The organism is Stenotrophomonas sp. FBCC-B152 (assembly GCF_059134105.1).
The window spans coordinates 1,805,299-1,862,969 of record NZ_CP101442.1; the positions used below are offsets into that span (position 1 = coordinate 1,805,299).

General features: G+C 62.4%; 46 protein-coding genes and 1 pseudogene (1 of these 47 running past the window's edge). 17 read left to right on the forward strand and 30 right to left on the reverse strand.

Going from position 1 to position 57,671, the window contains the following annotated elements:
• Positions 1–279: 279 nt before the first annotated feature.
• Positions 280–564: a hypothetical protein gene (locus NMB40_RS08545; RefSeq protein ID WP_017354460.1), complete on the reverse strand. Its 285-nt coding sequence runs from the start codon at positions 562–564 to the stop codon at positions 280–282.
• Positions 565–687: 123 nt separating this feature from the next.
• Here NMB40_RS08545 and NMB40_RS08550 point away from each other — a divergent pair, with 123 nt between their 5' ends.
• Positions 688–1,851, forward strand: coding sequence for a site-specific integrase (locus NMB40_RS08550; RefSeq protein ID WP_494360696.1), 1,164 nt, complete (start codon positions 688–690; stop codon positions 1,849–1,851).
• A gap of 102 nt (positions 1,852–1,953) precedes the next feature.
• Here the strand turns inward: NMB40_RS08550 and NMB40_RS08555 are convergent, their stop codons facing one another.
• Positions 1,954–2,238 (reverse strand): hypothetical protein, encoded by a 285-nt coding sequence (locus NMB40_RS08555; protein WP_146033506.1) that lies wholly within the window; start codon positions 2,236–2,238, stop codon positions 1,954–1,956.
• Positions 2,239–2,272: 34 nt separating this feature from the next.
• Positions 2,273–2,647 (reverse strand): hypothetical protein, encoded by a 375-nt coding sequence (locus tag NMB40_RS08560; RefSeq protein WP_102947326.1) that lies wholly within the window; start codon positions 2,645–2,647, stop codon positions 2,273–2,275.
• Positions 2,648–2,785: 138 nt separating this feature from the next.
• Between NMB40_RS08560 and NMB40_RS08565 the strand changes: the two genes are divergently transcribed.
• The 3 genes from NMB40_RS08565 to NMB40_RS08575 all read left to right on the forward strand — a co-directional run bounded on the left by NMB40_RS08565 (position 2,786) and on the right by NMB40_RS08575 (position 5,215).
• The gene (locus NMB40_RS08565) at positions 2,786–3,010 is read left to right on the forward strand and encodes a hypothetical protein (protein WP_102947325.1); all 225 of its coding nucleotides are present in this window, start codon (positions 2,786–2,788) and stop codon (positions 3,008–3,010) included.
• 74 nt (positions 3,011–3,084) lie between these two features.
• On the forward strand, positions 3,085–4,752 hold the full coding sequence (locus tag NMB40_RS08570) for a cyclic nucleotide-binding domain-containing thioredoxin-disulfide reductase (protein ID WP_102947324.1): 1,668 nt from the start codon (positions 3,085–3,087) through the stop codon (positions 4,750–4,752).
• 160 nt (positions 4,753–4,912) lie between these two features.
• Positions 4,913–5,215, forward strand: a complete 303-nt coding sequence (locus NMB40_RS08575) for a putative quinol monooxygenase (RefSeq protein ID WP_102947323.1) — start codon at positions 4,913–4,915, stop codon at positions 5,213–5,215.
• 41 nt (positions 5,216–5,256) lie between these two features.
• Here NMB40_RS08575 and NMB40_RS08580 read toward each other — a convergent pair.
• Positions 5,257–5,858 (reverse strand): annotated as a pseudogene (locus NMB40_RS08580) (DDE-type integrase/transposase/recombinase); the annotation flags it as partial.
• A gap of 143 nt (positions 5,859–6,001) precedes the next feature.
• Positions 6,002–7,054 carry a DNA-binding protein gene (locus tag NMB40_RS08585; RefSeq protein WP_102947322.1) on the reverse strand — a complete coding sequence of 351 codons (1,053 nt, stop codon included), beginning with the start codon at positions 7,052–7,054 and terminating at the stop codon, positions 6,002–6,004.
• 273 nt (positions 7,055–7,327) lie between these two features.
• On the opposite strand from NMB40_RS08585, the gene NMB40_RS08590 reads away from it, so the two are divergent.
• Both NMB40_RS08590 and NMB40_RS08595 read left to right on the forward strand, forming a co-directional pair.
• Complete coding sequence (locus tag NMB40_RS08590; protein ID WP_026070029.1) at positions 7,328–8,908, forward strand: ATP-dependent nuclease; 1,581 nt, start codon at positions 7,328–7,330, stop codon at positions 8,906–8,908.
• The gene (locus tag NMB40_RS08595; protein WP_012480224.1) at positions 8,886–9,983 is read left to right on the forward strand and encodes a UvrD-helicase domain-containing protein; all 1,098 of its coding nucleotides are present in this window, start codon (positions 8,886–8,888) and stop codon (positions 9,981–9,983) included. Before NMB40_RS08590 ends, NMB40_RS08595 begins: the two co-directional genes overlap by 23 nt.
• A gap of 15 nt (positions 9,984–9,998) precedes the next feature.
• Here the strand turns inward: NMB40_RS08595 and NMB40_RS08600 are convergent, their stop codons facing one another.
• From NMB40_RS08600 to NMB40_RS08630, 7 genes are read right to left on the reverse strand one after another with little or no spacing between them, the layout of a single operon-like run.
• Positions 9,999–10,274 carry a hypothetical protein gene (locus NMB40_RS08600; RefSeq protein ID WP_019184735.1) on the reverse strand — a complete coding sequence of 92 codons (276 nt, stop codon included), beginning with the start codon at positions 10,272–10,274 and terminating at the stop codon, positions 9,999–10,001.
• Positions 10,271–13,462 carry an efflux RND transporter permease subunit gene (locus NMB40_RS08605; protein ID WP_019184736.1) on the reverse strand — a complete coding sequence of 1,064 codons (3,192 nt, stop codon included), beginning with the start codon at positions 13,460–13,462 and terminating at the stop codon, positions 10,271–10,273. Before NMB40_RS08605 ends, NMB40_RS08600 begins: the two co-directional genes overlap by 4 nt.
• Positions 13,463–13,470: 8 nt before the next feature.
• Entirely contained in the window at positions 13,471–14,421 is a 951-nt protein-coding gene (locus NMB40_RS08610; RefSeq protein WP_021201906.1) for an efflux RND transporter periplasmic adaptor subunit, read from the reverse strand.
• Complete coding sequence (locus NMB40_RS08615) at positions 14,418–15,695, reverse strand: TolC family protein (protein ID WP_012480227.1); 1,278 nt, start codon at positions 15,693–15,695, stop codon at positions 14,418–14,420. The genes NMB40_RS08610 and NMB40_RS08615 overlap by 4 nt, the downstream gene beginning before the upstream one ends.
• 55 nt (positions 15,696–15,750) lie before the next feature.
• Positions 15,751–16,107: a hypothetical protein gene (locus tag NMB40_RS08620; protein WP_012480228.1), complete on the reverse strand. Its 357-nt coding sequence runs from the start codon at positions 16,105–16,107 to the stop codon at positions 15,751–15,753.
• A complete protein-coding gene (locus tag NMB40_RS08625) occupies positions 16,104–16,721 on the reverse strand; it encodes a cation efflux transmembrane domain-containing protein (protein WP_005413376.1) in 618 nt (205 codons plus the stop codon). Before NMB40_RS08625 ends, NMB40_RS08620 begins: the two co-directional genes overlap by 4 nt.
• Positions 16,722–16,745: 24 nt before the next feature.
• Positions 16,746–18,704: an FTR1 family protein gene (locus NMB40_RS08630; RefSeq protein WP_019184739.1), complete on the reverse strand. Its 1,959-nt coding sequence runs from the start codon at positions 18,702–18,704 to the stop codon at positions 16,746–16,748.
• Between the two features lie 90 nt (positions 18,705–18,794).
• Here NMB40_RS08630 and NMB40_RS08635 point away from each other — a divergent pair, with 90 nt between their 5' ends.
• The 4 genes from NMB40_RS08635 (at position 18,795) to NMB40_RS08650 (ending at position 24,740) form a co-directional block, all read left to right on the forward strand.
• Positions 18,795–19,208, forward strand: coding sequence for a MerR family transcriptional regulator (locus tag NMB40_RS08635; RefSeq protein WP_012480230.1), 414 nt, complete (start codon positions 18,795–18,797; stop codon positions 19,206–19,208).
• The gene (locus NMB40_RS08640) at positions 19,205–20,476 is read left to right on the forward strand and encodes a site-specific integrase (RefSeq protein WP_005413373.1); all 1,272 of its coding nucleotides are present in this window, start codon (positions 19,205–19,207) and stop codon (positions 20,474–20,476) included. Before NMB40_RS08635 ends, NMB40_RS08640 begins: the two co-directional genes overlap by 4 nt.
• A gap of 24 nt (positions 20,477–20,500) precedes the next feature.
• A complete protein-coding gene (locus NMB40_RS08645; RefSeq protein ID WP_282243914.1) occupies positions 20,501–23,494 on the forward strand; it encodes a Tn3 family transposase in 2,994 nt (997 codons plus the stop codon).
• Between the two features lie 787 nt (positions 23,495–24,281).
• Positions 24,282–24,740, forward strand: a complete 459-nt coding sequence (locus NMB40_RS08650) for a hypothetical protein (protein WP_012480233.1) — start codon at positions 24,282–24,284, stop codon at positions 24,738–24,740.
• A 50-nt stretch (positions 24,741–24,790) separates the two neighbouring features.
• Here NMB40_RS08650 and NMB40_RS08655 read toward each other — a convergent pair whose 3' ends face one another.
• The 3 genes from NMB40_RS08655 to NMB40_RS08665 are packed head-to-tail and all read right to left on the reverse strand — an operon-like array spanning position 24,791 to position 28,531.
• A complete protein-coding gene (locus NMB40_RS08655) occupies positions 24,791–26,701 on the reverse strand; it encodes a DUF7380 domain-containing protein (protein WP_139103662.1) in 1,911 nt (636 codons plus the stop codon).
• Positions 26,694–27,590: a hypothetical protein gene (locus NMB40_RS08660; protein ID WP_049460393.1), complete on the reverse strand. Its 897-nt coding sequence runs from the start codon at positions 27,588–27,590 to the stop codon at positions 26,694–26,696. The genes NMB40_RS08655 and NMB40_RS08660 overlap by 8 nt, the downstream gene beginning before the upstream one ends.
• Positions 27,587–28,531, reverse strand: a complete 945-nt coding sequence (locus NMB40_RS08665) for a DNA-binding protein (RefSeq protein ID WP_012480237.1) — start codon at positions 28,529–28,531, stop codon at positions 27,587–27,589. Before NMB40_RS08665 ends, NMB40_RS08660 begins: the two co-directional genes overlap by 4 nt.
• Before the next feature lie 105 nt (positions 28,532–28,636).
• Here NMB40_RS08665 and NMB40_RS08670 point away from each other — a divergent pair, with 105 nt between their 5' ends.
• Together NMB40_RS08670 and NMB40_RS08675 are read left to right on the forward strand one after the other, a co-directional pair.
• Positions 28,637–29,716 carry a site-specific integrase gene (locus tag NMB40_RS08670; protein WP_044570177.1) on the forward strand — a complete coding sequence of 360 codons (1,080 nt, stop codon included), beginning with the start codon at positions 28,637–28,639 and terminating at the stop codon, positions 29,714–29,716.
• Positions 29,717–29,869: 153 nt separating this feature from the next.
• Positions 29,870–32,833 (forward strand): hypothetical protein, encoded by a 2,964-nt coding sequence (locus NMB40_RS08675; RefSeq protein ID WP_139103663.1) that lies wholly within the window; start codon positions 29,870–29,872, stop codon positions 32,831–32,833.
• Position 32,834: 1 nt separating this feature from the next.
• Here NMB40_RS08675 and NMB40_RS08680 read toward each other — a convergent pair whose 3' ends face one another.
• Entirely contained in the window at positions 32,835–33,728 is an 894-nt protein-coding gene (locus NMB40_RS08680; RefSeq protein ID WP_044570182.1) for a BrxR family transcriptional regulator, read from the reverse strand.
• A gap of 190 nt (positions 33,729–33,918) precedes the next feature.
• On the opposite strand from NMB40_RS08680, the gene NMB40_RS08685 reads away from it, so the two are divergent.
• The 3 genes from NMB40_RS08685 to NMB40_RS08695 all read left to right on the forward strand — a co-directional run bounded on the left by NMB40_RS08685 (position 33,919) and on the right by NMB40_RS08695 (position 36,081).
• Positions 33,919–34,146: a YegP family protein gene (locus tag NMB40_RS08685; RefSeq protein WP_049886009.1), complete on the forward strand. Its 228-nt coding sequence runs from the start codon at positions 33,919–33,921 to the stop codon at positions 34,144–34,146.
• Positions 34,147–34,405: 259 nt separating this feature from the next.
• Positions 34,406–34,951, forward strand: coding sequence for a Cap15 family cyclic dinucleotide receptor domain-containing protein (locus tag NMB40_RS08690; protein ID WP_494360697.1), 546 nt, complete (start codon positions 34,406–34,408; stop codon positions 34,949–34,951).
• The gene (locus NMB40_RS08695; RefSeq protein ID WP_494360698.1) at positions 34,948–36,081 is read left to right on the forward strand and encodes a nucleotidyltransferase-like protein; all 1,134 of its coding nucleotides are present in this window, start codon (positions 34,948–34,950) and stop codon (positions 36,079–36,081) included. Before NMB40_RS08690 ends, NMB40_RS08695 begins: the two co-directional genes overlap by 4 nt.
• Before the next feature lie 462 nt (positions 36,082–36,543).
• Here NMB40_RS08695 and NMB40_RS08700 read toward each other — a convergent pair whose 3' ends face one another.
• From NMB40_RS08700 to NMB40_RS08710, 3 genes are all read right to left on the reverse strand, one after another.
• Complete coding sequence (locus NMB40_RS08700) at positions 36,544–36,942, reverse strand: hypothetical protein (RefSeq protein ID WP_494360699.1); 399 nt, start codon at positions 36,940–36,942, stop codon at positions 36,544–36,546.
• 998 nt (positions 36,943–37,940) lie between these two features.
• Positions 37,941–38,951 (reverse strand): ATP-binding protein, encoded by a 1,011-nt coding sequence (locus NMB40_RS08705; protein WP_012480243.1) that lies wholly within the window; start codon positions 38,949–38,951, stop codon positions 37,941–37,943.
• A gap of 11 nt (positions 38,952–38,962) precedes the next feature.
• Positions 38,963–40,945: a Mu transposase C-terminal domain-containing protein gene (locus tag NMB40_RS08710; protein WP_494360700.1), complete on the reverse strand. Its 1,983-nt coding sequence runs from the start codon at positions 40,943–40,945 to the stop codon at positions 38,963–38,965.
• 1,598 nt (positions 40,946–42,543) lie between these two features.
• Here NMB40_RS08710 and NMB40_RS08715 point away from each other — a divergent pair.
• Positions 42,544–43,110 (forward strand): hypothetical protein, encoded by a 567-nt coding sequence (locus NMB40_RS08715; protein WP_494360701.1) that lies wholly within the window; start codon positions 42,544–42,546, stop codon positions 43,108–43,110.
• A gap of 9 nt (positions 43,111–43,119) precedes the next feature.
• Here NMB40_RS08715 and NMB40_RS08720 read toward each other — a convergent pair whose 3' ends face one another.
• The 8 genes from NMB40_RS08720 to NMB40_RS08755 form a co-directional block, all read right to left on the reverse strand.
• Positions 43,120–44,253 (reverse strand): hypothetical protein, encoded by a 1,134-nt coding sequence (locus NMB40_RS08720; protein ID WP_494361056.1) that lies wholly within the window; start codon positions 44,251–44,253, stop codon positions 43,120–43,122.
• A gap of 303 nt (positions 44,254–44,556) precedes the next feature.
• Positions 44,557–45,108, reverse strand: coding sequence for a hypothetical protein (locus NMB40_RS08725; protein WP_494360702.1), 552 nt, complete (start codon positions 45,106–45,108; stop codon positions 44,557–44,559).
• Between the two features lie 264 nt (positions 45,109–45,372).
• Positions 45,373–46,629 carry a DUF3526 domain-containing protein gene (locus NMB40_RS08730; RefSeq protein WP_494360703.1) on the reverse strand — a complete coding sequence of 419 codons (1,257 nt, stop codon included), beginning with the start codon at positions 46,627–46,629 and terminating at the stop codon, positions 45,373–45,375.
• Positions 46,626–48,065: an ABC transporter permease gene (locus tag NMB40_RS08735; protein ID WP_494360704.1), complete on the reverse strand. Its 1,440-nt coding sequence runs from the start codon at positions 48,063–48,065 to the stop codon at positions 46,626–46,628. The genes NMB40_RS08730 and NMB40_RS08735 overlap by 4 nt, the downstream gene beginning before the upstream one ends.
• A complete protein-coding gene (locus NMB40_RS08740) occupies positions 48,062–48,784 on the reverse strand; it encodes an ABC transporter ATP-binding protein (protein ID WP_494360705.1) in 723 nt (240 codons plus the stop codon). The genes NMB40_RS08735 and NMB40_RS08740 overlap by 4 nt, the downstream gene beginning before the upstream one ends.
• Before the next feature lie 727 nt (positions 48,785–49,511).
• A complete protein-coding gene (locus NMB40_RS08745) occupies positions 49,512–51,185 on the reverse strand; it encodes an AIPR family protein (RefSeq protein WP_494360706.1) in 1,674 nt (557 codons plus the stop codon).
• A 271-nt stretch (positions 51,186–51,456) separates the two neighbouring features.
• Positions 51,457–52,857, reverse strand: a complete 1,401-nt coding sequence (locus NMB40_RS08750; protein WP_494360707.1) for a DUF6602 domain-containing protein — start codon at positions 52,855–52,857, stop codon at positions 51,457–51,459.
• 579 nt (positions 52,858–53,436) lie between these two features.
• Positions 53,437–53,757, reverse strand: coding sequence for a hypothetical protein (locus NMB40_RS08755; protein ID WP_494360708.1), 321 nt, complete (start codon positions 53,755–53,757; stop codon positions 53,437–53,439).
• 516 nt (positions 53,758–54,273) lie between these two features.
• On the opposite strand from NMB40_RS08755, the gene NMB40_RS08760 reads away from it, so the two are divergent.
• On the forward strand, positions 54,274–54,435 hold the full coding sequence (locus tag NMB40_RS08760; RefSeq protein WP_494360709.1) for a hypothetical protein: 162 nt from the start codon (positions 54,274–54,276) through the stop codon (positions 54,433–54,435).
• Here NMB40_RS08760 and NMB40_RS08765 read toward each other — a convergent pair.
• From NMB40_RS08765 to NMB40_RS08775, 3 genes are all read right to left on the reverse strand, one after another.
• A complete protein-coding gene (locus NMB40_RS08765) occupies positions 54,408–55,319 on the reverse strand; it encodes a CPBP family intramembrane glutamic endopeptidase (RefSeq protein ID WP_494360710.1) in 912 nt (303 codons plus the stop codon). The genes NMB40_RS08760 and NMB40_RS08765 overlap by 28 nt on opposite strands.
• 262 nt (positions 55,320–55,581) lie before the next feature.
• A complete protein-coding gene (locus NMB40_RS08770; RefSeq protein ID WP_494360711.1) occupies positions 55,582–57,096 on the reverse strand; it encodes a DUF1254 domain-containing protein in 1,515 nt (504 codons plus the stop codon).
• A gap of 31 nt (positions 57,097–57,127) precedes the next feature.
• On the reverse strand, positions 57,128–57,671 hold the final stretch of the coding sequence (locus NMB40_RS08775; RefSeq protein ID WP_494360712.1) for a DUF1214 domain-containing protein. The gene runs 734 nt beyond the window's last position; 544 of the gene's 1,278 nt are visible here — the last part of the coding sequence; its start codon lies off the right edge, out of view; its stop codon occupies positions 57,128–57,130.

Below are 57,671 nucleotides of genomic sequence, written 5' to 3' on the forward strand. Positions count from 1 at the left end.
TACGTGCAGTCCCAATGACTCGCTGTGATCTTGGTGCATCACCAATGGTGCGTCGCGAATCTGTTGCATCTCCAATGATGTTGCCAAGGCGTTGCAGCCACGCGCTTTCGAGAGCATCTAATTTGGGAGACGGCTATGACCGTCGGCTTCATTTCTGAGCTAGCTCAGCGGCTTGGACCCTCCAATTTTGAAGAGTCCAAGCGAACAATTCACTTGCTGGCTCCGGTGTCGCGGTCCCCGAGCCCCAACCACGTCAGAACCCCTTGGACTTCGGCGGTGTCAGTCAAGGCGCTGACTGATCCATTCCCATGTCGCCTTGCTGAGGTAGCCTTGGTACTCGCCACGGACAAGCTGGGATACAAAAATCCCGTCATTCTTATCGAGCTTCTGTTGAAGATCGGCAGATAGATCGTGAGCGCTCATATCCCCGGACACCCAGCGGACCGACTCCAGATCAGGATCTGCTACGTTCTGGTAGCGCTCCAGGTGCTTGAGGAACGCAGTCCTCTTTGCGTCGTAGTTGGCTTCTCGGTTCAAATTCCAGGTGACAACATAGACGGCCATTTCGATCCTTCGAGACTGACACCGAACGTGTCTCCGTGATCTTAGTAAGTGCGACATATACGGTTCCGATAAGATATATTTATCGGAACTCAGGCTATTTTTAATCCCTACTTTCAACCACTTATGAGCGACCTTCTTCCAGCTCTGACCACCGCGGCTCCTGCCAATCCGACTGTGGCGCAGCTCTCGCAGTCCTCGGCGGACGCGGTGCGCGAAGTCTTCGCCGAAGCGGCCTCGGCCAACACCACGCGCAGTTACGCCACCGCCTTGCGCTACTGGGCGGCCTGGTACCAAGGCCGCTACGGAGCGGTCATCGCCATGCCGGTCGACGCGTCTTGCGTGATCCAGTTCATCATCGATCATCTGGCCCGGCGCTCAGGCGATGCCCTGACCTGGGAGCTGCCGCCGACACTGGATGCGCTTTTGGTGGAAGGCAAATTCAAGCAGCGCCAAGGACCGCTCAAGCTGTCGACCATCGTCCACCGCGTTGCGGTGCTCTCCAGCGCCCATCAATTGCTCAAGCTGGCCAATCCCTGCGAAAGCAGCGAGGTTCGGCAGCTGCTGGCCAAGGGCCGTCGCGCCGCACATAAGCGCGGCGAGCGGCCGAGCAAGAAGACGGCGATCACTGCGACCGAATTGATGGCGATGATTGCGACCTGTGAGGACGATCTTGTTGGGAAACGTGATCGTGCCCTGCTCTACTTCGCCTTCGCCAGTGGTGGGCGCCGTCGGAGCGAGACGGCCCATGCCGTCTTGAGCAAGCTTGCGCCGATCGACGGCGGCTACCTCTACCACCTGGACGTCGGCAAAACGCTTCAGGAGGGCGTCAAAGCAGGCGGCTCGCCGGACAAGCCCTTGTTAGGTCCACCGGCCGAAGCGCTTCGCACCTGGATCGAAGCGGCTGGACTGCAGGAGGGTGCCCTCTTCCGCCAATTGACACGCGGGAAAGTTGGGGCCGGCTTGTCACCCAAGTCGGTGGCCACCATCATCCAGAATCGCGCCCGCGCTGCCGGATTGGTGGGGAGCTTTGGCGGTCACAGCCTACGATCGGGTTTCGTAACGGAAGGTGCTAGGCAAGGAATTGCCCTGCCAGCCATTATGGCAATGACCGATCACCGATCGGTGGTCAGTGTCATCGGCTACTATCAGGCCGGTGCGGCCGAAACGAATCCGGCGGCTCGAATGCTGGAAGCTGCCGCAAGGTCAAGTGCCGAGCGCCCCATAGGAGGGTCGGCAGGGATTCGTGCGAAAAACAGCCAAAAGTTACCTAACAGGCTGAATCTGTAAATGATTTCCCTTATCGAATCGGTTCTTGCGCATTGAGCGGCATATCCAGAACCACGTCGCACTCCGAGGTAAGGTGTTTCAAAAGCGCGGGCACGGGCGGGATCATGCAGGTGCGACCTTTGGGCATGAACGCGTTGATTCCGCTGCGGTAAAACGCGGTGCCTCCCGAACTGCCGGCCTTGGAGAGCACGAGCGCTTTTGCCGGCCGGCGGATGGGTTGACCACCGTCGCCAGCGGGTACGCATGAAACCCGCCATGCGCGTTGTAGATGATCATGGCGTCACCTACTCCCGGCGGCTGCGCCTGCAGATGGGCTTTGACAGTGGTCGATGTCCAGCCAAACAAGGGATATCCCTCGGGTTCCGGGATCTTCTTTTCACGAATCATGCGGGTTCGGTTTATGCCACCACCGATAAGGCGTTCATTGGCCCGCCCTCGGGTGCACCCGCGATCCCGGCGCGCCGGCGACCAGCTCGGCGAACGCCTCGGGGTCGACATCGGCGAACTCGGCTCGCGCGCTCGCGCGTGCCTGCGCCTCGCATTCGGGTTGGAGCGCCCGCGCATCGGCCAGACAAACCGTCGCGCTGTCGAGCGCGGCGGTTGCTGTGGCGGTCGACTCCTCAAGTTGAGCCACCACAGCCGATAAGAGCTCCTCATCGCCGAAAATCTGCCGGCGGATGAAATCGCCCAGCGACAGCCGCGCCGCTTTCGCGCGGCGGCTGGCGTTGGCCTTTTGCTTGGGGGGCATCAGGACCACGACCCGTTCCGTGGCGTGCTCGGGGGTGTTGACACCCATGTCGGACTGCCCGCATATGTAGGTGTGTCAACACTTGGCACATCCGCACGCCGCCGGCGCATCGATCGTCGATGACTGCCGTTCGAATTTTGGGGGCGCTGTTATGCTCACTCGTACGCAATAAGTTCCAGGACTGGCATGGAGCGCGACCGCTATCCCCTTCTCACCATCCCGGTGCCGCCTGACTTCGCCGAGTACTGTGAAGGCCACGGCGCTGCCCCGGCAGCGGTCCTGCAGGCGTTCATGGCCGACTTGGCGCCGACCGTTGAAAGTGGCACTAGCCTGGACCGAGGGAGAGCCGCCCAGTGGTTTCATGCGATCGCGTGGGACCTGCCGCGCTGGAGTGACGAAGACGTTGACTGACCTCACGACCAGCTTCAACCTCATCACGACCATATAGCTAACATACGTTGCTGGAAAACCTCCCGCGCAATCATATGACCAACTCGACCGACCCTTGGACCCGCCGCCGCGCGCAAGCGTTTCCGACGCTGACCCAGGCGCAGCTCGAGGCCGTTCGGGCCTTCGGGACGGTGCATGACGTGGAGGCGCACGAGGTGTTGTTCGATGTCGGCGAGCAGCACGCCGAGTTTATTGTGGTTCTGAGCGGGAAGTTGCGCATCTCCCACTTGGGCTGGGAGGGCGAACAGGAGATCACCGCGCACGGGCCGGGTGAGTTTTCCGGCGAGATCGATATGTTCTCCAACCGGCGCAGCCTGGTGCGCGGGACCGTGATCGAGGCAGGCCAGATGCTGTTCATCGCTCGCGAGGGATTCTGGAGGCTGATCGCGCGGCATGCCGATATCGCCGAGGTGGTAACGCGCGCGTTCATCCTGCGCCGCACCGCACTGATCGAAAATCAGCAGGGCAATGTCATCGTGGTCGGCTCAAGCCACACGGGCGGCGCCTTGCCCATCAGAAGTTTCCTGACGGGAAACGGCCACCCCTATCGCTATGTCGACGTGGACAGCGACGCGAGCGCCGAGACGTTCCTGCGCGAGCTCGGCATTGCGCGCGCGGACCTGCCGGCCGTCGTCTGCCGCGGCGAGCTGATGAAGCGGCCGTCGCCGCGCGCGATCGCCGACTGCCTGGGGCTGTCGGAGCCGCGCGAGGCGGTGGAGGTCTACGATGTGGCCGTGGTGGGTGGCGGGCCGGCTGGCCTGGCGGCCGCGGTGTATGCCGCCTCGGAAGGTGTGCGCGTGATCGTCATCGAGGGCACCGCGCCGGGCGGCCAAGCGGGCACCAGTTCGAAGATCGAGAATTATCTGGGCTTCCCCACGGGTATATCGGGCCAGGCGCTGGCCGGGCGCGGGCTGACCCAGGCGCAGAAGTTCGGCGCCGACGTGGTGACACCGCGCAGCGCGTGCTCGCTCGATTGCCGCCAGCGACCGTTCACCCTGGGACTCGACGACGGCGAGGCGATCAAGACCCGCACCGTCGTCATCGCCAGCGGCGCCGAGTACCGGCGCCTCGGTCTCGACAACGAACACGATTGCCAGGGCGCCGGCATCTATTATGGCGCGACCCATGTGGAGGCCTCGCTGTGCGAGGATGAGGAGGTGGCGGTGGTGGGCGGTGGTAACTCCGCCGGTCAGGCGGCGGTGTTTCTCTCGAACCGTGCCCGGCACGTCCACATGCTCGTGCGCGGGCAAGGATTGGCCGACAGCATGTCGTCGTATCTGATCAACCGAATCGAGCCGTCAGACAACATAACGCTTCATCGGCATACGGAGGTCGCTGGCCTGATCGGCAATGGTGCGTTGGAGAGCCTGCTCTGGCGGAACAACCAAACGGGTGAGACCGAGGAGAGGCCTATACGCCACCTGTTCGTGATGATCGGCGCGACCCCGAATACGGGGTGGTTGGGCGGGTGCCTGGCGCTCGACGACGCAGGCTTTATCAAGACCGGCGGCGATCTGGCCTCGGAAGATCTGAGCCATGCGGGCTGGGCCCGTGACCGGAGGCCCTTTCTGATGGAGACCGACCGGCCTGGGGTCTTCGCGGTTGGCGACGTGCGTTCCGGCAGCGTCAAGCGCGTGGCTTCGGCCGTCGGCGAGGGCTCGATCGCCGTGCAGTACCTGCATAGCATTCTCGGCGAGAGTTGAGCTGTCTAACCAATGCAAAGTGATGTGGTGGCGGTATGCGGAGTAGCCATTCTCGGCGTCTTGTTCCAGATTGTCACAGGAAGAGCGAAACCGCAGCACCGGACCGGGTCAGTGCTGAAGCTGCCCGGGCCGCGTCCATCCAACCCCAAGGAGAACCGACATGGTAAGCAAAGCACTATGGGTCCCACTCGAAGCCAAACCCGGCAAGGAAGCCGAGGTCGAGGCGTTTCTCAACAGCGGCCTTGAACTGGTTCAGCAGGAACCCGGCACCGCGACCTGGTACGCCGTAAAATTGGGGGCGTCGACGTTTGGCATCTTCGACACCTTTGATGACGACGCCGGTCGAGACGCCCATTTATCCGGCAAGGTCGCCGAAGCCCTGATGGAACAAGCACCGGATCTATTCGCGAAGGACCCGGAAATCCACAAGCTCGACGTACTGGCTGCCAAGGGTGCCGCATAGCCCGCACGCCGGCAAACCCCGTACGATCACCCGAGAGGATGCTACTTGTCGCATCCCGCACGATCATAAGGCCGTTTGTTGAAGAGCATCGGATGGGACTTGTACCAATCCTTCATGGACTGGATCGGTGTCTTGCTTTTCAACACGGACTGCGGCAACTGGTGGTTGTACAAGGCCACGTAACGTAACAGGGTGTGCTCCAGGTCGTCGGCGCCATGGAAGTGGTGGGTGTTGAGCACGTCGCTGATGCGGCCATTGAAGCGCTCGACCATGCCATTGGTTTTCGGCGTCCTGGGCTTGGTCAGGCGGTGCTCGATGCCCAAGGCCCGGCACAGCCGGTCGAACTCGTGATGGCCACTGGGCTGACGCTCGCGCGTGGCGAACAGGCGATCGGTGAACTCCTTGCCGTTGTCGGTCAACAGTTGACGATCTTGATCGGGCTGGCCTGGTGCAGCGCCTGCAAGAAGCTGTGGGCACTGGCGGCGCTCTTGTCGCTCTTGATCGCCACGAACACCCAACGCGTGGCCCGATCAATGGCGACAAACAGATAGCGTCGGCGACGCTCATCGGCCATCTGCGGCAAGTACTTGACGTCCATATGGAAGTAGCCCGGCTCGTAAAGCTTGAAGGCCTTGTGCGGCACTTTCGCAGCGGCCGGCTCGGCGGCTTGCAGTTCTTGCCACACCATAAGACAACGGGCGTGGTAAGCCTCCCGCGCGGCGCCAGCCCCGCGATGGCATCATCAAGTTTGCTCATGTGAGTCTCCGGACGTTCAACGCGATGAGGCTAAGGGGCGGCCTTCTCACGGGATGAGATCGCATCGGCCGCGCTGTCGTTGGCGTGCTCGGGGCGGAATTGTGCCAGCAACTGTTCCAGCGTTTCCTGGCGCACGCCAGCGCGCAGCGCATTGGCTTCGGCTTGCTCGCGGCGCTCCCGCTCCCGGGTGGTTTCGGCGCGGGCGTCGGTGAGTTCGATGCGTACGCTGTCCAGCGTTCGTACGTCCTCGGCCCATCGTGTCTGCAGGGCCTGGTGCTCGGTCGCGGTCAGTCGCAACGCATCCAGTTCCCGTTGCTGTGCCTCCGCGGTGTGCTTGGCCTGCGCCAGTTCGCGCTCCAGACGCCCGTGGCGCTCCAGCCACTGGCCGTTGTCGCGATTGAGCTGCAGCAGCTCGTGGTTCTTGGCGGTCAGCGCTTCGTTGGCCTGGCGCAATGCGACTTGCAGTTCCTGCACCTGCTGCTCGTGCCGGCGCTGCTCCTGTTCGCGCTGCTCCTTGACGGAGGTGCGGTAGTGCTCCAGCGCCTGGCGTGCGTGCTGGTGCTTCTCCTCCAGCGAGCGGGCGTGCGCCTCGTGCTCGACCACGCGCGTCGTCAGCCCGGCGACGCGCTCCTCCAGCTGGCGCACCGTGGTGTTCGCCTCAGTGAGGGCCTGCTGCCCCTGCGCGCGCGCCTCGGTTTCGGCCTGCAGGGCGGTTTCGGTGCGTTGCAGTTGGGTGCTCAGCGCGGCCGCCTCCTGCCGTTGGCTCTCCAGCGCGGCTTCGCGCTCCCGCATTTGTGCCTGGAACTGCTCCCGAGCCTCGGTAATCGCAGTCTCGGCTTCTTCGTGCAGGCGTGCTGCGAGCCGGCCGATCAGGTCCTGCAGCGCATCGCTGACCGCCACCGTCGCCCCGACACCCTGGCCTTCCTCCGCCTCCAATTCCTTGAGGTAGCGATGGATGGTCGTCTTGGAGCCCGTGTTGCCCAAGGCGATACGAATCGCATCGAGAGAAGGATTGATGCCTTGCGCCAACAGGCTGTCCCGCGCCTTCTTGATTTCCGACTTGTAGAGCCCGCCGCGTGCCATGTCCGCCTCCTGAGAATTTCGTACCGTAGTACGTACTACGTATTTACGTACTATATAATATCAAGTCAAGCCGTATTTACGGCTGACTAGTTACGCGGGATAATGTGGAATTATCCCGCGTAAGGCGGATTCTGACCCTTCCCGGCGTCCCAAGCAGTACGAAACCGCCCAGGGCCGGCGATCGCTGGGTAGTATGGCCCAGAGCGGAAAGGAGGCCAGCCAGGGTGCAGGCAGGCTCCGCCACCGAGCCCGTTGGCCATCAAAGGACTGTGCATGCCGATCGAACGTATCGTCATCGACAACTTCAAGTCGTTTCGCCATCTGGACCTGCCCCTCAATGCCCACATGAACCTGGTGGTGGGCGACAACGAGGTCGGTAAATCCACCCTGCTGGAGGCCATCCACGCGGTGGTCACCGGCCAGCTGCATGGGCGCAATCTTGCCTACGAGCTCACGCCCTACCTGTTCCACCAGCCCACGGTGCAGGAGTACTTGGGAGCGCTTGCCACGGGCACGCCGGCCTCGCCGCCACGGATCTCCATCGAAGCCTATCTGGGCGCCGACGCCGCGCTGGCGTCGTTACGCGGCACCAACAACTCCCTGCGTCTGGATACCGCCGGCATCCGGCTGCTGGTCGAGCTCAACGACGACTACCGCGAGGAGTTCAACGCCTACCTGCAGCAGCACCAGGGCGCGGTCAGCCTGCCGGTGGAGTACTACACGGTGCGCTGGTACTCCTTCGCCAACAATGGCGTCACCGCCCGTAGTATTCCGTTCGACTCGACCATCATCGACACGCACGGCATCAAGACCTTGTCCGGTGCCGATCGCTATATCGCTGGCATCATCGAGCAGGCACTGACGCCTGCGCAGCGCGTCTCGCTGTCGCTGAGCTTCCGCCGCATGCGGCAGAGCTTTTCCGAAGAAGCGGATGTGGCAGCGATCAATGCCTACTTGACCGAGCACACCGGGGACATCAGCCACAGGGCATTGACGGTAGGCGTGGACACATCGCCGCGCTCAACGTGGGAAACCAGCCTGTCACCCTACCTGGATGAGCTCCCGTTCACCCAGGCCGGCAAGGGCGAGCAAAGCGCGGTGAAGATGAAGCTGGCGATGCACGCGGCCGGCGCGGCTCACGTGCTGCTGATCGAGGAGCCGGAGAACCATCTGTCCTATTCCAGCATGACCCAGCTGATCGACAAGATTGCGGCCCTCTCCACCGCCCAGCAGGTGATCATCGCCACCCACAGCAGCTTCGTGTTGAACAAGCTGGGCGTGGACAACGTGATCCTGTTCAGCGCGCAAGGCCAGATGAAGCTGGACCAGCTGCCCAGCGATACCCACGACTATTTCATGAAGCTGCCGGGCCACGACACGCTGCGGTTGATCCTGGCCAAGCAGGCGATCCTGGTGGAAGGCCCTTCCGACGAACTGATCGTGCAGCGTGCCTACAGTGACCATCACGGCGTGGCGCCGATGGCTCACGGCGTAGACATCATTTCGGTCAAGTCGTTGGCATTCAAACGCTTCTTGCAGATTGCCGATCGACTGAGGATTCAGGCCAAGGTGATCACCGACAACGACGGTGATATCGCAGTTGTGCAAGAGCGCTATGCCGAGCACATCAACGCGATCTATTACGATTCCGACGAGAGCGCCCCTTCGCTGGAAGAGCAGCTGATCAAAGCCAACTCGCTGGCCGAACTCAATACCGTGCTGGGCAAGGCCTTTGCCGATGAGGTGGCGCTGCTCAAGTACATGAAGGGCCATAAGACCGATACGGCCTTGGCGATTTTCAATAGCCCGCACTCGATCAGGTTCCCGGACTATGTCCAGCGTGCCATCACCTAACCGGGTCCTGCTCTCGGCAGCCGGCTCGGGCAAGACCACGTTGCTGGTCCGGCAGGCCTTGGAGCGACCTGGGCGCCGCATCGCGATTGTCACCTACACGCTGGAAAACCTGGAAGAGATCCGGCGCTCGTTTGAGGCCCACGCAGGCGCGGTCCCCGCGCATGTCACCTTGCACAGCTGGTATGGCTTTCTGCTGCGCCAGTGCATTCGCCCGTACCAGGCTGCGCTTTGCCCTGAGCCTCGCATCGAGACCATCCTGTTCGTAGAAGGTGTCACCAACAACCGCGCCCCACGCACCCAGGTGGCGCGCCACTACCTGGCGGGCAACCGGATGTATTCGGACCGAGCGGCCGATTTCGCTGTGCGCTGCGATGAGCTGACCCAAGGCCAGGTCGTGGCGCGATTGGCGGCGATGTACGACGAGCTCTACATCGACGAAGTCCAGGATCTGGCCGGCTTTGATCTGGATCTGGTCGAACGGCTGTTGAAGAGCGAGATTGCCATCACGTTGGTAGGCGATACGCGCCAAGCCACGTATGCCACCAACTATGCGCAAAGGTACAGCCAATACCGTGGTCCGAATCTGGCAGCGCTGTTTCAGATTTGGGAGGCCGACGGCTTATGCCGGCTGGATCACCGCCTCACCAGTCTGCGCTGCGTCCAGGCCCTGTGCGATATGGCTGACACGCTCTATCCGCAGATGCCGCGGACCCAATCAGGCAATGGCGAGGTCACCGGACACGATGGCATCTACCTCGTCGCTCCAGGGGATGTGGCCGCGTACATGCAGGAGTTCGCCCCCACCGTGCTCCGGCATGACCGGCGGCAGGCGTGCGACGGACTGCCGGCGGTGAACTTTGGGCAGTGCAAGGGCCGCACCTACAGTCGGGTCCTCATCTTTCCGAACGGGCCGTTGACGCAGTACCTGCGCACGGCCGATGCAGCGCGTATCACCGCGCCGCCGAAATACTACGTGGCCTTCACCCGGGCGCGGCAAAGCGTGGCCTTTGTGTATGCCGGCGCGTGCGCGTTGCCGGGTCATCAGCTCTATGCGCCTGCCAGCGCAGACGCATAGAGCCAGGGGCTGCGATCACATCTTCTTTAACGGCGCCGCGGTGGGCGGCGGCGGTACCGGGCCCGGGTCGTTGAAACACAGCATGATCTGATCGATGCCGAATTGATCGGCCAGGACCTGGGCAATCACAGCATGCACCAGGTCCAGGTCGACCGAGGGCGCCGCGACCGTGATGGTGGCCGCGATCGCACGGCCATGCTCACCGGCGACCAGGCGCAGGTCGTCCACCGCTTTCACGCCCGGGTCGGTAAACATCGCCGCACGGACCTGTTCCAGGTTGAGCTCGTTCATGGGGACTCCAAAGCAGTGCTTCCGGCGCGGGGAGCTCGGTCGCGATGCAGCCAACGATAGAGCACCGGCAGCACCAACAAGGTCAATGCGGTGGATGAGACGATGCCGCCGATGACGACAGTGGCCAGCGGCCGCTGCACTTCCGAGCCAGCACCGACATTCAAGGCCATGGGTAGGAAGCCCAGCGAGGCTACCAGGGCGGTCATCAACACCGGTCGCAGGCGTCCAAGGGCGCCGTCGCGCACAGCGTCGTCTAGCGGATCGCCCTGTTCGCGCAGACGGCGGATGAAGGCGATCATGACCAGCCCGTTGAGTACGGCCACGCCCGACAGCGCGATGAAGCCCACGCCGGCAGAGATCGACAACGGAATCCCGCGCAGAGCCAGTGCCAGCACACCGCCGGTCAGCGCCAGCGGCACGCCACTGAACACAATGGCCGCATCCTTGGCCGAGCCGAAGGCCATGAATAGCAGAGCGAAGATCAACGCCAGTGTCACCGGAACGACCACGCCCAGGCGTTGGGTGGCCGAGATCAGCTGCTCGAAGGTGCCGCCGTAATCGATCCAGTAGCCCTCTGGAAGCGCGACATCCTGGCCGATGCGTGTGCGCAACTCGCCGACGAACCCGCCCAGATCGCGCTCGCGCACGTTGGCGGTGATCACCACGCGGCGCTTGCCGTTCTCGCGGTTGATCTGATTGGGCCCGCGCTCTACCTGGATCTTCGCCACTTCCCGCAGCGGCACCGTGCGAGGCCCCCCATTGGCGCCGGCGGCCAGACGGCTGGACTCATCGACACTGGTGCTTGCCGGCAGCGGAATGGGCAGATCTGCCAGCACAGCGGGGTCTTGGCGCTGCGCTTCGGGCAGGCGCACGACCAGGTCGAAGCGGCGGTCGCCCTCGATCAACTGGCCGGCAACACTGCCCCCAATGGCGGTGGCCACCGTTTCCTGCACATCGCCCGGGTTCAGGCCATACCGTGCCAATGCCGCCGGATCTGGCGTGATGGTCAGCAGCGGCAGGCCGGAGACCTGCTCGGCCTTGACGTCTTCGGCGCCGGGGACGCTACGCATGACCCGCTCGACCCGGCTGGCCAGGCGCGTCAACTGGTCAAGGTTGTCGCCGTAGACCTTGACCGCCACGTCCGAACGGACGCCGGAGATCAACTCGTTGGTGCGCATCTGGATGGGCTGGGTGAACTCGTAGTTGCTGCCCGGGATTTCCTTGGCCGCCGCCTCCAGCTCTTCCACCAGCTCGGCCTTGGGCTTGCGCGGGTCGGGCCACTGGTCGCGGGGCTTGAGCATCAGGAAGGTGTCGGCCATCGACGGCGGCATAGGATCGGTGGCCACCTCGGCGGTGCCGATCTTTGAGAAGATGTTGGCCACCTCCGGGAACTGGGCCAGGCGCTTCTCCAGCGTTTCCTGCATGGCCACCGACTGCTCCAAGCTGGTGCCGGGAATACGCATGGGCTGCAAGGTGATGTCGCCCTCATCCAGGCTCGGCACGAACTCCGAACCCAAGCGGGTGGCCAGCACGCCACAGCCCACCACCAGCACGGCCGCGCCGGCCAGCACCACCACGCGCCGACGCAGGGCCCAATCCAGCAGCGGCGTATAACGGGCACGCGACCAGCGCATCAGGCGGTTGTCGTGCTCAGCCACACGGCCGCGCAGGAAGCTGGCGATCGCCGCCGGCACGAAGGTCAGCGACAACACCATGGCGCCGGTCAGGGCCAGCACCACCGTGATCGCCATCGGGTGGAACATTTTTCCTTCTACCCCGGACAGCGCGAAGATCGGCAGGTAGACCGCGGCGATGATGCCCAGGCCAAACAGGCTGGGACGGATCACCTCGGCGGTGGCCGAGGCGGTCAGGTCATAGCGCTCTTCATCGTTGAGCTGGCGGCCCAGCGCGTGCTGCGCCTCGCCGAACCGGCGCAGACAGTTCTCGATGATGATCACCGCCCCGTCCACGATCAGGCCGAAGTCCAGCGCGCCCAGGCTCATCAGGTTGCCCGACACGCCGCCACGCACCATGCCGATGATGGTGAACAGCATCGCCAACGGGATCACCGCCGCGGTGATCAACGAGGCGCGCACATTGCCCAGCAGCAGGAACAGCACCACCACCACCAGCAGCGCGCCCTCGATCAGGTTCTTGGACACCGTGCCGATGGTGCGATCCACCAGCGCGGTGCGGTCATAGACGGCCTTGGCATGGACGCCGGCAGGCAGGCTGGCGTTGGCGGCATCCAGCTTGGCCGCGGCCGCCTGGGAGACTTCCCGGCTGTTGGCGCCGAACAACATGAAGGCGGTACCGACCACGACCTCGTGGCCATTCTGGGTGGCCGCGCCCGTGCGCAGCTCCTTGCCTTCGCCCACGCTAGCGACGTCGCGCACCCGAATGGGCACGCCATCGCGCCGGTCCAGCACGATGTTGCCGATTGCCTCCAGATTGGCTAGCTGGCCCGGCACGCGCACCAGGAACTGCTGTCCGTTGCGCTCGATGTAGCCGGCGCCGATGTTCTGGTTGTTGCGCATGACCGCGGCGACCACGTCGTTCAACGTGAAGCCCAGCGCCACCAACTGAGCTGGATCGGGAGTGATGTGGATCTGCCGCTCGAAGCCGCCGATGGTGTTGACCTCGGTGACGCCGGGCGTGGTGCGCAGCTGCGGCCGGATCACCCAGTCCTGCAGGGTGCGCAGGTCCGTGGCCGTGTACGGGGTGCCGTCGGGCTTGCGAGCGTTGGGCTCGGCCTCCACGGTGTACATGAAGATCTCGCCCAACCCGGTGGAGATCGGCCCCATTTCCGGGTCCAACCCTTCGGGAAGCTGGGAGGCGATCTGCTGCAGGCGCTCGGCGACCTGCTGGCGGGCAAAGTACAGGTCGGTGCCGTCCTTGAAGACGACGGTGACCTGCGAAAGCCCGTAGCGCGACAGCGAGCGGCTGTAGTCCAGCTTGGGCAGACCGGCCATGGCCGTTTCGATGGCAAAGGTAACCCGTTGTTCGGCCTCCAGCGGCGAGTAACCCGGGGCCTGGGTGTTGATCTGGACCTGGACGTTGGTGATGTCGGGTGTGGCGTCAATGGAAAGGTGACGGTAGCTCCACACGCCCAGCGCAACCAGCGCAGCGGTGAGCACTAGCGTCAGCCAGCGATGGCGGATGGACAGCCCAATGAGGCGTTCGAGCATGGCGGGCCTCATTCTTCTTCCACGGTGGACTTTTCGATGTCGGCCTTGATCAGGAAGCTTTGGGCCACCACCACCTGTTCACCGGCCTTGAGGCCTTCCAGCACTTCGGCGCGTTCGGCGTCGCGGCGCCCCAGCTTCACCGGCCGGGTGTGGTAGGTTTCGCCCTGCTGCACGTAGACCACGTCCTGGTCTTCTGCGGTCTGCAGCGCCGTGATCGGCACCACCAACGCTGCCGATTGGCGATCCACGGTGACCCGCGCCTTGACCGCCGACCCCGGCCGCCACAGGCCATCGGTGTTGGCCACCGTGCCGCGCGCAATGGTGCTTTGGCTGGCGGTGGCGGTGCCGGGCAGGACGCGCTCCAAGGTGGTCTGTGCGGTGACGCCATCGCTCAAGCGGGTAACCGTCACCGGCACGCCAGCACCGATGTGCTGGGCGTCGGCGCCGAAGATGTGCAGGTCCACCCACAGCGTGGACAGGTCGGCGACCTCAAACAGCGGCGCGCCCTCAGCGGCGGCCATGCCTACGGCGGCCGTGCGCGCCATGACCACGCCACTGATCGGCGCGGTGACGGTATAGGTGGTCAGGCTCAGGTTGCTCTCTACCGTGGCCAGTGCCTGGCCGGCCCGTACCTGATCACCCACGCCCGCACGCACGGAGCGGACCGGTCCGGGGAAGCGTGCCGTGACCTGCGCGATGCGACCGTCAATCGGGGTCAACAGCCCTTGCACCTCATGCTCGTCAGCAATCTCACCGGGGCCTGCCGGTGCGACCTGGATACCCGCTGCCTGCGCAGCTTTGGCGGCAATCTTGGTTTCCAGCGGCGCTTCCTCGTGCTCGCCGTGCTCTTCGCCCTCAGCGGCGGCGCCGCCTTCGGACGCTTCGTTGGGGGCCGACGCGTTGCAGGCGGCCAGCATCATCAGGGCCATGCCCAGTGCGGTCCAGGAAAAGCGATTCATGGGGTCTCTCCGGTGGAAGCAGCCGCCGGCGGCGCGACAAGCGCCTGGCCGGTCAGGCGTTGAATTTCGATCAGGGCGCGCTGCGCATCGAGCGCCACGTCCAGCTGCTGCTGGGCCATGGCCGTGCGTTCGGACTGCAGCTGTGCCCATTCCAGGTAGCTGATCGCGCCGGCGCGATAGGCGCGCTCGGCGGCCTGCTCAGCCCGGGCCAACTTCGGCAGCACCTCGCCTTGCAGCCGTGCCACCTCGGCCTGCGCCACGGTGTAGCGACCATGGGCTTCGACCAGCGTGGAATACAGCGACAGGCCCTTGGCCTCGCGCTCGATCGTCAGAACCTCCAGCTCGGCTTCGCCGGCGCGGATCTCCGGCTGCGCGCGGCTGCGGCTGCCCAGTGGCATGGACAGGCTGGCCACCAGCGCGGTGTCGTCAGTCTCCTGCAGGCGGCGCACGCCCAGCTGCCACGACAAGTCCGGCGAGGCCGCCGAACGCGCCAGCTGCAGTCGTGCCTGCGCGATCCGGCGGGCATCGGCAAACTGCGCCAACTCGGGAGTGCGCTCCAATTCCTCGGCCAGCGACTGCATGGACGCGATCGCCGGCAGGGTCATGGGATCCGCCGCGGCCACCTCGAAGCTCGGAGCACGTTCGCCCCAGAGGGCAGCAAGGTGCTGCCGGGCGGCAATGCGCTGCTGCTCGGCCCGATCACGGGTCAATTCTGCTCTCGCCAGTGCTGCTTGTGCGGTGAGCATCACCGATTCGGGAGACGCGCCAGCCTGCAGGCGCTGCCGGGCAGCGGCGACGGTCCGCTGGCGCTGGCCGACATCCATGTTCGCCAGGCTGCGTTGCCGGTCGGCACCGACAACGGCCAAATAGCGCTGCGCCGTCTCGGCGAGCAGGTCCAGCCGCCCGGTCTCGCGCTGCACGGCCAGTGCATCAATCCGGCTTTGGGCCAAGGTGCGGCGGGCGTCGAGCTTGCCGCCGCGCTCCAGGACCGAGCTCAGGCTCAAGGTCAACTCCGCGCTGTCCAGGCCACGGGCCGCGCCCGTGCCCAGCGCATTTTCAACCTCCGCCCCCAACGTCCACGGTGGCCGCTGCACGGCCTGGTCGCGCTCGGCAGCGAGCACCGTGGCTCGCGCATCGACCAGGCGCAGCTCGGGGTGGGTTTGGGCCACGCGTGCAAACGCGTCGTCCAAGGTCATCAGCTCTTCTGCTGTCGCCGGCGTTGCCGCCGCGCTCAACAGTAGCCACGCGGCCAGGGCCGCCAATCGCACATGCATGAAGTACTCCAGAATTTTCGATAGCCAACAGGGATCCGGCGCACGCCGGCGCGCATCACCCTGCGATCGGCGGCCGGAACGGCGCGAGCAGGTGCTCATGCCGATATCTGTCCGCATGGGCTGTCGCCGACGGCCAATGCCGGCCGATATGAGCAATGGCCAACACTATTTCTGGAGCCGGCGCGGCCTGGCTACAGCACAGCACCAGCTGCTGTAGCCGGTGCAGCGCGGCGTCTACGCCACGCTCGGAAGCTGGTGATGCCACTGCCGGGTCATGGTCGGCCGCGGCCAGATGGGTTTGAGCATGGAGCTCGCCAACCACTGCCAGCACCGGCTGCGTCACAAGGCCCACGGCCAAGTGCGCCAGCAGCAGCCAGCGCAGGCCACAGCTCAGCCGGCCAAGCGCTGTCATGCAGGCGTTTTGCGCGCGTCGGCACGCGCCCGGCGAGCATCACCCAAGATCTCGAAAGCCTCCTTGATCACATACAGGCCGATCAGGGCGCCGATCACGAAATCCGGGTAGGGGCTGGCCAGCCACCACACCAACAGGCCGGCCAGAATCACCCCAACGTTGGCCACCACATCGGCGCGGGTAAACAGCCAGGTCGCTCGCAGATGCACTTCGCCAGACTTCAAGGGGGCGAGCATACGGAGCACCTTCAGGTTCACGGCCAGCGAGACCAGAGCGGTACCGATCATCCAACCGCTGACCGGCTCGGCTCCGTACATCACCCGGCGGCCGACTTCGACCAGCACGCCTACGCCCAGCACCAGCAGCACGCTGCCACTGACCCACGCGGCGTTGGCCTTGAAGCGCGCCGTGCGCCCGATAGCGACCAGGCCAATGGCATAGGCGGTGGCGTCAGACAGCATGTCCAGCGCGTCAGCCAGCAGCCCGGTGGAATGGGCAATCCAGCCGGCAATGCCGCCGATCACGGCCATCGCTGCATTCAGGACCAAGGCGATCCAGAGGATGCGTCGCTCCTCCTTGTTCTTGGCTTCGTGGTGGCACCCGCAATCACTCATGTCTTGGTCCTCTGCTGTGTTGTTTCATTGCTTGTTTGCGCCTGGCTGTCTACGCACACCGGAACGGGCATTGGCGAGGAACCCCACGATGGCGGCGGTGCCTACCAATACCTGCGCCAGCAGCGACTGCCAGGTGGGATACAGGCCGATCCACTCGATGCGCGGCAACGCGAGCGGTGTTTGAGAGATCCAGCCCGCTTCCTGCAACGCGGCCACGCCTTTACCGATCAGGATGACCGCCATCACCGCGATGAGAATCGAGCTGATCGAAAAGAACCGGCCAATCGGCAGCCGCCTGCTCATGCGCAGCATCCAGTACGCCACCGCAGCCAACACCGCGATTCCCGCCACCAGGCCTGCGAGGATGGCGGTGGACGCCTGATCGCTCCACATCGCGATGTAGAACAAGATCGTCTCAAACACCTCGCGGTACACCGCGACAAAGGCCAGCATGAACAGGAAAACAGCCGAGCGCCGTGTCAGCGCAGTCGTCAGCTTGGCGTGCAGGTACTCCTGCCACCGCCCTGCAAGGCTCTTTTGGTGCATCCAGATGCCTACGCTGAGCAGGACAGCGGCAGCGAACAAGGCCGAGACGCCCTCAGTGACTTCCCGGTTCGCACCGCTGATATCAACAAAGTAAGTGGCCACTGCCCAGGTAGCTGCGCCTGCCAACAACGCGCAGATCCAACCCGCATGCACATACGGCAACACATCAGACCGCTCGGCTTTACGCAAGAACGCCACGATACCAATCACGATCAGCAGCGCTTCCAGTCCTTCGCGTACCAAGATGGTAAAGCTGCCTAGAAACGCGGTGCTGGCGCCTATTCGGGTGTCCTGCAGCGCCACGTCCGCGCGATCAAACAGCTGGGCAATTTGCGCTGCCTGCCCGGCAACGTCAGCCGCGGGCGCATGCTGATCCAGCTGCGCGCGGTAGCCTGCCATGGCCGTCTCGATCTCTCGCAGCAATGACGGATTGCGCGTGGCCAGCGTGGGTTCAAGCGGCTCTACACCATCCAGATAGGACGAGAGCGCAAGCTTTTTGGCTTGAGCCAGGTCCTCATCAGCGTAAGCGCGCTGGCTGGCGGCCAGTCGCTGCCGCGCCACCGCAAAGCGATCGGCTCCTGGTACCGCTTCGTTTACTGCCTGTGGCTGCGAACGCAGGTAGGCGATGATCGCGTTTGCCTGATCGGCGGGCATCGTGGTGGCAAGATCGGCCTCTCGCGTGCGTGTCAGCGCTTCGAGCGAGGGAATGTGCGTATGGGCCTCGGCACTGGTGCGCCATAACGCCTCACCTTGAGCCTTGGCTTGCGAGGAGTACCCCAAGCTGCCCACATAGAATGCCAACGCCCAGCGATCACTTTCTGACAGCCCAGAGAAGCTGACCATGCCGGTACCCGGCACACCCTGGGAAATGACCTCGTACAACGACAGCGGCGTTCGCTGCGCGGCGCGAGTGGCATCGGTGAACGCGATCGGCGGCGGACTTAACGCTTGCGCGGCGGGGCCATCACCGTGACCTGTGGGGCCGTGACAGGCCGCGCACTGCTGGCTGTAGATGGACGCGGCCTGGGAGGTCTTCGGCGCGCTCGCCGGAACAGCGCCGATCGGGTAGCGGGCCAACAGCGTCGTGCCGAGCCCGCGCGCCAACGTTGCCACTTGCGCCGGGTCGGCCTTCTCTGCCACCGCCTGGACCAGGCGGTCGGCCTGGGCCGTCAGCTCCTGCTGGTTCTGGCCACCGGGCAATGCTGCCAGCTGACTGCGCACGGAGCCGGCAAACTCGCTCATTTCGGCGTATTCGTTGGGGGCAATTACGCGACCGGCCTGGACCGCGCCGGGGTAGTCGACCGCGATGTAATCGAGCATCTGCCAGGTTTGGCGCAGGTCTGCTGCGGCAGGCTCCGCCTGAGCAGAAGCGGGCAGAACCCAGCCGATCAGCAAGGCAATCAGGCAGTAGCGAATCAAGGCGATGGGCAGTGGCATGGTCGTCACATGCAGCGCCGCGGCCGGAGTGGCGGCGGATACGGGTTCAGCGTAAAGTCCGTAGCTACTACGGAGTCAAGCGTACTACGAATGAAAATCAGTGAGGCTGCCGACGCCAGCGGATGCCACTTGGAGACGATTCGCTATTACGAGCGGATCGGGTTGCTGCCGCGCCCGGGGCGCACGGGCAACGGCTACCGGGTCTATGGCCCGGCCGACATCGAGCGGCTGCGCTTCATTGCGCGTGGCCGGGACCTGGGCTTCAGCCTGGAGGAGGTCCGCAGCCTGCTGCAGCTGGCCGGCGATGAGGAGCTTTCGTGCGGGGACGTGGACCGGTTGGCCCGCAGCCATCTGGCCGACGTGCGCGCCCGCATGGCCGACCTGCAGCGCATGGCCAGCGAGCTGGAACGGGTGATTGCCAGTTGCCATGGCGGGCAGCGGGCGGAATGCACCATCCTGTCGACGCTGCGCCAGACGACCTCGGTGGAGGCCACGCGCCAGTGACCGAACTGGACCGCTACCTCGATGCGGCCACGCGCCAGAACACGGTGCGCAGCTATGCGTCGGCGCTGCGGCACTTCGAGGTTGAATGGCAAGGCCACCTCCCAGCGACACCTGACAGCGTGGCCCGGTACCTGGCCGCTTATGCGCAGACCTTGGCGACCAGCACCCTCCGCCAACGTCTGGCGGCCATCGCCTCTTGGCACCGCGACCACGGCTTTGTCGACCCGACCCGATCGCCGCTGGTGCGCAAGGTGCTCAAAGGCATCCAGACCCTGCACCCGGGCCAGGTCAAGCAAGCCGCGCCGCTCCAGATTCGGCGGCTGGTCGAGCTCGATGACTGGCTGGCCGCGGCGATCGCTGCGGCACATGCCCGGGGCGATGGGCCGGCGGCGCTGCGCCATCAACGAGACCGAGCGCTGGTGCTGCTCGGGTTCTGGCGGGGATTCCGTGGCGATGAACTGCTGCGTCTGGACGTGGCCCATCTCACGCTGGTGCCGGGACAGGGGATGACCTGCTTCTTGCCACGCAGCAAGGGTGATCGCCAGGCAGCCGGCGTCACCTACAAGGTGCCGGCGCTGTCGCGGTTATGTCCGGTGGAGGCGACCCAGGCGTGGCTGCAGGCGGCCGACCTGCAAGAAGGGCCGGTGTTTCGGGCAGTCAACCAATGGGGCCAGGTGAGCGCCGAAGGCCTGCATCCCAACAGCTTGGTGCGCCTGCTGCGCGAGTTGCTGACCAGTGCCGGCTTTGCCGATGCGGGGCTCCACAGCAGCCATTCGTTGCGCCGCGGCTTTGCCAGCTGGGCCAACGACCAAGGCTGGGACATGAAGGCCTTGATGGAGTACGTGGGCTGGCGCGATGTGCAGTCGGCCATGCGTTACCTGGACGGGCGTGACCCGTTTGCCCGGGACCGCATTGAAGCAAGCCTGCCCAGTCCAACCGTGCCGGTACCGGCGATGGCACTGCCGGCGCCGGAGGGCAAATCGGCCCTGCAGCTGCGCCTGCGCATGGTGCTGACCCCGTTTGCCCGCACGGGCCGCGGCGCGGCCAAGGCCCGAGGCCGAATTGAAGAGATCTGCTTGGCCCCGTTCCAGGCTGTGCGCCTGAACACCGCCAGCAGCGAGTACCAGTTGACTGCTCCCACCGATCCCGAAAGGGATCTGGATGAAATCCTGGCCACGTTGCTCGATGACATGCACCGCATGGCCGATACGCACCAGTGCTTCCTGGAAGCGTCGCTCAGTACAGACGACGGCCGGCACTGGGACTGATCCCCCTCACACCCTCCGGATCCAATGGCTACCCTTCACGAGACCGCCTACCCGCGACTGAAGCCTGATCCCACCGCCAAGGAACTGGAGGAGATCTATACCCCGACCGCCGCTGAGATTGCATTCGCCAAGCAGCTGACCACCCAGCCGGGTCCGCAGCTGGCGGTACTGATTCATCTCAAGCTCTTCCAACGCTTGGGCTACTTCACGCTGTTGGCCGACGTACCCGAGCGGATCCGGAAGCACATCGCCAAGGCCGCCCGACTCGGGCGCGTATTGGACACCGACCAGCTCGAACGCTACGACGCTTCCGGCAGCCAGCGCCGGCATATGCCGCAGCTTCGGCAATTCATCGGGGTACGTCCCCTGGATAAATCGGGCTTGGCTTGGCTGGACACAGTGGCCACCGGAGCAGCCCAGACCAAGCACACCATCCCGGACATCGTGAACGTCCTGCTCGAAGAGCTGGTGCACCATCGCTACGAACTGCCCGGTTTCCGCACTCTGGAGCTGGCCGCCATCGGCGCCCGTGAGCGGGTCAATCTGGGCTACTACCGCAGCATCAGCCACGCGCTGACGCCTGCCACGCGCACGCTCATCGACGAACTGCTGCGCGCACCGGAAGGGTCCAGGTTCACCGGCTGGCAATCACTCAAGCGCGAGCCCGGCCGGCCCACCAACAAGGAAGTTCGGTTCTACCTGCAGCACATCCGCATGCTGCAGCAGTTGGCCGACCAGCTGCCTCCCATCGATGTGCCGGTGCCCAAGCTCAAGCAGTTCCGTGCAATGGCTCGGGCCTATGACGCCAGCGAGCTGGCCGAACTGGCTCCGGACAAGCGCTATGCGCTGGCCACCATCTTCATTCGCGCCCAGCATGCCAAGACACTGGATGATGCAGCCGAGTTGTTCATCAAGCAGGTGCGCGGGCTGGAGAACACGGCCCAGCAGAAATTGCTGGCCTACCAGCTCGAACATGCCAAACGGGCCGACTTCCTCATCGGCCAGCTCAAGGAAATCCTGCAGGCCTATCAGCTAGACGGCAGCGATAGTCAGCGCGTGGATGCCATCGACAACAGCCTGGAAGCGGAAGTGTCGACCTTGCTGGCCGAATGCGAAGAACATATGGCCTACGCCGGGAAGAACTACCTGCCTTTCATGCTGCAGCCCTATGGCGCGGTCAGGCCGCTGCTGTTCAATGGGCTGGAGCTGATGAAACTTCGGGCGACCAGCCACGACGCCGGCATGGAGCCGCTGATCGCAGCGGTGCTCTCGCTGCGCAACCAGCGCCGTGAGCTGATCGAGGTCGCCTCCCTCGGTTTGGACCCGGAAAAGGACTTTGACTGGATGTCCAAGCTCTGGTGTCAGCACGTGTTCGGCAAGCGGGCCAGTGCAGCCGGCGCCGGCTGGATGCACCGTAAGTACTTCGAGCTGGCCGTGCTGGTGCAGGTCAAGGACGAACTGAAGTCCGGAGATCTCTTCATTCCCAGCAGCGAACGGTTTGATGACTACCGTGAGCAGCTGGTCGATGAAGCCACCTTGGCCCAGGAACTGGAAGCCTACGGCCAGGTGTCAGGCCTGCCCACCGACGCCGAGTCTTTCGTGGCGGGATTACGTGCACAACTGACCTCCCTGGCCGATGAGGTCGACGCGCGTTTCCCGGAGAACGTACATGCGGACATCCTGGATGGGCGCCTGGTGCTGCGGAAGGGGCAACGCGCCGAAGTCTCCAGCGCGATTACCACGGTGGATCGCCTCATCGCCGAACGGCTTCCAGAATCCAGCATCGTCGATGTCCTGATCGATGCCAGCCAATGGCTGGATCTGCACCGTTTCTTCCGCCCGATCGCCGGCACCGAGAGCCAGGTCGAAGATCTGCCCCGACGTGTGATCACCACGCCATTCTGCTATGGCTGCAACCTGGGGCCGACGCAGACGGCGCGGTCGATCAAGGGCTTCAGCCGGCGTCAAGTCGCTTGGCTCAACCTGAAATACGTGACCGAGGATGTGCTTGAGAAGGCCATCGTGGAGGTCATCAATACCTACAACAAATTCGACCTGCCTGGCTATTGGGGCAGCGGCAAGAGCGCATCAGCTGATGGCACGAAGTGGAGCGTCTACGAGGACAACCTGCTGTCGGAGTATCACATCCGCTACGGCGGCTACGGTGGCATCGGCTACTACCACGTGTCCGACAAATACGTAGCGCTGTTCAGCCACTTCATTCCCTGTGGCGTGCACGAGGGCATCTACATCCTCGACGGTCTGTTGGCCAACACTTCCGACATCCAGCCTGAGATCGTCCATGGCGACACGCAGGCCCAAAGCTATCCGGTCTTCGGCCTGGCCCACATGCTGGGCATCCAGCTGATGCCCCGGATCCGGAACATCAAGGACCTGACATTCTTTCGGCCCGAACCGGGTAGGGCTTATAAGAACATCCAGGCACTGTTCGGGGACAGCATCGACTGGCGACTGATCGCCACCCATCTCCACGACATGCTGCGGGTGGTGATCTCAATCCGATTGGGCAAGATCACCGCGTCCTCGATCCTGCGCCGGCTGGGCACCTACAGCCGGAAGAACAAGCTGTACTTCGCCTTCCGGGAACTTGGCAAGGCCGTTCGAACGCTGTTCTTGCTGCGCTACATTGATGACAATGAGATCCGCAAAACGATCCATGCTGCCACCAACAAGAGCGAGGAATACAACGGCTTCGTGAAATGGGTGTTCTTTGGCAGCCAGGGGATCATTGCTGAGAACGTCCAACACGAGCAGCGCAAGATCATCAAGTACAGCCAGCTGGTGGCCAACATGATCATCCTCCACAACGTGGAAGGCATGAGCCGGACCTTGGCCGAGATGAGGAAGGAGGGGATTGAACTGACGCCCGAGATCCTGGCCGGCCTGTCGCCTTATCGGACCAGCCACATCAATCGCTTCGGCGACTACCACCTGGATCTTGAAAGGGAAGTGGCGCCGCTGAGCTACACAGCCAAGGTGCTTGAACAGACCCCATAGATGGGGAGAACCTGATCGAGAGACGAGCAATCAACCTTGAAATTCAGTCGCTTAGGCAGCTTTTGGCCCTGTACGTAATGATTCCCTGCCGACCCTCAACGTTTGTCGAAGATCAGGCCGAAGGGCGCATAGCGTCCGTAGTTCTAGCGGTTGACCAGCCCTGCCGCCAACGCCGCCCGAGGCGCCTCGGTGAAGCAGACGCAGCGATAGCCCCCTGTGATCCGGTGATCGCTGCCCCGTAGATAGCCGTCGCCTAGGATGCTGCGCAGCCTGCTGCAGGCCGCGTCCGGAGTGTCACCTTGGGTGAAATGAATCAGCTCACGCGTCAGGTCCCAGCGGGGCATGATCGTCCTCCGTGTCTGTATGGCGATGTGCGTGCAGGCGGGGCCTGCGCGCCAGTCTACTGCATCGATCGGCTCTGATATTCCTCCACGACCCGCAGGATGTCCGGCTCATATCCTGTGGCTCCCACAGCATCGATGCGCTCTGCCGGGACGCGGTGGGCTCGTTCTTCCCTGCGGCGCGTCTATACTTCATCTCAAATTCCAACCGCCAGCCCGCGAGCCCGCCAGTCGCCGGTAGTCATCGCGAGCTCGAGTGGCAGATGGCAAGGCGGCCGGAGCCAGGCGCTGGGGCACGCTATTGGAATGGGGAGCGCCTTCTTGACTCAAAGCAGGCCACGATTTGCGGTGTCGCCACGACGGAGCCCTCGCATCATCCTGTGCGCCCGCGGGGGGTGCCGATGCGTTGTACCCTTGCCCTTGGATCGTATGGTGGCGTAATCGCAATGACAAAATCAGCGAAGTACTCGCGTATTCCGACTGCAGATGACATTGCGGCATTCACTGGGATGCATTGTGCGCGCAAGTACCGCGACGCCGTCGACAGCGGCTGGCGCTGCCCCTGCTGTGGTCGGACCGCGCAGCAGCTGATCCGCTGGACGGAGATCCGTGGGCCCTCGTGGCGCGCCAGGTTCGGCGATGCGTATGGCATGGGATTCAGCATTACCATGGCGGAGCATCATTGCCATGGTGACGGGCGCTTTCCGGATACGTTGATCTGTGGTGATTGCAACAGCGCCGATGGGGCTGCTAAACGAAAGTTGCGTCTCCCCGAGAGCTGGTCGTTCTCGCCGCAAGAACTGGCACTGTTCGTCAAGGTCGCACCCTACAGCGGGCAGACCTGTATCAACTATGAGCTTGCACTGCGGATATTCCAGCAGCAGACCGCAGGCCGCTGGCTCTAGCGAAGACTCGTGAACGCCGACCCATTGTCGGCCTTGCTGTGGCGCTTCATCTAGGTGGCGCCCGCCTCGCCGTCCATTGCCTGCTTGGGCTCAGCTAGCTCACAAAATGGCCTGAGCACGATCCGTAGCATGAGCCACCACACGGCCATGGCCGCAGGGCTGCTCAGCTCTCTATCCGACATCAAGCCATGAGCATACCGATTGCGCAGATTGGCACCGGCGGGATGCGTCATCAGGGCTTTCAACTCGAAGTTCATGCCGGCGGGCAGAATGCCGCGCTGAGCATCCAACTCCAGCAGCAGGGTCAATGACCGCTCGTTCTCCCCGTCAAGCTCGTTCGCGACCCGCGTGTCGATGCCGTGGCGCTTGAGGTCGGCGCGGACGAAGGCCTCGACCATCGGAATGAGATTGATTGCCGCATCAATCCAGCGGAACTGTAGTCCGGCGTACAGCCCGCGGGCAATCTGCCAGGCGTGGCCGTGCGGGGTCGCCGGACTGTACCGAACGAGAGAAAGCACGTCATCGAACGCGCTGCTGAACCGCTCGGACAGCGTCCGCAGGGCGATGTCGATCAATGGCGCCAGCACGCGAGGGTAGCGCTCGTCGCACAAGCGCTCGATGGCGGCCGCCTCCACATGTACTGGGTCGTTTGCGTCGAAGGGCCCTTGGGATCGGATGGGGGCTCCCTCCGCATCCAGGTGGGTGCTGCCAAAGAAGGATCCGAAGAACTCCCCGCGCTTCTCCGCGATGGCGCGCTGGCGCTCCCGTTCGGGGTCCGGATGGTCCAGTGCCGCGAAGGCAATCTTCAGCAGAGCCAGTTGGTAATCGGCCGAGGCCACGTGTTCTTGCGCCCATTCGTGAATGTGCCTGACATCGACCTGTAGCTGGATCTCGCCCACCTCGTCGGCGATACGCAGCCGGACATCAGCGAGCTCGCTTTGCAGCCGCTGCACCCGCTCGGCATCGCCGTGGTAGCGCCTCAGCTCGGCGATGGCCTGGGCAAGCCAGGCCGCCTTCACGGCGGCACTTGCGACGTTGCCGGCGCGTGCAACGAGCGCTTCCGCAGCGTGTCGGCCTGCGGCGCGAGCGCGTGCGAGTTCGCGCTCCGACTCCCACAACCGCCGCGCCAGGCTGAACAGCCGGTGTTGGATCTCGCTATCAATGTCCTCGGTTGGCGCGGTCGCACGCGCCGTCGTCTCCAGCAGTTCGGCCGCTTCCCGCGCATGATCGGACGGACGGTCGAGCAGCTCGGTCACGTAACCATCGGCCATGCCCGGGAAGGGGCCGCGCAAAGTGCGACGGAACAGGGCCATGAAGGAGCGCCAGACTTGCTGCTGGAACGCGACATCCTTCTTCTTTGCCGGCCAGCCCAGGGCCAAGGCCCGGCGCAGGTGGGTGACGGTGTGGATTTCCACGTCCGCGGTCGTCGCCTCAGCCTCGCGCACCAGCTGCAGGTAGGCGTCAGCCCCAAGCGCGGCCAACGCGTGACGTTCGCGCCCTTGGGCATGAGGCGAGGCCAACACCACCTCCGCACAGCGCGCCCGGATCCAGGTCAGCTGGGTGGTCCGGGCGATTGCCATCACGGCGGCGCAGTCGTTGGCGTCCATGTCGCGCAGTCCAGCGCTCCAGCGCTCCGGGGTGATGTAGCGCGGGGTCAGCAGCTCATCGCCGCCCACCTGCAGGTGCATGGACGCCAGGCACGCAAGCAGCCGCAGCAGCGCCGCCGTGGTGCGGTCGCCGGTGGATTCCTGCTGGTGCGCGATGGCCGCCAGGGTCTGTGCCAAGCGCCATCCATCGCTGCTCCAGTCTACGTCGGCGATGAGCTGCTCCCAGGCGCCGTCGGCCAGCCAGTCGGCGCAGAAGGGCATCTGCAGCAGCGACCGCCGCCGCGCCGCCGGCGGCGCAGGACCCGGAGGCGGGTCGGCGTGATCGGCGGCCGAGGAGGTCTCTGCACTACTCACGTTGCTCTCCCTCATGGATCGTGGTACCGGCGCGCGGGGCGGGGCTGCCGGAGTCGGATGACGCGGACGTGGCTGGTGGTGGGTTGTCCAGCAAGCCTTTGGATGCGGCCAATGCGTGCAGGCTCTGCATCAGTGCCTCGCATTGCCCCAGGGCGGTGACCAGCATCTCCGATAGCTGGTGGGCAGTGAAGCCCACCTGGTGCCCCAGCTCGAAGGTCAGGAGACGCTCGACGGTCCGCGCCTGCACCTCGCCGCCGTCCCTGAGGAAGATACCCTCCCCCAGATCCAGCGGCATCAGCTGGGGCTCCCCGCCCACGGGGTGCAGCCACAGATCGAGGCCAATCCATTTCACCAACAGGTGCTCACGTCCGCCAACGAGATCTTTAGGGCCGACCAGCCCCAGCCGGTGGACCAGGCAGTTGCGTGCATCCCAGAAGGTGGACAGGCAATCGCTATGGGGGGCATCGATACCGAAGGTCTCCCGCAGCAATTCCAGCTTGCGCCCAATCCCCGTGTGTTCGAACGCCGTGGGGACCGTGGGCACCGGGGCGTCCGGCGGCAGGCGGCCGCCCTGACTGAGGCTGATCAGCGCCGCGGCCAGGTAGAGATCGTGCAGGTAGCGCTCCAGGAACGCACACAGTTCGCGCACCCCGTTGGTCAGGATCCACAGCTGGAACTCGTCGGCAATGTGGGCGACGGCCTCGTGGCTCAAGTTGGTGGGGATGAAATGGTAGCGGGTGTCGGCCGGGGCCAGCTCCAGTGACGCCGGCGTGGCGCTGCGGGCGGCATTCAAGCCCAACGACATGAAGGCCGCGACCCGTCGGACTCCGCGTTGGAGCGTCGCGGTGATCCGGGGCAGGTCCAGCTGGACGGTGCCGGCCGGGGTCATGGCCGGGGCCTCGCGCGGCGAGCCGGCCGCGCGGTGGCGGCGACAGCGCCGGTTTCCCTGGGCTTGCGCGTGCGGCCGGTCGTCGCGGGGCGCCGTGCCGCCTGCTGGAGGGTAGCCACCAGCTCCCGCAGTGGTGCCAGTTGGGCGGCCGACTGCTCGGCGCGCAATGTCTGGGCGGTGAGCGCCGCGGCGGCCGCCTGCTGCTCCTGCCGACGCTCCTGCTCTTGCACTTGCTCGCGCTCGCGGAGGTGCTGGGCCAGTTGCGTGTGCTTGTGCACCTGCTGGGTCAGCTGGCGTGCCTTGATCCGCAGGCGGTCGACTTCCGCGTTGAGGCGATCTTCGGTGCTGCGGGCGTGCTCAGTCCACTCCTGCCGTTCGCGCTGATGGGTCACTTGCAGTTGGTCCTTCTCCTGGTGCAGCTCGGCCAGCTGCGCTTCCAGCCGTTCCTGGCGGGCATGGGCGCCATCGCGCTGGGCGCGCAGCTCCTGCGCCTGCGCGGCGGCCTCGGCGAGCTGGGTGCGCAGCAGGTCGATGCTGGTCTGCGCTGCCGTCGCGGCCGCGAGCGCTACCCGCATGTCCTGCTGCTCCTGCGCACGGCTCGCGCGCTCCGCCGCCAGGCGATCGCGCTCGTCTTCGAGCGCCGCCTGCTCCGTGCTCAGCGCCGCTCGGGCATGCTCCCCCGCCCCTTCCAGGGCGGCGGCCCAGCAGCGCTGGGCCAGGGTCAGCACCGCGGCCGGCACGTCGGGTTGGGCCGCCTCGCGGGCGCGTTGGCGCAGGCGTGTTCCCACGCTTGACCACCAGGTGTCCAAGTGACGGGTCACGGTATTGGGCGAGCCGGTGCCCAGGTGGGCGCGGATGCGCTCCACCGTGGGGCGCTCGCCGCCGGCGACGAGGTCATCGGCGGCGTTATGGACATCCAGTTCGGTCAGGCCGCGGGCCATGGGAGTCTCCGGTCAATGAAACGGCGGGTGGGGGCCGCTACTTCCGATAATGTAGAATTATCGGAACAACGACACCGAATCTGTAGTGAGGATTACATAGTACATATGAAAGTCGTCACTTCATTGACCGTCGATCAGCTCCCCACCCTGCCCGACCCGTCCCGGTTGTCGGCTCAGGCCGCCACCGCCGCTGAGCAGATTTTGGCTGCTGCGCGCAGCGCCAACACCACCCGCAGCTACCGCACCGCGCTGCGCTACTGGGCCGGTTGGTGCCAGGGTCGTTACGGCCGGCCGCTGCAGCTGCCGCTGCCGGCGGCAACGGTGGTGCAATTCATCGTCGACCACGTGGCCCGCGACACCGCTGAGGGCGTGCGCTGGGAGTTGCCGGCCGCACTGGACAAGGCGCTGGTGGCGGCCCGATTGAAGAGCCGCCCCGGACCCTGGCGATTGGCCACCCTCACCCATCGCGTCTCGGTGCTGAGCAAGGTCCACCAACTGCAGCAACTGGCCAATCCCATCGACAGCGCCGAGGTGCGTCAGCTGCTGGCCAGCGCCCGCCGCAGCGCGCACAAGCGTGGCGAACGCCCGCAGAAGAAGGCGGCCATTACCCGGATCGAGTTGCAGGCGCTGCTGGCCACCTGCGGAAACGACCTGGCCGGCCAGCGTGACCGCGCCCTGCTCTGCTTTGCCTTTGCCAGCGGCGGCCGCCGTCGCAGCGAAGTCGCCGCGGCGACGTTGGCGCACCTGCGCCCGCTGCCCGAGGGCGGATTCGTCTATCGGCTGGATCAGGGCAAGACGCTGCAGGATGGCCCCAAGGTCGGCGGCAGCCCCGATAAGCCGCTCGTGGGCGCGGCCGCCGTGGCATTGCAGGCCTGGCTGGAGGCGGCCAAGCTCACCGAAGGGGCGCTGTTCCGTCGCGTGTGGGGGACGCGGGTGGGTCCGGCACTGAGTGATCGCGCCATTGCACTGATCATCCAGCGCCGCGCTAAGCAGGCCGGTCTAGACGGAGACTTCGGCGGGCATAGCCTGCGCTCGGGCTTCGTTACCGAGGGCGCCAGGCAGGGCGTGGCACTGCCTGCGCTGATGGCCATGACCGATCATCGCTCCGTTGCGAGCGTAACCGGCTACTACCAATCGGGTGGAGCGCAATGCAATCCAGCGGCACGCCTGTTGGACGACGTTTAACTGGCCGTAGCTGGGCGGCCCATTGAGGCAACTCTGGCGCTATGCACTGTCCTGCCATCGCCATTGCAATGATCCCAAGCGTGTTGCGCCGTGTCGTGGCAGGTATGATGGGGCGTCGGTCACATTTTTGGGGGAAGTGTGGGTTGCGCTGATATGCAGGAAGCAGATGAGAGCTGTGGCAAGACTGCAGCCGCGCCGGAACAGGCGAAGCTCGCGCCGGACGAACAGACGGTCGGATTGGTTCTCCCGCTCTATGGCTACCATCAAGGCCCCCACCCTAGGGCTGGCCGACATGTCGGTTTGCGCAGATCGCTGCGAACTGCAGTGGTTTTGGGCACGCTGAGTGATCACACCGTGCTCGTCGCCGACGAAGAGGATGGACGCGTCTACCGCACCTCATCGGCCAGTTTAGTCACGGCTCGCCAAGCTGTTCGCCTAACACTTAGTGAGCATCTTGAGGTCGCCAGGCAATTGGCCCTCAAGGGCAATCGCTATGGCATTTCCATTCTGGCGGCCCACTTTCGTGGCATCAACGGCACTGCCTATGCCAGCCCGGCGGCCTTCGCCTGGTGCGTCCGCGCAATGTGTGAAGGCCACATGTTCAGGAGCGCAACTGCTGAGGTAGAGGCCTGGATTCAGGCTCAGATCGAGGCCTCCTCCGATTTAGGAGACGCCCTCCCTCCTCCCGCAGAGAGCGGTGAGATCGAGCTATGGTCTGGTAAGCCGGCGGAAGCGCAAGCTGCCACAGATGCGACATCGCGCTCACTTGAAAGTGCGCTGCAGCTCGGCGCCGATTCAATCGCCAAGGCCGACGGAGATTTTGAGCTCCAGCGAACGTACGCAGATAGTCACGGCAGCAGACTGGCGATCGACGTTCAGTCCGGCCTTCAAGTGGTCGTGCTGGGCCCCAGCAATGTCGAATCGGCAGAGGGATTTGTCGATGTCTTGTTTCTAGACAATCTCGAGGCTTGCGCCCGTCATGCTAGTGGCCTGAGTTTCGGTGACGACACCATCGATCCGGGTTGGCTATGGGAAGTGGTCACCGACTCGGCGCGTCACGGCAAATCTCCGCTCCCCATCGCGCTTTGGCTGGCTTCCTCGGATATTGGCCCCTCCGGTCAAGCGGACGCAAGCTTGGAGCGATCTTTAACGCGGATCTTCGGCGCCGCTTTTGCAGCCAGGCAGTGGGCGAATGATCGGCCTGCGCTCGCGCAGAAATGGATACGGCTCGCCCGAGAGTGCTGGCGATCTCTGCCTAAGGTGGAGCAATCGCGCGTCGCGGCTGCTATTCCTGAACTGGTATCGTCGCTTTCGAAGCGGCGGGCTCCAAGTCCCGCGGCCCCACTCCGAGCAGCTTTCCGCGCAACGATCGATGGGCTGCTGACGCGGCACCCCGTTCCTTTGATTGCGCGAGACAGGCCGCCTCCGCCGAGTGCAGCGGTAGAGATCGAGGGCATTGAAGCGGTTGATCTTGTGATCGAGGCGAATGCTGCTGCGCCTGTCATGGCAGTGCCGCGAGCAAGCAACGCTCAGTCTCGCAGACGGGTGGGCGCGGTTAAGTTTGGCAATTCACAGCGCGTCCTGCGCTTTGATTTGTCAGACCACGCACTGTTGGCTTCCGAGTGGGCCTTGGTGGACAAAGAGTCGGCCCATCTCGATGCGGTGACGTCGGCTCTCAGTTGGCTAGAGGCTCGAATGGGACTGAGCCTGCCCAAGACATGGCGAGAAGGGGCACACGAGATTGAGCGCCAAGGCGTCACGCTTCAATTGGAATCGGGTGAAGGCATCTTTGCTTTCCGGCTGGATCACCCTGACACGACTCACCCAACCCGGTGGTGGAGGATGGAGGCCACTGTCCTCGCGGGGATGGGGGGCGTCGGCGGCATGGTGGGCGTTCGCCTAAGCGCACGAGACCTGGTGTCCCTTCCGGCACCCTCTAGGACGGTTCCAGCTATTGTCCGTGAATGGGCCCGCTCGCCTGGGCTGGCTATCGCTGGTGCGCCCGCTGGAGCCCCTACATTCGTCCGTGATGAGGAGGGTATGTCGCGCCTGCTTGCCGCCGTCCAAGACAGCGGTCGCGACGCACCTCTATGGGTAGTAGCCGCTCGCTTTGAGCTGATCAAGCCGCTGCAGGCTCTGGCCAGAATGTATGTCGTTGAGCCGGCGATGTGGGCCCAATATGCTACCCATTACGGTGCGCTGGCTCCGAGCACGGTCCATGTGTTTCAAAAGGCTGGCGGTACCAGGGCACACGTCGACATAAGCAAGGGACAGGGACTGGAGCAGCTACGTGAGTTGACTCTCCAAGCTCGGCACCGCCCTGAGGTTCCTGCGTTTCGAGACATTCGGAACGCCATAGCCGAAGCCAGGTTGCGTGCGTTGAGCAACGGGAAAGACTCGGCACTCAACGACGCCGTTCTTCCTCCGCCAGTTCCAACCGCTGAAGACATTCGGGCTTTGATTTCCAGGGAAGTCAGGGACTATGAAGAGTTGCTGCAAGTGGCCGAAGACGAGCGAAACGCTGCGGTCGCAGACCGAGACTCCGCCCTGCACGATCTGCAAACAACGACCGATGAGATAGTCGAGCTCAAGCGGCGCCTGCACAGCGCACAACTGCGGCTGGGATCTGCAGCTCCCACTGATGAGCCGACAACAGAGCGGGCCGCACCTCCGGCCACACTGGAGGGGCTCGCGGAGTGGGCAATCTCGCTGCGGCCTCGGGTGGTCTTCCCGGAAAAAACGCTCCGCTCTGCCAGCCGCGTGGCCCATAGCGAGACCGCGCTGATATATGCCTGTCTGGAACAACTGTCTGAAAGCTACTGGCGATCACGCTGGGCAGACGACGAAGCGAGTCGTCGCCAAGCGCGCGACGAGTGGGAGGAATTCCTGAAAGAGAATCGACTGCGGTTGTCCGGCGTTGGTGTTATTGCAGCCCGCCACTTGGGTGAGTATCGAGGCATCGTAGGCGGGTCGACCTACACCATGGACATGCATGTTGCAGGTAGTAACGCCCACGATCCGCTCCGCTGCCTGCGGATCTACTGCTACGTCGATGAGCTCAATCGCAGGGTGGTCGTAGGCCATTTGCCTACGCATCTGACCAATGCCTTGACCTAGCTCAGCCGCCCACAGACAGGCCCTGACGATCTTCGCGCATCCATTGGGCGACTTCGTCGGGGTTCCCCACGATGACATGCTGCCGAGCCGCATCGGGGTGAATCTCCAGCGAATCGAGATTCAGGTGGCGCAGCGTGTAGAACAGCATTGCTTTTCGGCAGGGAAGAATCAGCACGTCATCCTGCATCGCATAGTCCCGGGCCACCGCCGCCCGCTGGTTGGGCGTCAGCGCGGGGTGCGGGATTAGCTGAACCCCGACCTCCGTGAACCAGCCAATGTCGTTGCTTGGATCGATTGCGGGGGAGTCGGCATGGATCGTGTGGATCTCGAAGCGCCCGATGGCGAAATCCCGGAACATTAAGCGGGTGTGGCAGTAAGCCCGGACGTGCCATCTGAGGCCATCGTAGCCAAGCGCATGCGGGGAGATGGTCAGGCTGAGGGGCGCGTCCTCGTCCATGGACTGGTAACGGCCCTCTAACCTGTCGCCGTCGCGGATGGCTCGCACCCACGTGGAGATCTCCGTTGCCGCAATCGGGCGCGCAGGGGTGCCGACAATGCCGGTCAACGGCACATAGCCGATGAAGCTCTCATCTCGTGTCAGCAGGCCGCGCTCCAGGCCATACAACTCGAATAGGTACTGGCTGGACGTCGCGCGGCCGCTGACCGGCAGAAAGCCTGGCTGCGCACGGTAGGCCCGCGCACTCGGGTCGTACTCCATGTTGCCTGGCGCGATCTTGACGTACTCAGCTAGGTCAGAGGACGCCTGGGGGACGGATATGCCAAAAAAATCAATGAGATCGCGGCGATTCAAGCGACCGTCGTATTGCAATCGAAGATCGATGAAGGCTATACGCCGCGCTTGCCCCCAACGCAGCGAATGGGTTTCTGAAGACATGGACGCCTCGGTTTTGGGATGTCTAACGATAGCATCCGTACAGAAACTTGACACGCATACAACCTACACGGATAGTATGTATGCGGGTGATGTGCGGCCCTGCTTCGAAAGCGCGCTACCCACCCTTGAGCTGCCTCCGGGCTGCGGGGGAAGGACGTGGCGCGTTCCATCCAGAAGAGGAGAAGTGTTCATGCGTATTGAGATTTACCAGGACCGCGCCGGCGAATGGCGGTGGACGTTCTATGCCAGCAACGGTCGCAAGATTGCGGACTCCGGGGAAGGGTATGCGAGCGAGTACAACGCGGTGCGCGCAGCGCGGCGTCTAAAAGAGCTCGCTCCGAGCGCCCCGATCAAGCGGCGCGACGGCACCGTGCTGAACGAAAGCGCGCGTTCGGGCTTGGGGCCGGATCCGTTCTAAGACGGCAGCCTTTCGAATCTGCGCCATAGCAGCCCCCCCCCCCATGCCACCTGAGCGGACTCTGCTCTGGCACCGGGGGGGCATTCGCGGCGTTTCCCACCCGGTTGGGTGCGGGCGCCTCGCACTCGCAATCGCGGTGCCCTGCTCCCCTCATCGTCGGAGATCGGTCTATGGAACATGAGTACGCTGTCTTGGGCGGCTTCAACCGTGCCAATGTCGGCAAGTGGGTAATGGGGCCTCTGTCGGGCTGGCCGCGGCAGTGAGCGCCTTGGCCGGCCTAGTTGTGGCATTGGTTGTGGATTTCGGTGTGGAAATGCCGCGACTGGTGCTCTGGCCGATCACCGCCGGCTCGATCTATCTACTGCTGTACGCGCTCTTTGACCGGTGGATGTGGCGGATACCGCGCCTTTCTAGGTGGCTGCGCGTTCCCAATCTTTCTGGCACATGGGTCTGCCACGGGCAAAGCCTGCATGCTTCTGACGATCGCCCCCTCCTGGCATGGGAAGGCGAGGTCGAAATTGCACAGAGCTGGGACAAGATCCAGATTCGCCTCAGAACGCGCCAGTCCGTCTCCAAAAGCCTGTCGGCAGCGCTGATTTATGACTGCACAGATGGCTACCGCGTCCTCTACAACTATCGCAACGACCCGGGCATCGGCGAGCCTGAACTCAAGGGGCATCGCGGCTGCGCAGAACTGCTGTTCCGCGCCGACCTGACCGCTGCCACCGGTGAGTACTTCAACGGCCACGGCCGCTACACCTACGGAACCCTCACCCTGACCCGAAAGGAAACCACGACACCATGAGTGCGGACATCACCAAACGTTTGCGTGCGCTTGACGCGCGGCGCCATGGCTTCGATCGGAGCTCAGTCATCTTCGACTCCGCCTCCGGGTTTGAGGCACGCGCGCACCTGAGCGAGACCTATCAGAAACGCAGTAGTGGGTACCATACGCGCTATGCACTGGGCGCCATGCAAGCGGTAGCCGCCAGCTACACCGCCCTGAGTGTTGCCGAGGCCGAGCGTGTGCAAGCGCAAATTGCAACGCGATTGGACCGCGATGGGCTGAGCTGTACGTTCCGTCTGCAGGGCTCCGTTCCGGGCAACATTCATATCCGCGGCGTCAGTGATGTCGACTTCCTGGTTCTGGAGCAGCGGTTCCATCACTACGATGCGACGGGGGTCTTGGCGCTGGCTGGGCACTACCGTAACCCGTACCTGCCGTCAGCCGTCGATACATTGCTCGATCTGCGTCACCGACTGGAGGCGGCGCTGAAGGACGCCTATCCGGCGGCGGAAGTCGACTGCACAGGTGCCAAGGCCATCCAGCTGTCGGGTGGATCTCTGCGTCGCGAAGTTGATGTTGTGCCAGCTTCATGGAATGACACCGCCGAGTATCAGCGGACACAGTCCGAGGACTTCCGGGGCGTCAACATCCTCGACAAGCCTGCGCGTCAGTTGATCCACAACCTGCCCTTCCTGTATCTGCGACGCCTGCGCGAACGTGATGACGAAACGTGGGGCGGGCTTAAAAAGGCCATTAGGCTTTGCAAGACACTGAAGGCGGACGCCATCAGCGACGGAAAGAAAGTTGAAATCAGCAGCTATGACATTGCCTCTGCACTGTGGAACGCTGCTGCTGGAACTCTGCAGGCGGGTATCGTTAAGGAACTCAGCATCCTCGCAGCAACGACCGACTACTTCGTGTATCTGGTCGCCAATCCTGCTTACGCGAAGACGCTTCAGACCCCAGATGGATCGCGCAGGGTATTTGACACCCAGGTCAAATTGGATGCCGCGGCGGTGCTCGCGCAGGAGCTGCTGGAGCTCTCTCGCGCCGTCAGTGAGGAACACGCCCCGCGCACAGCGCACGCCAGCCTGCAAAACGATTGGCTAAACACGCTCAAGCAAACCTCTGTGCCAGTTGTCGATTGAAAGCGTACCGCGTGGGAATGAAATCCCACTGACCTGAGCAGGTCGATCGTTGACGCCCCGCGAATAGCAACGGGGGCACTCAACAGGTTTGGGAAGTATCGGGCGCGTGAGGTAGATTCCTCACGCTGGCGCCTGCGGTACAAAAGTATGCCACGCGCACGCCCCCCCCTCCCTCACGAGAGGTCCGCGTCACCACCGCTTGGCCTGGCTGGACGTTGAGGCCCGCATGCCAGGAATGCTTGATGGCCGCAGTTTTGCGGATTGGTCGCTGTTGCTGGCGTGGTAACGCAATGCGCGCGGGTTTCCCGTCAGTTTTGCCAGTGACCCTCAGCCCTTAGATTGAGGTACTGGAGCATCTCAAAGTCAGTTCGCCTACTCGTCAGATAGTATCGAACGACGCGACCGGCAACGTGGTTCTTCATGCAGCCGCCGGCGATCTAGCGTCAGGGCCGCCTGGCACACTCAGAGAAGGATGTCTGGCGTGATGTCCGTGGGGTCATCGCGCATCTTATCGACCCGCTTGAGAATCCGCTCCCTTTCTCGCCCCAGAGCGATGACATACGCTAGATCCTCCTGTCGAACGCGGCCCCTGTCGCAATAAGCACGGTTCTTCTGTTGGTCCAGACGCAGGTGAATAGGGCAGCTTTTGCTGGCACCCGGCTGATGCAGCGCCCAGTTCGGAGAACAGCGGAATTGCTCATACAGCACCGATTGCCTGTTGGAACGGTCGATCAGTGAATGTAGACGGGCAAGGTTTGCAATCCACGCCTCGAACGAGCTTATGTAACTGGACGCCGTTGCGTGCAGATCTGGCAACCGCATAGGGACCTCAGAGCGTCGATGCCCAAGGAGACGATCCATGCGAGACACGCTCATCCGCTCGGAGATCTCGCGAAGCTCCTCGCGCCGCTGCAGTAGCCATACGGCGTATGCCTGGCCTCTACAGCATAGGTGCGGCCTTAGAGTCACTGGAGCCCATCTGTTTCGCTGAGTGCGGCCGCCGCCTACTGTTCTCATGGCATGGACTCGGCAGCTGGAGTGTCCCCTGAGATAGGTGCGCCTAATTTGACGTGCAATGCACCTAAGAAGCTCCTCGTACGGCCTGATGGCAGTCTCGTGATCATCGGCAGGAAGGGGTAGCAAGAGTGCGGTCTTTGGCCGCTGCGTGAAGGAGGTTGGTGTTGGCAACAGCGCGTTGCGTACCATCGTGTTCGGGAGCTGGATCAGTGCGTACCAGTAACTGCCTGCGTTGCTCACAGCGTGATTCCCGTTCCAGCGTATTGTCGTTAGACCGCTGTGAGCCCTCTGGCAACCGGCGAGCGAGTCATTCGCGGTCCTGAGCCACTGGTGCAATTTGTCTAGGGTTCGCGCGTATGACGCAGCCTTGCGAGCGGTCAATTCACCGGAAACGTCGGACTCCAGCAAGGTGCTCCCGCATGATTTACATGTGAATCCGTGCACCAGAGTCCCTTTCGTGTCCAAAGCAACTCCACAGGACGGACAGCCGGTCTTCAATCTCACTCGATGCAGGACGCAGCGAACAAATCGGTCATCTTGTTGATACTGGTAGTGTCTCCCAACTTGGATGCAAGCTGGACAGTAACGAAGAGCTTCAGCATCCAACCATCTGATTCGCTCACCCAGGACTGACTGAACATCGCGCAGCTGCTCCGAACAGTTGGGCGGGCGCTGCTCGTCAAGCCTCTGCTCCGAGAGATACACGGTGGAGCGCGAAAGCAGAAGGCACCAGTCCTGGCGACCATTCATCCACTTGGCATCGAAGCCGTTGAATAGTTCCAGCGTCTGGATGACGGTCCACGAGGAACAGTAGGCATCGATCAGAGCTCGACTCCATGCAATCACGGCGACCTCCGTGCGCGGCCTCTCCCGATTGCCGTTGCAGCCAGCACGGCAGGCGTCCTGCTCCGATAGCCTGAGTCAACGATGGCGCGCTCCCAAACTTCCCGCGAAATATTCATCCCTTCAGCATCGCTGCCCTCACTATCCTGCCCCACCAACATCAGGGCCTCAGCCACCCATTGCATGCTGATTCCCTCTTGGTCAACTGCACCTCCGGACTGAGAGCGAAACGCGTCGTACAAATCTGTGGCGCTGCGCGCCAAGCGGAATCCATTGGCATGTGCATTTGGCCACAAGTACTGTGTATAGGACCAGCCCGATCCACGGGGGTACTCAGTCTCGTCATCACATGACTTAAGGACCACGTGCAGATCTGCTGCATCTTGCAGACTTCTGAACTCAACAAGCTCCGCCATGAACCTGATGGTCAGATCTGGCATCTCGGCCATGAAGCGTTGATGCATCGTGCACAACTGACTCTGACCGAACAGTACGACAGTAACCTTTACCTCATGCGTGTTCAGCCAGTTCACCATGCGCTTGAGCCAGCCCAGGTCCTTGACGTGCAGGTTCTGCGCTTCGTCAATCACCAGAAAAAGGTGTCTGCCAGCGACTGACATGGCATAGAGGGCTCGCAGCAACTGATCGCGCTTTCCCGCGAGGGAACGCAATGCACGTGGTTCGAAGTCGATTGCGGAGAGCATATCTTCGATCAGAGCACCCTCAGCGGCCACGTCCTTGGACGAAGGCTCGTAGATCACAAAAGCCGCTCCCGGGTACTGGGTAGGGGCCAGCTTTTCCAGCGCAGAGATGCAGGAGGACTTGCCGCACAACGGGTGCGCCCAGAATGCTATTGAGGAGCGAAACCGTTGCGCTCGATCAAAGACCAGACGAGCCACCTCTTTGACTGGCGCGGTGGGAAGAATGGCCGCTGCCATGAGCAAGGGGTGCCGATCCCGTAATGATGGATAGGTTGCCTGGATTGCGGCAATGCTCTCGTGGCTCGTCATTGTTGACCTCCTCACTTTCCGATGATGGAGAAGTCGATGTCTCTAGACTTGCGAACACGGGACGCCAGTGTCTGCGTATTGACACGCTTTCCGGCGTTCGTAGGCGTCTTGCTCGGCGCGTACCCCTTCCTCTTCTCCTCGGCCAGGACAGTCGCCGCGTGCGTTGTACGGGGCGCTCTTGCGCAAGTATCCAAGGCTTTCTGAGCTAATTCTTGAAGCTCCACGCCAACGATGTCGGCAAAGGGCGCGTCCCGAGCGCCTTCGATCTTGGATCTGAGCAGTCTTCGGAGCTCTCGGGAGTGCGGATACCGCCACCGCGCGCTCAGTGGCACGAGCTCACCAAGCTCCCGTCCGTCACCTACATATGCATGAACACGTGAGATGTCGTAGGGATCTGCATGGAGCGTGACCGCCTGCCCAATCAGATCCCAGCGCGTGGCCAGGATGGGGGATCCGTACTCGACGCTCGCGTAGCTGACACGAGGCAGTCTGCCCTTCTTCTGGGACCCCCTGACGGTGGCTGAGGCCACATCCACTCGAAGCGGAGGTGTCAGCACGGGACGCGGCGGCCCCAGTGGGGCCAAGCAACCGGAGCCAGGGGCGTAGTACTCAAGCATTTGGTCAGTGGGACTGCTGCCGTAGTTGGCCTCTGCAGGCGTTGAGTTCCAGTGCGCAACGGCCTTGGCCGTTTCTTCCATCAGCTTTTCAAGGGTCACCTTATGCCTGACCGCTTGACGTTCCGGCTGGTTGCGCCGGGGGTCCGTTGGGCTGTTTCCCGTGGTCGCTGGTGATTGCTGAAAAACACTCGATGCCATCCAGCCAAACACTCGCTCGACGAGCGAACGGCGTTTCGGTCGCCTAATTGCGCCAAACGAGATCGCAGCGCCAGTTTCCGCTCTGACCCTGTCGGCTACTGTGTCTGATAGGTGCGCGAGCGCGTTGTCTACAAAGAGGCTGCCAAAACCAAGGCGCAATTCTGGATCGCCAGCTTCTACTGAGAGAGTGGCTTCCAGTGCGTGTTGCAGCTGGTTCGATAGGCACTGTCCAGCTGACGCATGATCGATGCACCTGAGGAAGTCGGAGCTGGAAATTGTCCGGCGGACAACGATGTCCCAGCCCAGAATGAAGTTGGTGAACCTATCGGCGATGACGATAAGCGTCATACGACGGCTGGGAACGTACTTGATTCCCTTTGGAGTATTCACACCCACGGCAAAGATGATGTCGGCCGTATGCTCGTCAGCCTCTACTATCTCAAATGGCGCCAGGGCAATGGGCCCCTCGGGTTGTTTGCCCGGCCTCCTTGAGCGCTGCCGGCACTCTTCGCCGTACTGCAGGGATGCAACCTTCTCGTGGTTTGAATTGAAAAATTGCTTCACGTAAACCCAGATTGCCTCTCTGCCATACCGGCCGACACAGAACGGCCATTGATTCTTGCCCAGCCCGGCATCACGACAGAGGTTAAGAAAGATCTGATGTGCCTCCTTGTTGGTGATCCGCCCCCGCTTTTCCCCGTCTGGAGTGACGCCAGTGGCGAGGTACTTGTCCAGGGCGAGGTGCACATTGGGCTGCGAATCAAGTAATGCTGACAGAGCGCCCGTATAGCCGCCGAATGACTGGCTTGGCATCGCGCCTACGGGCTTGATCCGCGTTGGCGCTTGCGTGCGAAATCCCTTGATGAGGCCGGCCCAACCTGCAATGCGGCCATCGTCCATGACCGCCACGCATCGATTGAGGTACCGCAAGACTTCAGTTCGCTCGATCCCGAATTGCGAGGCAATCTCGGCAGTTCGGACGCCGCCTAAGTACGCAACTAAGGCTTTCCGTCTTTGCTCAAACAGCGCCAGATCAGCCGGGTCCAACTGATTGGTTTCGCAAGCCGGCCACTCACGATAGTTCGCAAGATTTGCCGGAAGCGTTCTCCGGTTGAACTTAGATTGAGCGGTCATGTTCACACCTGAGCAGCCTTGTGTGCACAGACCATGGATGTGCATCCATATCCGAGCCGATGGATCGAGCGCGCAGCGCAAGAACCGCAGCTCCCACCACCGCTGCTGGGTGCCTTGAGTTAAGTCCTCGTATGACCTCTCCTAAGGTCAACTTGCCGCGTCGCCGAACCGCCGATTCGACTTCCTTTGCCAAAGAAGTAAGATCCGAACCGCGGCACCGGTGAAAGGCAGATATTGCCGCCTGCCAGTTGCGGATCCTCATCTTGGCCTGACCCAGCTCACGTGTGCTCAAGACGGAGACTGAATATCCAAACTCCGTGCCCAGTGCTTCGATATCTCGCCTGGCTCTGTCCGATCCATCGTCGATCATCCGAGCCTGAATAGAGCCATCAGTCAGGGTAGTAAGCGCATCAAGGCAGATTGAGCCGCTGCCTAGAGACACCTGTATCAGTTGCTCGCGATACTCTGCGTCACGGACGCTTGCGTCGCCTTCGCAATAGAAGAAGAGCTTCATCCTCAGGTCACCACTCAGCGTCACCTGGCACTCCGCCATAGGAGACTGCAGCGTCCAGAGGTTAGCCGAGTTGCTTGTCCGAGCTTGCCTCACACCTAGTCGGCGTTGCCTGGCCTTGGTCGTAACACTCATTCGCGTGCTCCAAATAGACCTCTCTGCGGGGGGCAGTGGTCTGGGCACCTACGCAGATGCATTCGGTCTCGGTGGTGCGTCATGGTCAACGCGGGCCTGAATCGCTGCCGAAAGCAGCGTCAGTAAGCATCGCTGACATGCTCTGGACGCTACTCCTGAAAGGCTGGGGGTGCAACCGATCCGAGAGTCCTGTCAGACCCCAAGCTGAACTAGTAACAAAAATACCTGCAGCTAGCGTACAAGTAACACATTTACCCCTGGGCGCTCACCTATTCAGCTTGTTAGGGATTGGAGGTCTGCGTCTGTAGACTGTTGAAATGAAAAGACTTCGAGGTAACACGAATACGTGCTCCATCACCCATCGCCTTGCCGGCGAGTGGAAGTTCCAGGTCGAAGATCCCTCGGTCGTAAATATCTGCGAGAGCTTCCATCGAGTCGATGCTGCCCTGGGATACCGACTCATCAAGATAATTGACCGCGTCCTTGCGATAACTGAGTATCCGCTCCGGATCCTTGAGGGCCTCGGTCAGGTCGCCGATGATAGCTTTCGGATCCTTGGCGAAAATCAGTCTGGCTTCGACCGATCCCTGGGCGGCGGCCAGAGGCGTTGTAGGCTAACCAGGAAATTACTGTGATCGCCCCCGCGACGACTATTCCATATGTAGAACGTCTACTCATACCTGCTTGGTTCCATCCCGACTAGAGAGCACGCGGATTGCTTGGCTCTGAGCGCCGCTTCAGCCTCCCAGCAATCTGTACGCGAGTCCTCATCAAAAGATCATTTCTTTCTCAATCAGAATCAGCTGCCGTCATAACGCTATGTTTTCTATGCCGTAGGCTGGATGGCGCACTACGGCCCGAGATCCAGCGTTCACCGAACGCCTGTTCGAAGAGCTGGGACGTGCAAAGCGTTACACTGCAATCTTGGAAGGCCAAGCTATGGCCCGTAGCCGCTTGCATAGGGTCAGGACAAGAAGCGAATGGAGAACGTTTTTAGATGAAGAATTGGCTGATCGGCGTAGTAGTCACCATGGCATGGACCAGCCCCTGCGCTGCTCAAATTGCCCCTGAGTTGCTCGGCGGCGCGGATCCGGACAAGCCGATGTTCAGCGAATCCTTCTACAAAGGGGTTGAGGGCAACTGGGTGCTCGTGCGCGAACCCGTCAACACCGGTTACCACTGCTCGGTCAATTTCATCACGCCAGCTTCCACCTACTCGCTTCGCGGTCCCGCTGACGCTGAGATGGCGCGAAAGGGTCATGGCGGCGTTTGGTTCATCAGCGAGGCAATCCCCCCGGTGGCCAAGGCCGAGATCGCTCCCATCACGTTGTCATATACCAACCACCCCACGCAGAACGTCCAAGCCGCCCATGTGAGCATGCCGGGCCAGAGCAGTGGCGCGTTGTTGCTGACCATCGACGTGCGGAAATCGGTGAAGGAAAAGCCGGACAGTAACGAGCTCGCCATCCAGTTCCAGGGGAAAGAGGTGTTCCGCTCAAAGGTTGTCCAGCTGCAGCTGGCGTATCGCCAGCTTTCGGCTTGCATGAGCGTGGCTCAGAAATAGGCCCTGATTTCAGCCGTTTGGCACGTTCAAGATGTCGGTGCAGGCGTCACCTATCTTTCGTGTGTCGCCACTTGCTTCACCGAAGACATTCACATCGGCAACCCTCAGCATCCCGGCGCTGTCCGGGATCAGTACATAGCGGACGTTGCAGCTTTTATAACCGCCGCCGTCATACGTCGCGCCGGTCGCGAGGTTCTGCCACATGACGCGATTGTCAAAGGTCTGCCCATACGAGAGCGTCCGTGCGATCCCGGCCTGACGCACAGCGGGGTTGCCGTTCGCGGCGACGACCTCCTGCTCAGTCTTGCCCATCCACACCTGGATCAGGATCGATTCACTGCGCGACAAACGCCTTTTTCCCCGGTATTCAGCGGCGGTCTGAGCAAAATCCAGATCGGTCTTCATCGCCGCCAGATCGCCCTGCACCCTCCCCCGCGCTTCGGCTACTTGTTGTTGCATCTGCGCCAGTTTTGCCTTGTGCGCCGCCGATTCTTCTGGCGTCAGCTTGCGGCCGTTGTAGATCGCAGGCTTCGGTACATCGGACCACAGCTTTTCCCAGGTAAAGTCGGCAAGCAAACTCATCGACAGTCCGTCCGGGACCAGCTCTAGTCCATCCAAACCAAGGGCTGCCAGTTTCGGCCCCAATGCTTCGGCCTTAACCACACGATTGACCGACGCAGCTTCTTTGGCGGCGATAATGCTGTCACTGTTGCAGGCCACACTCCATGCCTGTCGCATCGTATGGCTGCTCGTACTTTGCCAATCGGTGGGCTGGAGATCAATGATCGCCGGATCCTGTTTCATGGACTTCGTGCCGCTGGCGACCCGGAATTCCACGGAATCGGGCGTGGCCAACATGCCCGTTGACTCAGTCTTCTGCTTGGGCGCGCCACGGCCGCGTTTGCTCGGCTTGGGGCATTTGAACTGGAGTTGATACTCCAACCATAGGGGTTGGTCGACCGCTTCATAGACCATTGTCAGATCAATCTGACGGATCCAGTGTGGGCCAGGATTCGTGACATCATCGACCGCTGTGCGATCGATCGTCGCGTCATTGGCGTACACATTGACACGCTTTCCGGCTGCGCCCTGCATATCGATCAGAAACTCGCTGGCCCCGGCTTGCGCCGCGATAGCCATGATGCCCGCGCCGATTGCGAGTTTTGTGATGGGTCGTGTCATGAGCGCTTCCTTGTCCGTTTTACCAACTCGCGCTCTACCGCGCACGTACGCTACGCAACCTTTGGAGCTTCTGCCGGAACCAGGCGGTTCCTGGTCGATCGTGCTGCAGCGATGCTAAGCATCGGCAATGGCTCTGGCAACCCCTGCCCCCTCCAGCGCCTGCGCCGCGACCAGGGTTTCGCCGATGGATTCTGTTGCCTTGGGTGCCATGCGCGCGCCCACCAATCCTGCGACCCCAGCAGGCGTTGCACGGTCAAGCGCGACCTAGAACTCCGCTTCCTTGCTAGCAGGCTGTAGCACTTCCTGACCCAGATCATTGCCGATGCTGAGGAACCCGATTCCGCCCGACAGCCCTTGTGCTCGCATGGCCTGCGATTGCACGACCGAAGAATAATCCGCAAAGAAATCAGGCTTGCGCCATTGCGCGGAAATCGATTCGCGGCTGCCGCCCAGATCGTTGTTCCAGGCCACCGCTTTCTGCGCACTGGGCGAGCCGAACTTGCGCTTGAGCAACTCCATTACGCGCGGCTGCGCCTCGAACCCAGTCGTGTTGAAGCGCAGGGCGATCACACGCCCGTTGCGCAGCAGAACCAGGCCGCCTGCACCTTCCAGAGAAAAAGCGTCACCTGCGCCTGCACCCATCGACATGCCGATCGGTGCCACCCACGCCGGAAACTCATCCGTGGCGAAGACCAGGTACCCGTACTCCCCTGCCCCGAACTCGGTATTGCCCACGGCCATGTTTGTCGTGCCGGGCGCGACGCACAACCCTGTTGCCGGTGGGGTGGCCTTCAGCGGCTCCGGCGGAGGGCTCATCAGCTCGTTGAACGCCCTGGCCCCCGACCCTCTGTTGCTTCTGCGGGCAGCTGGAGCGGGCAAGGATATCTGGCAAGCGGGCAGCGCTAGTGGTGCCCCTATTGTGATGCCGAATATGTCACGTTCCCCCGCAGAGACCGGAACGGCAGACGCTATGGACAGTAGAACGACAAGCGAACTGGCTGCTGCAGTGAAATGCATAGGGCTGTAGTCCATCCTGGATCATGATTGAGGGAAATTGTATCCCCTGTGGGAAGCCGGGCTTCACTCCGCTGGCTCGAACGGGGGTATCCGATCATAGTCCCTCTTCGCGAACGGTTTGTCAGTGAACAGGTAACCGTAGAAGAACTGCCGCAGCCTTTCGTGATAGCCGCGAATGCCGTCCTGGTAGGCCAGATGGGCCTGCATGTCCGTCCCTGCCATGCGGGTCAGTGCGACCTGCAGGCCCACCGACGGCAGTACCCAGCCCACTGCCGCGGCGGCGGCGTTGCGGCGTTCGATGCCATTCCGGTACGCGGCCACCAACGGCGCAACCTGGTCATCGCCGTTCTGATGGAAGGCCAGGTACCACTTGTAGTGGAACGCATCGCCAAGCGGCGCCGAATCACGCCATTGCGGATGGCTGGCATAGAACTGCTGCAGGGTCCGGTCGCGGGGGATATCCCAGGCGCCGTTGACCGCCTCGCGCTGCGCCCGCGCGATGGTGGCCCCCTGCTCTACCGGAATCGTCCGCTCGATCCCCACATTGGCCAGTGCCGGGGCGACCAAGGCAAGCACCACCCAGCATGAGGCGAGCGCCGCCGCATTGACCCCGGAGTTCCAGGCGCGACGGGAGATCAACAGGCACAGCACCACCCAGAACAGCAGGTAGGCGGCAGCCAGTGCCAGCACCGCCAGGATCTGGCCCACCGGCACGCCCTGGTTGATGGCCACGACCACAAAGGGAGCGCCAACGCACAACCACAGCGCCAGCCCGCGGATTGTCGTGCGCCGCAGGTAAAGCCAGCGGGTGCCGAGCGGCAGGCTGCGCAGCATGCGCTCCCGGCCGGATTCTGTCTCGGAGGAGCGCAGATCATGCAGCAGTGCAATGGCGAACAACGGCAGCAGGAAGGTCAGCAGGAACGAGAAGTCAAAGCGGCCCGCCAACGCCAGCTCCGGATTGAAGGTATCGCCATCGTGGATCTGGGCTTCCAGCCCCAACGCACGCACGCGCAGCATGATGGGCGCCACATCGCGCATGCCCACCGCAGCAAATGCCAGCGGCGACGGTGGGTTCCACGTTGGCTGGAAGCTGTAGTACGCGGCAGTGCCTGCATCAACCGAATCGCCATGGGCCGCCACGACGGCCGCTGTGTCCTCCGCATGCAGCGCGCCGATGCGTGTAATTGCCTCGCGCTGGCTGTCGATGCGCTGCACGCCGGAAAGTAGGCTTGCGGTGGTCAGTACCAGCAGCAGGACCAGTGAGCCGACCGCAACCTTGGAGCGCAGCAGCAGCTGCAGATCGTAGTACCACGGCTTCATCGAATCACTCCCAGGCGGCGCGACATGACGCCGAGCAGCAACAGCGCCGCAGTCAACCACCCCGCCAGCACCAGCAGCGGCGACAGCAGCGATGCCAGCACGGTGGAGGTGCCCTGCGAACGGAATTCAAAGTGTGGAATCTTCTCCCATTGGGAGCTGTCCACCCGCTTGCGCTGGTCGGCGCCTTTGTCCTTGGCGGTGTCATCGGCGTACGACACTTCATCGGCCTGCATCTGGTTGAGCTGCTGCACGAGCTGGTAACGGTGCTGCTCGGCCTGGTCCAGGAACCCCAGGTGCGCGCGCAGGTCGGTGGCGGCCGCCGCCATCGACAGCTGCCGGATCGCCAGTACCGGGCTGAGTACTGCAAAGCCGGCCACCAGGCGGTTCTGGCGGTGCTGGATCGCAGCGGCGTCGGCCGCATAGCGGTTGAACAGCGACGAGGTCAGCCGCTCGCCCTCCACTGCCAGAAGGCCCTTGTAGTTCACCGGCAGGTCCTCGATACGGGTGACCCCATACTGGTCCAGCACGCGCTGCCGGAAGGCCGCGAAGTACGGGTCGTTGGCATCGTGGCTATCACCCAATGCGCGCAGATCACGCGCGATGCTCACCTCGTTGTGCAGGCGGTCGGGCAGCGGAAACGCGGCGTAAGCCACGTCCGGCGCAATACGCGGCACCAGCAGCGCCATCACCGCCCAGCCGCCGATCAGGGCCAGCAGCGCGTCCCGGCGCTGGTTCATCATCGACGACACCGCGGTGATCAGCACGCACCAGGCGGCAAGGTAGAGGGTGTAGCCCAGCATGACGGTGAGCGCCACGGCCAGGGTTCCGGGGCTGCCCCATGCGAGCGCGGCCAGGCCCAGGAAGGCCGGCAGCAGGAACAGCGCAGAAACCGCAAGCAGCGCGGCGAGCTTCCCGCCCAGGATGCTGCGGCGGCTGGCCCCCTGCAGCATTAGCTGCCTCAAAGTGCCGCTCTGCCGCTCCTGGGCGAGCGTGGCATGCCCGAGGAACACCAGCATCAGCGGCGCCAGGACCTGCAGCGCAAATGCAGGCGTGAGCTGGCCGAATCGGGTCAGGATGGAGTTCTGCATCACGTCGCCGAAGTTGGCGGTGTTCTGCCGGTGGCCTTCCAGGAACATGCTGCTGCCGGTGAAGGGATCCACCCCGTGGTCGAACGCGGCCAGCGCGGCCGGTAGCCGGTAGACGAAATGCCCGTAGTGCACCACGCGATGCGGGTGGCGATCGGGCTGGGCATCGAACGCGTCCTGTGCGGCGGCCTGCTGGCGTGCGCGGTGCTCTGCGGCGGCCTGCATGTGGTGGAGCGAGACCACCGTGGCAGTGATCGTCAGCAGCGTCATCAACACGATGCCCGCCAGCGCCGTGCGTTGCCGCACCAGCCCGCGCAGCTCGTTCTTCATCACCGACAACGCCACCCTCATGCCTGGCGCTCCCGCCCAGTGAAGTGGGCGTGCAACGCATTGAGGTCGAAGTCCTGGCGTTCCACCTCATGGACGATGCGGCCGTGATCGAGCACCCCGATCCGGTCAGCCACTTCCGCAGCGCACAGCAGGTCGTGCGTCACCATCAGCACGGCGGTACCGCGCGCCCGCACCGGCTCCAGCAGCGCGTGGAAATCGGCGCTCGCGCCCGGGTCCAGCCCGGAGGTGGGCTCGTCCAGCAACAGCACGGGCACCTTGCGCATCAACGCGATGGCAATGGCCACCTTCTGCCGCATGCCCTTGGAGAAGCCTGCCAGCCGCTGATGCCAGGCAGCTTCCTGCAGGCCAGCGGCGCGCAGTGCCTCGCAGATGGCCTCGCTCGGTTGCCGCAACCCGCTCAGCGAAAGCAGGTAGTCCGCGTTTTCCACTGCGCTCAGGTGTTCATACAGCGCCACGTTTTCGGGCAGGTACGCCAGCTGCGAACGTGCCCGCTCCGGGGCTTCCCACGGGGTGATGCCGGCCACGTGCACGGTGACGGATGTCGGCCGTGTAAACCCCAGCAGCACCGACAGCGTGGTCGACTTGCCCGCACCGTTGCCGCCCAGCAACGCGTAGATGCTGCCTGCGTGCACCTTGAGCGCAAGCCTCGAGAGCACGTTCTTCGAGGGGAAGGAAACCGACAGTCCGTTGATGTCGATGATGGGAGCGTTGAGGGACACGCGGGCTCGCCCTGAAGGAAGGGTCGCCAGCCTACCATGGTATGTTATGACATTGCGGTTCATCCAGTGTATTGGTGCTGGGCAATTTCTGAGAGGTGAGGCGGGCTCGCCGCAGGGTGCTCAGCTGAATTTTCTTACACTTGAGCCAAAGAATGGACGCATCCATGACCAGCAAAGCTAAGCGTCGACATGCGTTCGTTCTCAGCGCCAACAGGCGTTCGTCGAAGCGAACGCTTCGCTCCAATTGGAAGGCCTGCCCGTTTCAACTAGGGATAAAGATCTCTACGCGGCGGCCCATTGAGGGATTGATCTCTGGGGAAATGCTCGATCTAGTTTCGGCGCGAATTCCGGACGATTCTTGTCGCTTAGTAGTGGCTAGGCGTGAGAACCGTGGAGTCCGTGGGAAGTGGACGGTCTCGCGCTTCGCACGGATGATGAAGTAGCGCCGTTCCACTCCTAGGCGGCCAACAAGTAAACAACGCTCAATACATCGATCTCTCTAGCGGACCGGCCAACGGCCCCCTCCCCTTCCGTCGGCGCAATCATCAAAGGTGGCATGAATATGCCTGGCCTTGGCGGCGAGCTATCCGGTGCGAACTGGAACCCGTGAGCCGACGCCGCCTCCACGCCGGCCAGCGACCCCTTCTTGCGCAGTGCCGCCGAACAAGTACTCCAATGCAATATGATACTTGCAGGACCTCTCTCTTCGAGTGAGCGGATGTCTCTTCTATCGTGCTCTGAGTTCTTGGCTGAAGGAGGTTGCACGATTGCGCGAGATCGCCTTCTGATAGCTCGGGATAATATCCTTAGCTAGAGCTTTGACAGCACTCTGGCTTTTTAGCTCGCGCTTATAGTCAAACGGAGTTCCTGCCTCGCTACGCTCCGCAATCTCAGCATTCAGGTCGACCACAAGGTCGTCAAGAATGCGCAAAACCAGAGCGTGGGTATTGTCAAAGCCAATCTCATTGGAAACAGCCTCCGGCTCGCGTACAAAATTCTTGCCTTCAACATCGCTTTCAAGTGCCTGCCTAAGCAGGTACAGGAGGAAGTACCTGGTTAGGGTGTAGCTTCCAAAAAGCTTATTGTGAATTTTAGTCGATGCATCAAGTACGGCATCGAAGACAACTCTGAGTGTCGCGATCCTGAGGGCGTTAACCTCTCGGCGACCGAAAATTTCGCCATGAAGGTCGTCAAACAATTTATAGGACTGATGGCATGCCCAGGGCTGTTGCAGGTCGAACGCCAAGAGAATCTTTGCCGCTTGTTCATTTGTGACTACGTGCTGAGCATCTATCGCCTCGCCGCGCTTAATCTCGTATCCAAAGCTCCCTTCCAGCTTCTCACGAAATTCCTGCTGCAGCCTTCTCTGTATAGTGCTATTTGATTGAAGATCCCTGGCGCTGATGGAATTCTGGTTATTGCTGTGTCTAGTGATCTTTGCAGCTAATGCGCTAGCTGGAGGAAGCTGAATTATGCGCGTAAGAAGCCGGAGTTCGTCGCTGATGCTTTCCTTGTTCTCGAACAGTGTGGTCAGACTTTGGCAGCCGTTGACGACCGTGTATCCAGCAATTTTAAGCTTGCCGTCTGCAAGGTCGGCGTGTTCTGCCAATATGGTCAGGCCATTGTGGAAGAGAACAAAATTCTTGTGTTCTTGCTGAACTTTAACACTCTCAGCAATGGCCTTGTTGACTTTAGTTTTTCCAAGAGTCTGTCGAACATTCCATGCAAACAGCTCGCCGCTTTGAAGACCGGTCATTTTAACAAGGTCCGTTGCGCGAAACGGCGCGATGTATACCGTGGCCTCTGCGGTCTTATAGGTGATTGGCGTATGCTCGTCGAGGCTGAATGCAACCGCATTTGCAACGGGAGCGGCGTCGCCGGGCGGAACCCACAGGCTGTTAAGGGCGCCCCCGTCAAAAATAGATACATCAGGGCGAGCAACTAGGTAGTTGCTCGCATCCTTGTTGGCAAGCACATTGGTAATAAAGACCCCTCTAACTTCAAAGCCCTTCTCAACCAGACTTGCCAAATCAGACTCAATCAAAAGCTGTTTAAGCTCGTGATTCCCGGTCGAGTTCCCTAGATCCTCTATAGATGCCCTCGATCGCAGCTGATCTAATGATCCAGCAAATTCCTTCAGATCAGTGTCGCCAAGTGATTTGTCGATGTTTTGCCTTAGCTTCGACTGAAAAACAACTATCCTTTCGAGATTCTTGTCGACGTAGATTGCATCGATACCCTTGTCATCTACCCCATCACAGATGGCATCCTGCGCGTCAGTATCTTCAAGGCGGTAATAGTTCTCCAAGAACCAGCCTAGGAAAGCGCGAGTCTCGGTGCGACCTGGTATTAGGTGCGCGCCGAACAACTCAAGAATCTTGGGGTAAGAAAGTTCTAGCATAACGGCTACACTCCGGGCTGTGCAGAGCTAGAGCATGCAGTGGGGTTCCGTCTCGGTCAAGGGGCCGGAGGCTTGCGGCGTCGATTCCCCTCTCAGTCCTGCGAACCAGGGTTTCTCGGCATGAGGTTGCTGCGGGAGGGTCTCGCGTCACGAAGTATTGATTGGTTGTCCTTGGTGGCGAGAGAGGCTCCCCTGCTGAGCCGTGAATTATTATGGAATGCTGCTGGCAAGATTTGAGTTGATAGGTCAAGCACGCCGGGCGCTCCTCGATTTAGCTACTGAGCGGCCTGTAGAAAGTGTCGCCTTCAAGCCATCGCTCCACTTTCTCGATACGCCGCTCTGCCTCTTGAACCTCCTCGGCGCCGGTGCTCCGTACGCCTTCGGACAAAACGAAGTATGGACCCCATTCGGCGAAATCAGTTAGCGTGCCAACAACCTCGGTTTGAGTGTCTGCGCCGAGCATGTCCTGCAGTTCGCGCCCACTGCCAGGCTTTAGAGAGTGGTGATGAAGGTAGTTCAGCAGCATCTGCAGAAAATACGAAGCTTGCGCTGGCAGCCCTGACACGCTCGTTCTCGCCATTAGCTTTGGTGTCAGTATGCGATCCGCACCCTCTCTGCGGTAGCCTACGAAGGCGAATGCCAGGGATTGAACGCAGGCGCAGGTTATATGCCTGTATGGCTCCGTGATAATATGGCGATGGTTCTGGATATCCCCCTCCTCATCGAACTCATCTTCGTCGTATCGATGGAATGTCACAATTTCATCAAAGATCCGGCGAGGGTTTAGATCTGAGCCAAAGGCGAAGATGCCTTTAAAGAACGGAGGGTCTACGTCATCCATTTGTGCAACTTCTGAGATCAGCGCAAGGCTGCTCTCAAGCTCAGCGGATGTTAATGTGGTTTTTACTTCAATAGCGGCGCGTACCGCTTGGGGCGGAACTACTACCAAATCGCCCTCCCTAAAAATCGGAGCGTATTCGATACGATCGTATACGAGCACATCAATTTGACGCGGGCAGCCTAGGATAAATCCGGTTGCGACGTGGTATCGCTCAGGCAGGTGGCGGCGCAGGAGGGACTGCAAAAGCCCTTCCCGATATGTGCCGACCGTCCCGGAGTGCTTAACAAGTGTCCTGATGCGTTCGCTGAGTGCAGATAGTTCGTCAGCAAAGGATCCTGCGAACAGTCGGATTTCTTCGCTCTTTAGCTGACCCTTTGATAACTGAAGCATGCAGTTCTGTTCGCGCGTCCTGCCATCAAACCAGACTTCGAAAACTCCACCTCTAACACAACATCGCAAACACCCTTCAACGAAGCTATTCCCTAGTCCTTGGCATCGCGGGTCAGAAGAGATGGACGCAATGAGGTCTTCGGGTGAGACCCTCACCTTCGACCGCAAGAAATTGCTCGCCAGATCCGAGACAAGCCATGCCGAAAGTGCTTCGGAATGCAGTCTAGTAGCGCGGGCATGGTGGTAGGGGCAGCCAAAAACATTCGCGTCGGCAAACGTGATTGGCGCTTGTGTTTCAAGATAGTCGTTCGAAGGTCGAGCCTCGATCCAGGGGCCAACTTTGGTTGCTCTGTATCCCCTGATTTCTTTCCAGGGCGCCGTCATGTCAACGAATACCTCTCCGACCCCAATCGATTCATGTTTGGTTTTCATGGTATTCATATATTTCCTGGTAGATGCTAGTGCGCGAGACATCAATGCTGGTTGGGGCTGATTTACTACCCGGTCTATTGGGGTAGGCGGAATGGCGCTTGCGAGCGATATGCGGGTACGCATCCACGTCTGCCGGATGCTTGTATCTTAGAGTCGGCACGTTAGGCATGAGGCTTACTGCGCGTCCGGTACCAAGCGCCGCGTGACCCATCTATGGATTTCGGTGCAATTGGCCCCGGTCGACCTGCACGCCCGGCTTCAACCTGCGATGTTCGAGCGTCGATTCGGTCGCAGTATGGCTTCACAGACGGGTGCGGTTCGGCCACCGGTATTGCTAACATTTGATTCGCCGGCTTCTTAGCATCTGGTTGCGGCGGGTGTGCAGGACGCGCCGCCGTGTGAATCTTTGAAGCCGCAACCGACGACTTCAACGTGTCCAGCCGTAAGAATTAATAGATGAACCTCCATGCTACCTCCTGCTTTCGTCCGCACCGATACTGCAGGAGATCGGGGAGCACTTCCATAGGGTGTTCCCCGACACTCCCCCTCCCCGGAGCGGCGCTGCCGCCGCCCATTTCTGTGCGCAGGTCACCCGACCGGCTCAAGCCTCCAACTACCCCCAGTCTTCTCAAATCGCACCATCGCCTTGGACAGCGCCTCCGGCGACGGATCTACCGCCAGGACAAACAGCTCATGCCCGACGCCCAGGTACATCCGTGTGCCAGGCTCAATGCCCAGCCCACGCATCCATAGCCCCCTCGCCTTCAGGCATGGAATGGTTGGGCAGCCGGGATAGGTTTTGAGCCCGTCGTGATGAAGGGCATTGATCATTACGCTCTTGGGCGCGCGCCAGAATCCCCTGAGAAGGGCGCGTTGCTCGGGGGTCAAGCTTGTCCAGTCGTCGTGCATGATGATTCTCCTCTGTGTTCTCCCTCGCCGGGATGGCGAGGGAGTCGGGAGGTTCAGAACCGTGATAGCTGATACGGTGCAGCGTATTTCCGCGAGGGTGTTCTATTTCGCCACCCTCCCGACACAAGGCAACCAACATGCAATCAGCTATCGGGTTCTGACACCCAGAGCACACCATGCGACAGACGTGAGGTTACTGGAACTCGACGTCGTCCGGTCGCTGTTCACGGCATCAATGGAACCTTGAAACGGGATGTGGCGAGCGAATCGTTTCGTGAGAATCCGTGCGCCGGCGCGCATTTGCGACGGTACCATGTCGCACTTTCGGTTCTACTGGCGCTGAAAAAATGTTCGCCAAGCAGCCGGCATCGCTGTCGCTCCCAACCCACACCGCGCACCCACAGCAATGCGCGGGGTCGAAAGTCATAGTGCGCGAATTCGATCAGGCCCAGAAGCAAGGTGACCACAAGTAGCCACTCAATCAGTGCTCCGAGCATCCGCACGCGTTGCTCCCGGATGAGCTTGCAAGTACGCCCTGCGCGCCGCCGAAAACTCGGGGGCGCCGCGCGCGATGAGTGGAGCGATCTGGCGCGTCTGTCGCAGTGGATCGGCAAGGGCCCGGACGGGGCGATGTCGCCCGGGCAGTGGCGTTACCTGCGGGTCGGCGCGAAGTTCTGAGCTCCGCGCGTCTTTCGCCAATGGATCCACGCGATCGCGGCGACGAAGAAGACGCTGCACAGGTAACTACCCTCCGGCCCTTCCGCGCCACCGGTCAGGCTGTCGAGGCCTTGCCGGCGCAGCGCCACCAGCAGCGCCGGCAAGTGCGCATCGATGCCGGTGACGGGCAGTTCGAAGCCGGTTGCTAGCAACCAGTTCCACCCCGCGTGCCAGCCCATCACGCCCCAGATATTGCCGGACCGCAGCGCCCAGACGCAGGCGAACACCGAGAACAGGAACGTGCCGAGCATGACCCGGAACGGCTGGTGGGGACTGAAATGCAGGAAGCAGAAAACGAGCGACACCAGCAGCACTGCCACCGCGACATTGGTCTTGCGCGCCACCACCGACAGCATCCAGCCGCGGAAGATGACTTCCTCCACGCTCGCCTGGAACATGAAACTCAATAGCAGCAGACCGATGTGCAGCAGACTGACGGGCGACCGCCAAGCCTGCCCCAAGCCCGCCGCCTGCATGCCGCCAGCCATCCAGATCGCAACTACGACCAGCGCGATCGTGCCGAATCCAATGGCCAGTCCGCGCAGGAAGGTTTTCAGCGGCGCCGGACCGGTCAGCCCGATACTCGCCAGCGAGCGCCCTTCGACGAAGCGTACCCAGACGAGCACGGCCACCAGCGTCGGCGCGAAGCCGATCCACAGCAGCGCATGCAAGCCAGCGAGGCCGATCGGATCGCCGCTCGGCGTCGACCAATGCTGCGACTGCATCCACCCGTCCAGCGCGATCACCGGTACCGCGTTGAACAGGATCATCAGGATCGGCGTCACCCAGGCCCAGGGCAGCCAGCCGCGGGCCGGATCGGGCGAATACAGGGCAACGGGGGTCATGCGGGGCTCCAGGTCGACGTGATCGCCGCTGCAAGTTGCCATCCGCGTGGGGGCGTGGCAACCCGTTTGCGACCAAGCCACAGAAGCCGCCGATGAATCACCCGGATCGCCGACGAAATGGCGCTGAGTCGTCGCCCGTGGTGTCCGCTTTGGGTGGCGGCTTCATATGTTCGATGAAATACAGACAGCTGCCCAAGCAGCAGGAGTGTTGCGGATATCGATATCAACAAGCTGTTGCATTGACCAGTTGAAACCGCCGTCGTCAGCTCTGTCGCGCGACTTGAGGCAGCTTGTAGATTCCATCGAGAATTGCCGCATCCGGTACGTAGGCCCGGACGATCAGCGCGAACGCGTCGCGTGGGGCGGGCAGCCAGTTGGCCTTCCCGGCCACATCCCGGGGTTCGTCACTGGACAAAACGAGCGTGAGTGAGCCGTCCTGGTCGAAATGCAGTTCGTTGGCGTCGAGGTTGACCGTGCCCAGGTTGTGCCGGCTGTTGGGGCTCTCCGGCAACATATAATAGTCCTTGTCGTACATGGTCAGGGACCAGAAGCCGCCACGCGTACGATCCACGGGTGGCAGTTGATCCTTCTCGAATCGCATCGTATAGCGGTAACGACCATTCAACAGCGCGCCTTGGTCATCGACGCCGCGGATGAGGTAGGCCGCTTCTTCGAAGTCATTGACATAGATATAAATCGCGGCCGCCTGCGCCCTGCTCAGCCAGTCGCTACCCCAGCGTCCACTGTTGGCCTGGCGCTGCCAACCGTTCCCGGCGTTCGTTCCAACCTGCTCGTAGCGTGCGCCTTGGAACAGTTCGGCATCGGCGATCAACACCGTCTGGTCCAATAGCGCCTTCCATGCCGGATCATGCTCGCGCAACGCGAGCAATACGCGCGCTTGTTCGGCCATCACGGCATCGTCCGGGCCGACTTGCGGATTGGCGTCCAACGCCCGCTTCAGATCGTCCCAGAAGGTCTCACCATGCACAGGGCGCTCGCGCAGGATGTCCGGGTCGGCTGCGAGGATATCGGCGTTGAGATTGGGCGGATATACCTTGTTTCGCGCACTGGACTCGCAGTCGAACTGTCGCATTCCCGGTCGATCCTCGCTGAGCGGCGTCGCGCCCATCTGATTAAGTACGGCGCGTGCCTGTGCCTTGGCCTCGGGCGTGCGCGCGGCGAAGCTTCGCGCCATCACTACGGCGACATCCGTCGGTGAGTGCAGTACGCCGCTGAAGCCTTGCGGCGTCTCGCCACGCCAGCTAGGCCCGACCAGAAGGAATTTGCCGGCTGGCGTTTTTGACGCAGAGCCAAGTTGGTGGATCACGTTGGTGAACGCATCCACAATCTGAATTGTCCAGTAGTGACCTGCGGGAACATCCTTCGGTGTCTGTACTACCACGGGTTCTTCGCCAAGGTCGGCGAAGCAGGCGCCGTAAATCGTATCGTTGTTCGGCGTCACGATTTTGCGTTGGGCGGCGGGCAGGTAGTCATCCACATAGCCCATGTGGTTCTTTGGCGAGCCGGGGAACAGACCCATGGCCATGCCGGGCCCGTGGCCCTTCATGAGTTCCCAAGTGCTGGTGCGTCGAAACGTGTTGACCAGGGGATGACCCCAGATATAGACCACCCGTGCCAACGCCTCGGCGTAATGCTGGCTGGCCACGCGCGCCGGCACGGCGGCACCATTTTTAAGGTCTGGGTGGGCCGGCGAAAACGCGCTGACCTGAGCGGGATTGGGCAAGGGTTTGCTGCTGGACGTGTGCGGGCTGGACATGACGGCGCTCCGAAAGAGTGGTGAGATTGGCCTATGCGCGCCGGATGAGGGGCGGCGGATAGTAGCTGCCATCGGCGACAGCGCCGCGTGGGCCATAAAAGCGGAAGGTCAAGCTCCATGGCTTGCCGGCGCTGGTCGGCAGCCAGTTTGGCTCGGGCGCGTCCGCCGGCTTCTCCAGTGCGAAGTAGAGCGTGAGCGAGCCGTCGTCGCCTTTGACGAGACCCGACTGGTTGTTCAGTAGATAGCGTTCCAGCGGGTTCGGCAGCACCCTGCGGTGCAGGCGGTCGACGGCGATAACTGACCAGAAGTACTTGGCAAACTTGTCCGGAAGCGCGTCGGCGGGAAATGTCAGGGTGTAGCTGCCATCTGGTTCAAGCGCTGCGCCGGCGCTGTCCAGGGCGCCGCGGTAATACAGCACTTCATCGAGCACGTTGGCCCAGATGCCACCGAAGTTGACCGTGGTCCGGCTCATCCAGTCGTTGCCCCAATGGCCGCAACAGGCAGGTCGCGCCCATCCATTGCGGATGGTGCCCCGGCCAATATATGGCGCGGCATCGGCGAAATCTTTGAACGCC

What these genes read in the sequence shown, in the direction of transcription:
- NMB40_RS08595 (WP_012480224.1), top strand. Translation starts at nt 8,886, where the DNA reads ATGTCCAGCGTGCCATCACCTAACCGGGTCCTGCTCTCGGCAGCCGGC.
- NMB40_RS08670 (WP_044570177.1), top strand. Translation starts at nt 28,637, where the DNA reads ATGAAAGTCGTCACTTCATTGACCGTCGATCAGCTCCCCACCCTGCCC.
- NMB40_RS08620 (WP_012480228.1), bottom strand. Translation starts at nt 16,107, where the DNA reads ATGACAGCGCTTGGCCGGCTGAGCTGTGGCCTGCGCTGGCTGCTGCTG.
- NMB40_RS08725 (WP_494360702.1), bottom strand. Translation starts at nt 45,108, where the DNA reads ATGAGCCCTCCGCCGGAGCCGCTGAAGGCCACCCCACCGGCAACAGGG.
- NMB40_RS08545 (WP_017354460.1), bottom strand. Translation starts at nt 564, where the DNA reads ATGGCCGTCTATGTTGTCACCTGGAATTTGAACCGAGAAGCCAACTAC.
- NMB40_RS08575 (WP_102947323.1), top strand. Translation starts at nt 4,913, where the DNA reads ATGGTAAGCAAAGCACTATGGGTCCCACTCGAAGCCAAACCCGGCAAG.
- NMB40_RS08635 (WP_012480230.1), top strand. Translation starts at nt 18,795, where the DNA reads ATGAAAATCAGTGAGGCTGCCGACGCCAGCGGATGCCACTTGGAGACG.
- NMB40_RS08565 (WP_102947325.1), top strand. Translation starts at nt 2,786, where the DNA reads ATGGAGCGCGACCGCTATCCCCTTCTCACCATCCCGGTGCCGCCTGAC.
- NMB40_RS08765 (WP_494360710.1), bottom strand. Translation starts at nt 55,319, where the DNA reads ATGACCCCCGTTGCCCTGTATTCGCCCGATCCGGCCCGCGGCTGGCTG.
- NMB40_RS08650 (WP_012480233.1), top strand. Translation starts at nt 24,282, where the DNA reads ATGACAAAATCAGCGAAGTACTCGCGTATTCCGACTGCAGATGACATT.
- NMB40_RS08710 (WP_494360700.1), bottom strand. Translation starts at nt 40,945, where the DNA reads ATGCACATCCATGGTCTGTGCACACAAGGCTGCTCAGGTGTGAACATG.
- NMB40_RS08730 (WP_494360703.1), bottom strand. Translation starts at nt 46,629, where the DNA reads ATGAAGCCGTGGTACTACGATCTGCAGCTGCTGCTGCGCTCCAAGGTT.
- NMB40_RS08735 (WP_494360704.1), bottom strand. Translation starts at nt 48,065, where the DNA reads ATGAGGGTGGCGTTGTCGGTGATGAAGAACGAGCTGCGCGGGCTGGTG.
- NMB40_RS08570 (WP_102947324.1), top strand. Translation starts at nt 3,085, where the DNA reads ATGACCAACTCGACCGACCCTTGGACCCGCCGCCGCGCGCAAGCGTTT.
- NMB40_RS08610 (WP_021201906.1), bottom strand. Translation starts at nt 14,421, where the DNA reads ATGAATCGCTTTTCCTGGACCGCACTGGGCATGGCCCTGATGATGCTG.
- NMB40_RS08590 (WP_026070029.1), top strand. Translation starts at nt 7,328, where the DNA reads ATGCCGATCGAACGTATCGTCATCGACAACTTCAAGTCGTTTCGCCAT.
- NMB40_RS08645 (WP_282243914.1), top strand. Translation starts at nt 20,501, where the DNA reads ATGGCTACCCTTCACGAGACCGCCTACCCGCGACTGAAGCCTGATCCC.
- NMB40_RS08750 (WP_494360707.1), bottom strand. Translation starts at nt 52,857, where the DNA reads ATGAATACCATGAAAACCAAACATGAATCGATTGGGGTCGGAGAGGTA.
- NMB40_RS08665 (WP_012480237.1), bottom strand. Translation starts at nt 28,531, where the DNA reads ATGGCCCGCGGCCTGACCGAACTGGATGTCCATAACGCCGCCGATGAC.
- NMB40_RS08770 (WP_494360711.1), bottom strand. Translation starts at nt 57,096, where the DNA reads ATGTCCAGCCCGCACACGTCCAGCAGCAAACCCTTGCCCAATCCCGCT.
- NMB40_RS08715 (WP_494360701.1), top strand. Translation starts at nt 42,544, where the DNA reads ATGAAGAATTGGCTGATCGGCGTAGTAGTCACCATGGCATGGACCAGC.
- NMB40_RS08700 (WP_494360699.1), bottom strand. Translation starts at nt 36,942, where the DNA reads ATGGATCGTCTCCTTGGGCATCGACGCTCTGAGGTCCCTATGCGGTTG.
- NMB40_RS08760 (WP_494360709.1), top strand. Translation starts at nt 54,274, where the DNA reads ATGAGCTTGCAAGTACGCCCTGCGCGCCGCCGAAAACTCGGGGGCGCC.
- NMB40_RS08675 (WP_139103663.1), top strand. Translation starts at nt 29,870, where the DNA reads ATGCAGGAAGCAGATGAGAGCTGTGGCAAGACTGCAGCCGCGCCGGAA.
- NMB40_RS08755 (WP_494360708.1), bottom strand. Translation starts at nt 53,757, where the DNA reads ATGCACGACGACTGGACAAGCTTGACCCCCGAGCAACGCGCCCTTCTC.
- NMB40_RS08550 (WP_494360696.1), top strand. Translation starts at nt 688, where the DNA reads ATGAGCGACCTTCTTCCAGCTCTGACCACCGCGGCTCCTGCCAATCCG.
- NMB40_RS08745 (WP_494360706.1), bottom strand. Translation starts at nt 51,185, where the DNA reads ATGCTAGAACTTTCTTACCCCAAGATTCTTGAGTTGTTCGGCGCGCAC.
- NMB40_RS08625 (WP_005413376.1), bottom strand. Translation starts at nt 16,721, where the DNA reads ATGAGTGATTGCGGGTGCCACCACGAAGCCAAGAACAAGGAGGAGCGA.
- NMB40_RS08555 (WP_146033506.1), bottom strand. Translation starts at nt 2,238, where the DNA reads ATGATTCGTGAAAAGAAGATCCCGGAACCCGAGGGATATCCCTTGTTT.
- NMB40_RS08705 (WP_012480243.1), bottom strand. Translation starts at nt 38,951, where the DNA reads ATGACGAGCCACGAGAGCATTGCCGCAATCCAGGCAACCTATCCATCA.
- NMB40_RS08695 (WP_494360698.1), top strand. Translation starts at nt 34,948, where the DNA reads ATGAGTGCGGACATCACCAAACGTTTGCGTGCGCTTGACGCGCGGCGC.
- NMB40_RS08600 (WP_019184735.1), bottom strand. Translation starts at nt 10,274, where the DNA reads ATGAACGAGCTCAACCTGGAACAGGTCCGTGCGGCGATGTTTACCGAC.
- NMB40_RS08680 (WP_044570182.1), bottom strand. Translation starts at nt 33,728, where the DNA reads ATGTCTTCAGAAACCCATTCGCTGCGTTGGGGGCAAGCGCGGCGTATA.
- NMB40_RS08660 (WP_049460393.1), bottom strand. Translation starts at nt 27,590, where the DNA reads ATGACCCCGGCCGGCACCGTCCAGCTGGACCTGCCCCGGATCACCGCG.
- NMB40_RS08630 (WP_019184739.1), bottom strand. Translation starts at nt 18,704, where the DNA reads ATGCCACTGCCCATCGCCTTGATTCGCTACTGCCTGATTGCCTTGCTG.
- NMB40_RS08560 (WP_102947326.1), bottom strand. Translation starts at nt 2,647, where the DNA reads ATGGGTGTCAACACCCCCGAGCACGCCACGGAACGGGTCGTGGTCCTG.
- NMB40_RS08615 (WP_012480227.1), bottom strand. Translation starts at nt 15,695, where the DNA reads ATGCATGTGCGATTGGCGGCCCTGGCCGCGTGGCTACTGTTGAGCGCG.
- NMB40_RS08585 (WP_102947322.1), bottom strand. Translation starts at nt 7,054, where the DNA reads ATGGCACGCGGCGGGCTCTACAAGTCGGAAATCAAGAAGGCGCGGGAC.
- NMB40_RS08605 (WP_019184736.1), bottom strand. Translation starts at nt 13,462, where the DNA reads ATGCTCGAACGCCTCATTGGGCTGTCCATCCGCCATCGCTGGCTGACG.
- NMB40_RS08685 (WP_049886009.1), top strand. Translation starts at nt 33,919, where the DNA reads ATGCGTATTGAGATTTACCAGGACCGCGCCGGCGAATGGCGGTGGACG.